54 protein-coding genes, 1 tRNA gene and 1 pseudogene (1 of these 56 cut by a window edge) are annotated in these 57,671 nt (G+C 40.5%); 10 read left to right on the top strand and 46 right to left on the bottom strand.

What is annotated here, in order from left to right; all coding sequences use genetic code 11:
• The 15 genes and pseudogenes from AAEZ18_RS01060 to AAEZ18_RS00990 form a co-directional block, all read right to left on the bottom strand.
• Positions 1-712, bottom strand: partial view of a flagellin gene (locus AAEZ18_RS01060; protein WP_350594248.1) — the 5' portion only. It extends 464 nt beyond the left edge of the window; the window shows 712 of its 1,176 coding nt (coding positions 1-712); it begins with the start codon at positions 710-712; the stop codon falls past the left edge of the window.
• Between the two features lie 310 nt (positions 713-1,022).
• Entirely contained in the window at positions 1,023-2,201 is a 1,179-nt protein-coding gene (locus AAEZ18_RS01055; protein ID WP_069438721.1) for a flagellin, read from the bottom strand.
• Between the two features lie 275 nt (positions 2,202-2,476).
• Positions 2,477-3,709 carry a flagellar hook-associated protein FlgL gene (gene flgL / locus AAEZ18_RS01050; RefSeq protein ID WP_350594252.1) on the bottom strand — a complete coding sequence of 411 codons (1,233 nt, stop codon included), beginning with the start codon at positions 3,707-3,709 and terminating at the stop codon, positions 2,477-2,479.
• 2 nt (positions 3,710-3,711) lie between these two features.
• Positions 3,712-5,721 carry a flagellar hook-associated protein FlgK gene (gene flgK, locus AAEZ18_RS01045; RefSeq protein ID WP_350594253.1) on the bottom strand — a complete coding sequence of 670 codons (2,010 nt, stop codon included), beginning with the start codon at positions 5,719-5,721 and terminating at the stop codon, positions 3,712-3,714.
• Between the two features lies 1 nt (position 5,722).
• Positions 5,723-6,718 carry a flagellar assembly peptidoglycan hydrolase FlgJ gene (gene flgJ, locus AAEZ18_RS01040; RefSeq protein WP_182684554.1) on the bottom strand — a complete coding sequence of 332 codons (996 nt, stop codon included), beginning with the start codon at positions 6,716-6,718 and terminating at the stop codon, positions 5,723-5,725.
• A gap of 127 nt (positions 6,719-6,845) precedes the next feature.
• Entirely contained in the window at positions 6,846-7,943 is a 1,098-nt protein-coding gene (locus tag AAEZ18_RS01035; protein ID WP_197181930.1) for a flagellar basal body P-ring protein FlgI, read from the bottom strand.
• A 12-nt stretch (positions 7,944-7,955) separates the two neighbouring features.
• Positions 7,956-8,639, bottom strand: coding sequence for a flagellar basal body L-ring protein FlgH (gene flgH / locus AAEZ18_RS01030; protein ID WP_350594254.1), 684 nt, complete (start codon positions 8,637-8,639; stop codon positions 7,956-7,958).
• Between the two features lie 16 nt (positions 8,640-8,655).
• Positions 8,656-9,444: a flagellar basal-body rod protein FlgG gene (gene flgG / locus AAEZ18_RS01025; RefSeq protein WP_197181931.1), complete on the bottom strand. Its 789-nt coding sequence runs from the start codon at positions 9,442-9,444 to the stop codon at positions 8,656-8,658.
• A gap of 21 nt (positions 9,445-9,465) precedes the next feature.
• A complete protein-coding gene (locus AAEZ18_RS01020) occupies positions 9,466-10,209 on the bottom strand; it encodes a flagellar basal body rod protein FlgF (RefSeq protein WP_011327467.1) in 744 nt (247 codons plus the stop codon).
• Between the two features lie 333 nt (positions 10,210-10,542).
• Positions 10,543-11,907, bottom strand: a complete 1,365-nt coding sequence (flgE, locus tag AAEZ18_RS01015) for a flagellar hook protein FlgE (protein WP_179807093.1) — start codon at positions 11,905-11,907, stop codon at positions 10,543-10,545.
• A 49-nt stretch (positions 11,908-11,956) separates the two neighbouring features.
• Positions 11,957-12,634, bottom strand: a complete 678-nt coding sequence (locus AAEZ18_RS01010; protein ID WP_011327465.1) for a flagellar hook assembly protein FlgD — start codon at positions 12,632-12,634, stop codon at positions 11,957-11,959.
• A gap of 13 nt (positions 12,635-12,647) precedes the next feature.
• A complete protein-coding gene (gene flgC / locus AAEZ18_RS01005; protein ID WP_011327464.1) occupies positions 12,648-13,079 on the bottom strand; it encodes a flagellar basal body rod protein FlgC in 432 nt (143 codons plus the stop codon).
• A gap of 5 nt (positions 13,080-13,084) precedes the next feature.
• Positions 13,085-13,492: a flagellar basal body rod protein FlgB gene (flgB, locus tag AAEZ18_RS01000; RefSeq protein ID WP_041454356.1), complete on the bottom strand. Its 408-nt coding sequence runs from the start codon at positions 13,490-13,492 to the stop codon at positions 13,085-13,087.
• A gap of 628 nt (positions 13,493-14,120) precedes the next feature.
• Positions 14,121-14,950 (bottom strand): annotated as a pseudogene (locus tag AAEZ18_RS00995) (CheR family methyltransferase).
• A gap of 20 nt (positions 14,951-14,970) precedes the next feature.
• Positions 14,971-15,906 carry a chemotaxis protein CheV gene (locus AAEZ18_RS00990; protein WP_011327460.1) on the bottom strand — a complete coding sequence of 312 codons (936 nt, stop codon included), beginning with the start codon at positions 15,904-15,906 and terminating at the stop codon, positions 14,971-14,973.
• Between the two features lie 138 nt (positions 15,907-16,044).
• Between AAEZ18_RS00990 and flgA the strand changes: the two genes are divergently transcribed.
• From flgA to flgN, 3 genes are all read left to right on the top strand, one after another.
• A complete protein-coding gene (flgA, locus tag AAEZ18_RS00985) occupies positions 16,045-16,752 on the top strand; it encodes a flagellar basal body P-ring formation chaperone FlgA (RefSeq protein ID WP_011327459.1) in 708 nt (235 codons plus the stop codon).
• Positions 16,753-16,828: 76 nt separating this feature from the next.
• Positions 16,829-17,149 (top strand): flagellar biosynthesis anti-sigma factor FlgM, encoded by a 321-nt coding sequence (flgM, locus tag AAEZ18_RS00980; protein ID WP_011327458.1) that lies wholly within the window; start codon positions 16,829-16,831, stop codon positions 17,147-17,149.
• Positions 17,142-17,573 carry a flagellar export chaperone FlgN gene (flgN, locus tag AAEZ18_RS00975; RefSeq protein WP_011327457.1) on the top strand — a complete coding sequence of 144 codons (432 nt, stop codon included), beginning with the start codon at positions 17,142-17,144 and terminating at the stop codon, positions 17,571-17,573. Before flgM ends, flgN begins: the two co-directional genes overlap by 8 nt.
• Before the next feature lie 419 nt (positions 17,574-17,992).
• Here the strand turns inward: flgN and AAEZ18_RS00970 are convergent, their stop codons facing one another.
• Positions 17,993-18,451: an LPP20 family lipoprotein gene (locus AAEZ18_RS00970; protein WP_011327456.1), complete on the bottom strand. Its 459-nt coding sequence runs from the start codon at positions 18,449-18,451 to the stop codon at positions 17,993-17,995.
• 155 nt (positions 18,452-18,606) lie between these two features.
• Between AAEZ18_RS00970 and AAEZ18_RS00965 the strand changes: the two genes are divergently transcribed.
• On the top strand, positions 18,607-19,800 hold the full coding sequence (locus AAEZ18_RS00965) for a flagellar assembly protein FlgT (protein WP_011327455.1): 1,194 nt from the start codon (positions 18,607-18,609) through the stop codon (positions 19,798-19,800).
• On the opposite strand, the gene AAEZ18_RS00960 is transcribed toward AAEZ18_RS00965, so the two are convergent.
• The gene (locus AAEZ18_RS00960; RefSeq protein ID WP_041454354.1) at positions 19,797-20,699 is read right to left on the bottom strand and encodes a LysR substrate-binding domain-containing protein; all 903 of its coding nucleotides are present in this window, start codon (positions 20,697-20,699) and stop codon (positions 19,797-19,799) included. The genes AAEZ18_RS00965 and AAEZ18_RS00960 overlap by 4 nt on opposite strands.
• Positions 20,700-20,812: 113 nt before the next feature.
• Here AAEZ18_RS00960 and AAEZ18_RS00955 point away from each other — a divergent pair, with 113 nt between their 5' ends.
• Complete coding sequence (locus AAEZ18_RS00955) at positions 20,813-21,541, top strand: glutathione peroxidase (RefSeq protein WP_011327453.1); 729 nt, start codon at positions 20,813-20,815, stop codon at positions 21,539-21,541.
• A gap of 70 nt (positions 21,542-21,611) precedes the next feature.
• Positions 21,612-23,060: a dihydrolipoyl dehydrogenase gene (locus AAEZ18_RS00950; RefSeq protein ID WP_197107741.1), complete on the top strand. Its 1,449-nt coding sequence runs from the start codon at positions 21,612-21,614 to the stop codon at positions 23,058-23,060.
• Between the two features lie 426 nt (positions 23,061-23,486).
• Here the strand turns inward: AAEZ18_RS00950 and AAEZ18_RS00945 are convergent.
• The 13 genes from AAEZ18_RS00945 to rppH all read right to left on the bottom strand — a co-directional run bounded on the left by AAEZ18_RS00945 (position 23,487) and on the right by rppH (position 34,468).
• Positions 23,487-23,561, bottom strand: a tRNA-Arg gene (locus tag AAEZ18_RS00945).
• Positions 23,562-23,619: 58 nt separating this feature from the next.
• Positions 23,620-24,279 carry a FlgO family outer membrane protein gene (locus tag AAEZ18_RS00940; RefSeq protein WP_193038488.1) on the bottom strand — a complete coding sequence of 220 codons (660 nt, stop codon included), beginning with the start codon at positions 24,277-24,279 and terminating at the stop codon, positions 23,620-23,622.
• A gap of 11 nt (positions 24,280-24,290) precedes the next feature.
• Complete coding sequence (locus AAEZ18_RS00935) at positions 24,291-24,983, bottom strand: FlgO family outer membrane protein (RefSeq protein ID WP_011327450.1); 693 nt, start codon at positions 24,981-24,983, stop codon at positions 24,291-24,293.
• 13 nt (positions 24,984-24,996) lie between these two features.
• Complete coding sequence (locus AAEZ18_RS00930; RefSeq protein ID WP_089367860.1) at positions 24,997-25,590, bottom strand: FlgO family outer membrane protein; 594 nt, start codon at positions 25,588-25,590, stop codon at positions 24,997-24,999.
• A 51-nt stretch (positions 25,591-25,641) separates the two neighbouring features.
• On the bottom strand, positions 25,642-26,295 hold the full coding sequence (locus AAEZ18_RS00925; protein WP_350594259.1) for an SPOR domain-containing protein: 654 nt from the start codon (positions 26,293-26,295) through the stop codon (positions 25,642-25,644).
• 179 nt (positions 26,296-26,474) lie between these two features.
• A complete protein-coding gene (locus tag AAEZ18_RS00920; RefSeq protein ID WP_350594260.1) occupies positions 26,475-27,086 on the bottom strand; it encodes an SPOR domain-containing protein in 612 nt (203 codons plus the stop codon).
• 125 nt (positions 27,087-27,211) lie between these two features.
• Positions 27,212-27,889: an SPOR domain-containing protein gene (locus AAEZ18_RS00915; protein ID WP_350594263.1), complete on the bottom strand. Its 678-nt coding sequence runs from the start codon at positions 27,887-27,889 to the stop codon at positions 27,212-27,214.
• A 319-nt stretch (positions 27,890-28,208) separates the two neighbouring features.
• Positions 28,209-29,087, bottom strand: coding sequence for a UTP--glucose-1-phosphate uridylyltransferase GalU (gene galU / locus AAEZ18_RS00910; protein WP_011327445.1), 879 nt, complete (start codon positions 29,085-29,087; stop codon positions 28,209-28,211).
• Positions 29,088-29,110: 23 nt separating this feature from the next.
• Positions 29,111-29,962: a thymidylate synthase gene (locus AAEZ18_RS00905; RefSeq protein WP_011327444.1), complete on the bottom strand. Its 852-nt coding sequence runs from the start codon at positions 29,960-29,962 to the stop codon at positions 29,111-29,113.
• A 10-nt stretch (positions 29,963-29,972) separates the two neighbouring features.
• Positions 29,973-30,776, bottom strand: coding sequence for a prolipoprotein diacylglyceryl transferase (gene lgt, locus AAEZ18_RS00900; RefSeq protein ID WP_089367854.1), 804 nt, complete (start codon positions 30,774-30,776; stop codon positions 29,973-29,975).
• A 12-nt stretch (positions 30,777-30,788) separates the two neighbouring features.
• Complete coding sequence (locus tag AAEZ18_RS00895; protein WP_089367853.1) at positions 30,789-31,598, bottom strand: sulfite exporter TauE/SafE family protein; 810 nt, start codon at positions 31,596-31,598, stop codon at positions 30,789-30,791.
• Positions 31,599-31,665: 67 nt separating this feature from the next.
• Complete coding sequence (ptsP, locus tag AAEZ18_RS00890) at positions 31,666-33,930, bottom strand: phosphoenolpyruvate--protein phosphotransferase (protein ID WP_089367852.1); 2,265 nt, start codon at positions 33,928-33,930, stop codon at positions 31,666-31,668.
• 19 nt (positions 33,931-33,949) lie between these two features.
• Positions 33,950-34,468, bottom strand: coding sequence for an RNA pyrophosphohydrolase (gene rppH / locus AAEZ18_RS00885; protein WP_008111786.1), 519 nt, complete (start codon positions 34,466-34,468; stop codon positions 33,950-33,952).
• Positions 34,469-34,894: 426 nt separating this feature from the next.
• Between rppH and mutH the strand changes: the two genes are divergently transcribed.
• Positions 34,895-35,566, top strand: coding sequence for a DNA mismatch repair endonuclease MutH (gene mutH / locus AAEZ18_RS00880; RefSeq protein WP_350594266.1), 672 nt, complete (start codon positions 34,895-34,897; stop codon positions 35,564-35,566).
• Between the two features lie 408 nt (positions 35,567-35,974).
• Here mutH and eno read toward each other — a convergent pair whose 3' ends face one another.
• The 5 genes from eno to rlmD all read right to left on the bottom strand — a co-directional run bounded on the left by eno (position 35,975) and on the right by rlmD (position 43,468).
• Positions 35,975-37,273 (bottom strand): phosphopyruvate hydratase, encoded by a 1,299-nt coding sequence (gene eno / locus AAEZ18_RS00875; protein WP_350594269.1) that lies wholly within the window; start codon positions 37,271-37,273, stop codon positions 35,975-35,977.
• 109 nt (positions 37,274-37,382) lie between these two features.
• Positions 37,383-39,017: a CTP synthase gene (gene pyrG, locus AAEZ18_RS00870; RefSeq protein WP_011327437.1), complete on the bottom strand. Its 1,635-nt coding sequence runs from the start codon at positions 39,015-39,017 to the stop codon at positions 37,383-37,385.
• A 160-nt stretch (positions 39,018-39,177) separates the two neighbouring features.
• Entirely contained in the window at positions 39,178-39,975 is a 798-nt protein-coding gene (mazG, locus tag AAEZ18_RS00865) for a nucleoside triphosphate pyrophosphohydrolase (RefSeq protein WP_011327436.1), read from the bottom strand.
• Positions 39,976-39,977: 2 nt separating this feature from the next.
• Complete coding sequence (gene relA / locus AAEZ18_RS00860) at positions 39,978-42,134, bottom strand: GTP diphosphokinase (RefSeq protein WP_192531826.1); 2,157 nt, start codon at positions 42,132-42,134, stop codon at positions 39,978-39,980.
• Positions 42,135-42,142: 8 nt separating this feature from the next.
• Complete coding sequence (rlmD, locus tag AAEZ18_RS00855; RefSeq protein WP_350594272.1) at positions 42,143-43,468, bottom strand: 23S rRNA (uracil(1939)-C(5))-methyltransferase RlmD; 1,326 nt, start codon at positions 43,466-43,468, stop codon at positions 42,143-42,145.
• A gap of 102 nt (positions 43,469-43,570) precedes the next feature.
• Between rlmD and barA the strand changes: the two genes are divergently transcribed.
• Together barA and AAEZ18_RS00845 are read left to right on the top strand one after the other, a co-directional pair.
• Positions 43,571-46,327, top strand: a complete 2,757-nt coding sequence (gene barA / locus AAEZ18_RS00850; RefSeq protein WP_350594274.1) for a two-component sensor histidine kinase BarA — start codon at positions 43,571-43,573, stop codon at positions 46,325-46,327.
• Positions 46,328-46,389: 62 nt separating this feature from the next.
• Entirely contained in the window at positions 46,390-46,758 is a 369-nt protein-coding gene (locus tag AAEZ18_RS00845) for a VOC family protein (protein ID WP_086995046.1), read from the top strand.
• Between the two features lie 135 nt (positions 46,759-46,893).
• Here the strand turns inward: AAEZ18_RS00845 and pdxJ are convergent, their stop codons facing one another.
• The 10 genes from pdxJ to rpoE form a co-directional block, all read right to left on the bottom strand.
• Complete coding sequence (gene pdxJ / locus AAEZ18_RS00840; protein ID WP_011327431.1) at positions 46,894-47,625, bottom strand: pyridoxine 5'-phosphate synthase; 732 nt, start codon at positions 47,623-47,625, stop codon at positions 46,894-46,896.
• Positions 47,626-47,647: 22 nt separating this feature from the next.
• Positions 47,648-48,340 carry a DNA repair protein RecO gene (gene recO, locus AAEZ18_RS00835; protein ID WP_011327430.1) on the bottom strand — a complete coding sequence of 231 codons (693 nt, stop codon included), beginning with the start codon at positions 48,338-48,340 and terminating at the stop codon, positions 47,648-47,650.
• Positions 48,341-48,362: 22 nt separating this feature from the next.
• Positions 48,363-49,295, bottom strand: coding sequence for a GTPase Era (era, locus tag AAEZ18_RS00830; protein WP_011327429.1), 933 nt, complete (start codon positions 49,293-49,295; stop codon positions 48,363-48,365).
• The gene (gene rnc / locus AAEZ18_RS00825; RefSeq protein WP_350594277.1) at positions 49,285-49,962 is read right to left on the bottom strand and encodes a ribonuclease III; all 678 of its coding nucleotides are present in this window, start codon (positions 49,960-49,962) and stop codon (positions 49,285-49,287) included. Before rnc ends, era begins: the two co-directional genes overlap by 11 nt.
• Before the next feature lie 2 nt (positions 49,963-49,964).
• Positions 49,965-50,900, bottom strand: a complete 936-nt coding sequence (gene lepB, locus AAEZ18_RS00820; RefSeq protein ID WP_058372740.1) for a signal peptidase I — start codon at positions 50,898-50,900, stop codon at positions 49,965-49,967.
• Positions 50,901-50,916: 16 nt separating this feature from the next.
• Entirely contained in the window at positions 50,917-52,707 is a 1,791-nt protein-coding gene (gene lepA / locus AAEZ18_RS00815) for a translation elongation factor 4 (protein WP_011327426.1), read from the bottom strand.
• Between the two features lie 122 nt (positions 52,708-52,829).
• Positions 52,830-53,279, bottom strand: coding sequence for a SoxR reducing system RseC family protein (locus AAEZ18_RS00810; RefSeq protein WP_011327425.1), 450 nt, complete (start codon positions 53,277-53,279; stop codon positions 52,830-52,832).
• A gap of 20 nt (positions 53,280-53,299) precedes the next feature.
• Positions 53,300-54,253, bottom strand: coding sequence for a MucB/RseB C-terminal domain-containing protein (locus tag AAEZ18_RS00805; protein WP_011327424.1), 954 nt, complete (start codon positions 54,251-54,253; stop codon positions 53,300-53,302).
• Between the two features lie 4 nt (positions 54,254-54,257).
• Positions 54,258-54,875 carry a sigma-E factor negative regulatory protein gene (locus AAEZ18_RS00800; RefSeq protein WP_350594279.1) on the bottom strand — a complete coding sequence of 206 codons (618 nt, stop codon included), beginning with the start codon at positions 54,873-54,875 and terminating at the stop codon, positions 54,258-54,260.
• Positions 54,876-54,891: 16 nt separating this feature from the next.
• On the bottom strand, positions 54,892-55,458 hold the full coding sequence (gene rpoE / locus AAEZ18_RS00795; protein WP_350594281.1) for an RNA polymerase sigma factor RpoE: 567 nt from the start codon (positions 55,456-55,458) through the stop codon (positions 54,892-54,894).
• Between the two features lie 244 nt (positions 55,459-55,702).
• Here rpoE and nadB point away from each other — a divergent pair, with 244 nt between their 5' ends.
• Complete coding sequence (gene nadB / locus AAEZ18_RS00790; RefSeq protein ID WP_179807075.1) at positions 55,703-57,310, top strand: L-aspartate oxidase; 1,608 nt, start codon at positions 55,703-55,705, stop codon at positions 57,308-57,310.
• Here the strand turns inward: nadB and AAEZ18_RS00785 are convergent.
• Entirely contained in the window at positions 57,288-57,656 is a 369-nt protein-coding gene (locus AAEZ18_RS00785; protein WP_041454661.1) for a hypothetical protein, read from the bottom strand. The genes nadB and AAEZ18_RS00785 overlap by 23 nt on opposite strands.
• Between the last annotated feature and the right edge of the window lie 15 nt (positions 57,657-57,671).

The raw sequence follows: 57,671 nt of genomic DNA, 5'->3' as shown, positions 1-57,671 counted from the left end.
CTGACTGTGCACGAACACCTAAAGAGCCAACATTCTCATTTATTGCGTCAATCATATCATCAGTACCCGCTCCAGCAGCAACAGTAAAGCTTACTGACTGTGAGCCTGCTGCAGTTGTAACGCCAAATGTAATAGTTTCATCTGCAATACCTATATTAGCTGCAGTAAATGCTGGTACGGCTGCTGACTGCCCGCTTACAACTCCTAAATCAGTTGCTTTCATACTTCCCAATGTCATCTCAATTGTTTCATTAGCGTTAGAGCCGACTTGAAAAGACTTTGTACCAAAATTACCATCAAGCAATTGCTGACCACCAAATGAAGTCGTATCAGCGATTCGGGTTAGCTCTTTTTGAAGTGCCACTACCTCTTTTTGTAACGAATCACGGTCATCTGCGGAGTTTGAGCCATTTGCAGATTGCAAAGCAAGCTCACGCATGCGTTGTAAAATATTGGTAGACTCGCTCATCGCACCTTCAGCTGTTTGCGCCATTGAAATACCGTCGTTAGCATTACGCTGTGCTACACCTAAACCATTTATTTGTGATGTTAAACGGTTTGAAATTTGTAGGCCTGCCGCATCATCTTTTGCGCTATTAATACGCATACCTGATGATAAACGCTCCATTGATGTGGCCAAACCTTGGCCTGATTTTGATAAGTTACGTTGCGCGTTTAGTGAAGATACGTTTGTATTTACTGATATAGCCATGATAAAACTCCTGATTACTTTCGTAATGTTGCTATTTTAATTTAACCAAGAGCTGTCACAAATGTATGCTCAGCTCCGTACTGATTAAGTTAACGGCAGGAGTTAAATTATCTTTAGGAGTATTTTAAAAATAAATTGGTTTATTTGTTCAATAAAATGTAATTATTTGTTTTAGAATGAAAAGTAGCTATTTATTAATTTTTATAACGTATAAATTTATGTTTCAAATAGTTTTTATTATTTCAAAAAACAAAAAACGCACTTCCAGTTGAAGTGCGTTTGTATAAACAGTTACTAGTAAACTAAATAATTAACCGCCTAACAAGCTGATTGCTGCTTGTGGTATTTGGTTTGCTTGCGATAAAATTGACGTACCTGCTTGTTGTAATATCTGATTTTTCGTCATCTCTGCCGTTTCAGTTGCAAAGTCAGTATCTTGTATACGGCTACGTGACGCAGATACATTTTCTTGAATGTTAGCAAGGTTACTAATTGTATGACCAAAACGATTTTGAATAGCACCTAAATCAGCACGTTGATCATCAATTTGTTTTAATGCCGCATCAATTGATTCAAGTGCTGCTTGTGCACCTGTCCCATCAGCTCCACTAATATTAATTGAGCCAACCGCAGTACCACCTGTAGCAGTATCTGCTCCCCCTGGTGTTACTGAAGTTACTGCTGAAGCGAAAGCCCCTGCATCAGCGCCAATACTACTAGATGTCTCAAAAGCAGTTACTTCATTAGTCGTCGTGAATGTAATTCCCCCTGAGCTATCTGACTGTGCACGAACACCTAAAGAGCCAACATTCTCATTTATTGCGTCAATCATATCATCAGTACCCGCTCCAGCAGCAACAGTAAAGCTTACTGACTGTGAGCCTGCTGCAGTTGTAACGCCAAATGTAATAGTTTCATCTGCAATACCTATATTAGCTGCAGTAAATGCTGGTACGGCTGCTGACTGCCCGCTTACAACTCCTAAATCAGTTGCTTTAAAACCATCAATAGTAACGTCAATGACTTCATTGGCATTGGCACCAACTTGGAATGATTTTGTTTCGAATGTTCCATCTAATAACTTTTGCCCACCAAAAGAAGTCGTATCTGCAATACGTGTTAACTCACTTTGCAAAGCTGCAACTTCTTTTTGCAATGACTCTCTGTCTTCAGCTGAATTAGAGCCATTAGCTGACTGTAAAGCTAGTTCACGCATACGCTGTAGTATGTTAGTTGACTCATTTAAAGCGCCTTCAGCAGTTTGCGCCATTGAAATACCATCATTGGCGTTACGCTGAGCAACAGCTAAGCCATTTATTTGTGATGTTAAACGGTTAGAAATTTGAAGGCCGGCGGCATCATCTTTTGCGCTATTTATACGCATGCCAGAGGCTAGGCGCTCCATTGAGGTTGCTAAGCCTTCGCCAGATTTAGTTAAGTTGCGTTGTGCGTTTATTGACGACACATTAGTATTTACTGTTAATGCCATTTTACCATCTCCTAGGTTTAAACAGAGTGTGGTTCAACACGATTTAACAGGAACCACTATTCGATAATTTCTAATTATTAGAAAAGCATTTACTGTGCCAACTTTAAAATAAATATAACCACATGTTTTTAATGTATTTTCTATTGGAATATTAAACGTTAATAATAAGTTATCTGGTTAGCGGAAGTGACGACAATTTATTGCCGCTATTTTGAGGGAGGTTTTTGCCGCTTTGTATTAACTAAAGCGGCAAGGTATTTCTGCTTATAATATGTTTATAAGTAATCAAATAACGAGAGTTTGGCTAAGCGGCCGAAAGTAGCTTGCGACGCTTGGAGTGCGGTTTCTTGCTGAGTAAGTTCGCTAATTGCAGCGGCCATATCTACTTCAAGCAGGCTTGAACGATTACTTTGGTTTTGAATGTCTAGCGCAGAGTTAGAGTCGGTTACTCTTTCTAGCACATTCATGCGCCCGCCTAAACTGGCTTGGGTAAACACAACTTGCTCGCTGGCATTTTGTAACTGCGTTACGCCATCGTTAAGTACTTGCTGAAAATCATCTCCCGCAAGCGTGCCATTATTTAAACCTGTAATTAAACCCTGCAGTGTATTAAGTACGTTTTCTTTATGAGGCGGCTCGAGACTAAAATCAAGCTGCCCAGGTGCAGCGCCGCTTAGCTGAATTTTCATGCCCGCAAATTCAATTGGCTCGCCTGCTTGTATCGCCCCGGTAACAGGTGGGTTTAATGGGTTACCTGCGCGCTGAATTTCATATTGCTGTGGATCGCCTAGAACAACCTTTACATTAAAAGTATTTTGGCTGGCATCAACGGCGTTATAGTTAGCTTTATGAAACTGATCGAACACTCCTTGTTTATCTACATAAACAGAACCCGTAAGCGTACTTGTTGCATCGCCTGCGTTAGATGCTACATCGAGGCGTGCATTGATTTTTTCAAAGGTGTCGTAGCCGTTGTCGCTAGATTTAATCGACACACCTTCGGCAATAGTAATTTGATGCTGGCCTTGATCGCCTTGGTAATTGTATTTTCCGCTAGCGGCATCAAACTGATACGGTTGCGTGCTGTCTTGGTAGCCCGAAAATATGTATTTACCGTCTTCTGATCGGGTGTTCATTAAATTAGCTAACGTTTTTTGTATTTCGGTTAGCTCCGACGCTAACGACTTTAAGTCGTCTTTACTGTACGCGCCATTACCTGCTTTTAAGGCAATATCTTTAGCTGCTTGAATACTTTCGTTAATACCTTGCAGTACGCTTTCTTCGGTTTTGAGTCGGCCATTGAGCTGGTTAATATTTTTTGTATATTGCTCATTACTTTGTATTTTATTGGTATACAGCATAGCTTGCGATATGTCGGCAGGCGCTTCTGAGGTAGATAAATACTTTTGCCTAGTATTTACTCGCTCTTGTGCGTTTGCTACGCCATTTTGATTTTGTAGTATTTTATTAATGCTATTTTGATACATTAAGTTATTTGATAAACGCATAATTACCTCGTGGCACTAAGTAAAGTGTCAAAAATAGAACGTGCAGCAGAAAGCACCTGAGCTGAAGCCGCGTAAGATTGTTGAAAGCGCAGCAAATTAGCTGCTTCTTCGTCAAGGTTTACCCCAGATAACGACTCGTACCATGCCTCTGACTGCTGTGCGAGTGCGTCGAATGCTGCGCCGTTTGTTTTAGCTTGGCCTGTTACCACACCAATGTCGGTTACTAATCCGGCATACGCTTGGTTAAGGGTTTTATGGTTATCGGCATCTGAGCTTGAAACAACATTTTGACGCACCAAGTCACCATTTTGTAACTCGGCTAATTTTAAGCCATTACGGTTATCGTCAAAGCCGCCTTTGTTAAACTCTAATGTAAAGCTATCGTCTGTGGCTGGCGAGCCTTCAATATCAAAGTCAAAACCATATAATTCAAAGCCATTACCTGCTTGTTGCAACATGTTTTTTGCCGGTGGTGTTACTGTAAATGTACTGCTATTTGCACCATCTGATACCGTAAATTGATTTTCAATTGCCGTTTTAACAACCGTAATAGGGCCATTTTTGAGTGTAGCTGGGTTAGTTGCAGCAAAACCCTCAGTGGTAATGCTAGTTACACTACCCGCGGAAATAGCGCCGCTACCGGTATTATTAACCCCACCGGCGGAGCGTATTGGCGATGCTAACGCTAGGTCTTCACCGCGCCCAGTTGTTAGCGATATATTTGCTGCGGCTTCTGAATTGAGCTTAATTTGAAATTTATCGCCTTCATTACCAGCACCAGCCATAGTTAACTGCAAGCCAAATAAATCAACACCAGGGTTATTTGCCGAGTTAATTTCACCGCCTACAAATGTTGCTGTTGTAGCGGCGCCTAATGGCTCGCCTTTATTATCTACTGGCTGAATACTCACTTCGTTTGGATTTGCGGTATAAGTCACAATAAAATCACTGGCAGGTAAATTACTGCCTTTGCCGGGCTCTACTGTTGCACTAACACCCGCACCACCGGTATTAGCTTGATAGGCAAAGCCTTTTGCCGTAGGTATATTGAATATATCGCCACCCAATTTACCGTTAGCATCCATTCCTAAGTGATTTTGCTGATTAAATGCATCAGCCAACGCTAAACCCATTTGGCCTATTTGATTTTGTGCAGGTACTAAAATATCGTCTCTGAAGGCAAGTAAACCACCTATTTTGCCTTTTAATTTACTGGCATCAACTTCAAGCGGCACAGCTTTGCCGCCATTTACATCTAAGCGCAGTTCTTTAAAATTTGGATCGGGGTCGCCGCGCATCGAAAACAAGTTAAACGAGCCGTTTTGCATTACAACCGCTTCACCGCTGCCCATAAAAACGAGCTTTTCACCATTAGGGCCGTCAAGCGTTTCAATGTCGATTAACTCTGATAAATCGCGAATCGCTTTATCGCGCTCGTTATATGTGCTGCTTGCAGCAGATGCGTTGTTAGTACCATTAACACCAGCAATTTGTTGGTTTAACGATCCTATTTTTTGAATTAAGGTGTTGGCTTCATCGGAGAATATTTCGAGCTGCTCATTTACAACATTTTTTTGATCCAGCACTATTCCCGATAACCTATCCATTTGGCTTATTAAGCTATCGGCGTTAGTCATTACTAACGAACGTGCAACCGTTGACGATGGCTGATTAAGCGCTTCTTGCACGTTATTAAATAACGAGTTTATACCTGTTGATAAGCTATTCGCTTCTTGCGAAAATAACGTGTCTACTCGGTTTGCTTCACTTACAAACTGATCAAAAAACGTTTTATTTGAGGTGTCTCGGTTTAATTGTTTTTGTGCAAATTCATTAAGCAATCTGTAAGTATTACCTTTGCCAACTTGATTGCCGATCATGGTGCCATGCTCTGTACGCTCGCGCACATAGCCGTCGGTATTTACATTAGTAATATTTTTACTGGTTGTTTGCAACAGATCAGTGTTTGCTCTTATTCCTGAATTAGCAATGTTTAATAAATTAAACGACATGTTACTTTACTCCTTGACGGATCACGTTTGTTGCAATATTTTTAAGCTCGCTACTGTTAAGTACGCGCTTTATTTTATCCGCATAATTTGGGTCTGTTGCATAACCGGCTTGTTGTAATGAGTCTAAAAACACTGCCGGTTTGGCGGTATTTTGTAATGCTTGTTGATAGCGTGGATTTTGAGTTAAAAAATCAACAAAGTCGTTCACGCTGTCTTTTATTGAGTCGTAAGCCCTAAAACTGGCTTGTTTTTTAACTGCAGCGCCTTGTTCAAACTCTAAGGTTACTTTGTTAGCTTTTTCGCCCTGCCAGCTTTTATCTGACTTAATGTTAAATAAGTTATTTGAGCTGTTACCGTCGCTTTTATTAATAATATGCTTACCCCAACCGGTTTCAAGCGCTGCTTGAGCCACCATAACGGCTGGGTTTAAACCAATTTTTTTAGCCGCTGTTTTAGCATGCTCCCATACCGAACTTACAAATTCTTCGGCCGTTTCAAAGTTTGGCTTAGCTACTTCTGGCTTTTCGGTATTCATAGCGCTTTTATCTACAGGCTCGGTTACGGCTTTTTTACGCTGTTGCTGCGGCAACTCTATGCCAGCACGCTGATCGCTTAAAAGATCGTTACTGGTTCTGAGTACTGAAGCTGGGGTGTAATTTTTTGCCGTAGGAGAAAGTTGCTGCACTATTAAGTCGGCAAGCCCTAATGAGCCATTAGACGAGAGCTCTGATGAGAGTTGCTGATCGTGCATTTCTTCAAAAAACTTTACGCTACTTGAATTTAATGGGCTTTCTTTGTCTTCGAAGGCTTCGCTGGCTTTGCGCATACTTTTAAGCAACATTTGCGTAAATATGGCTTCAAATTGTGCCGCTGCTTTTTTGAGAGCCGCTTTTGAGGCATCACTAGACGCGTCGCCACTGTTTAGGGCGTCTTTACGCAAAGCGTTTAAGTTACCTAAATCAAAAAAGTTTTGCTTATCGAGGTGATTTGTTTCCATCAGCTTTTTGACACAATAATGAATAATGTATAAAGCAATGCAAAAATTGAGCCAGAGGGGAAGGTGTTAAGCAAGATGCCATCGGTTACCAGCTTTTAAAACTGACCACCGATAGCATTACGTTGTTTTAAATTACAACTAGCTGGCCGTTTATTGCGCCGGCTTCTTTTAGGGCTTCTAGTATTGCCATTAAATCGCCAGGTGCGGCGCCTACTTCGTTTATAGCGCGTACTAGGTCATCTAGGCTCACTCCGGGGTTAAATACAAATGCCCGTGAGTCGTCTTGTTTTATATCTATAATACTTTGCTGGGTAACAACGGTATCGCCATCGCTAAAAGCATTAGGCTGCGATACGTTTAGCTGCTCTGCAATCGTTACTGTTAAGCCACCGTGAGTAATAGCAGCTGGTTGCAGCTTTACATTTTTACCAATAACAATAGTACCGGTACGCGAGTTAACGATAATTTTTGCCGCTGTATCTGCTGGGGTAAACTCTAGGTTTTCGAGCGTTGATAAGTAAGACACGCGCTGCGAGGCGTCTCTTGGGGCAATAACTCTAATAGACGCTGCATCGAGTGCTTGGGCGCTATTTGGGCCTACTAAATCGTTTATGGTTTTTTCTAATCGCTTGGCGGTAGTAAAGTCTGGGCGATTTAAGTTAAAAGTAATATAGTCGTTTTGCATAAATGGGCTTTTAACTGCACGCTCAACGGTTGCGCCATTTGGAATACGCCCCACTGTTGGCGTGTTTATAACGACTTTACTGCCATCAAGCCCTTCTGCGCCTAAACCACCTACAATTAAACTACCTTGACCAATAGCGTATACGTTGCCGTCGACCCCTTTTAAAAAGGTTTGTAGTAAAGTACCACCACGTAAACTACCTGCACTACCAATAGATGATACGGTAATATCTATAGTTTGCCCGGGCTTTCTAAAAGGCGGTAGCTCAGCATGCACTGCAACCGCAGCCACGTTTTTAATTTTTGGTTTTAAGCTTGCCGGTAGCGTAATGCCAAAGCTGTTTAACATGCCTTTAAAGCTTTGCTCGGTAAATCGGCTTTGCTTCTCGCCCGTACCAGGTAAGCCAACAACTAGGCCATAGCCTACTAATTGGTTTGAGCGTACGCCCTCAACCATAGACACATCTTTAATGCGCTCGGCCATGGCAGGAAGTTGCCAGCCAAGTAACACCATTAAACAAAGAACTTTAAATACATTCATAATGAATGTCCTCTAAAAAGGAAAAAGTGAGCTACTAAAAAAGCGTGTTAGCCAACCGGCACTTTGCGCTTCTTGAGTTTGCCCTTTGCCCGAATATTGAATTCGTGCATTAGCAATTCTATTTGACTGTACGGTATTGTCTGCAGTTACATCTTCTGGCCTTACTAATCCCTCTAAACGAATAAATTCTTCGCCCGAGTTTAACGTTAGCCATTTTTCGCCGCGAATAACTAAATTACCATTAGGTAAAACACGCATTACGTTTACCGATATATCACCGGCTAAACTATTTGACTGATTTGATTTTGAGTCGCCTTTAAATGACGCGTCGCTGCCAATACCAAATTGAATGCTGTCGCCGCCAATATTTACCGGTAATCCGCCTAAACCAATAACAGGGTCTAAACTTGCGTCAGACTGCTTATCTGTTTCTGTTTTTGCCGCTTTAGAGGCTTGCGTAGACTCTTGCAATTTAACCGTAATTATATCGCCGGTACGCAGTGCTTTTTTATCGGCGTATAAGTCGTTCGATAAATACGTATTAAACAGTGAGCCATTAGCAACTGCCGGTTCAACATTGGGTTCTGGGTACATGGGTGCATAGTAAGGATCGTCTTGTACTACGTCACTATTTTGTGTAGACACACAGCCACTTAACAATAAAGTACCCGCTGCAAATAATATAATATTGCGCATAATAACCTCTAAAATATTATAATTGCTGATTGATGTAGCTCATCATTTCATCAACTGCCGAAATTACTTTTGAGTTCATTTCGTAAACACGTTGGGTTTCTATTAGGTTTACCAACTCTTCGGTTACGTTTACGTTTGACGTTTCTAGTGAGCCTTGAATAATAGTGCCTAGCCCATCAACCCCAGGGTTACCCTGCACCGGCGCGCCACTTACCGCAGTTTCGGTGTAAAGGTTTTGCCCTATAGGCTCAAGGCCCGACGGATTAATAAAGTCACTAATGGTAATTTGTCCAATAACCACGTTATCGGCCTGCCCTGCAACTCGTACAGACACTTCACCGTCTTGCGATACAGTTATTGATTGCGCGTCGTCGGGTACGTTCATTTCAGGCTGAACTACATAACCGGCACCCGAGGTTACAACTCGCCCTTCGCCATCGGTAGTAAATTGACCATTGCGCGAATAAGCAATATTGCCATCAGGCTGCAACACCTCAAAAAACCCCGGACCTGATATCATCCAATCTAGTGAGTTTTCAGTGGTTAGCATATTACCTTGCGAAAAGTTTTTTTGGTTAGCTACCACTTTAGCACCAGCACCTAGCATTAAACCTGATGGCATTTCGGTATCTTGTGATGAGCGACCGCCTGGTTGATTAATGTTTTGGTAAAGTAAATCTTCAAAAACGGCGCGGCTTTTTTTATAACCAACCGTACTGGCGTTGGCTAAGTTATTTGAAATAACCGAAATGTCGGTTTGTTGGGCGTCAAGCCCTGTTTTACTGATCCACAATGCTGGATTCATAATCGTGTCCTCATTTTAAAGTTAAACTATGCGCAACAGCTGATCTTGCGATTGATCTATTTCTTCTGCTGTTTTCATTAGCTTTACTTGTAATTCAAATTGGCGTTGATGGCTGATCATATCGACCATTTCGTGTACCGGATTAACGTTCGACATTTCTAATGCGCCGCTTATCACTTGTACGTTAGCTGAGGTTTCAACCGTTTGATTTGGTTTTGGTCTAAATAAACCATCGTTACCTTTTTCAAGTGTTGAGTTATTTGCCTCAACCACTTTTAAACGATCAACCTCTTCTAAAAAGTTAGCCGGCGCGCCTTGTGGGCGTACTTGTATGGCACCGTCTTTACTAAATTCTATTTTTTCAATCGGGACTGGCAAAATAATAGGGCCGCCTTCGCCAATTACTTGACGACCACCGCTGGTAACTAACATGCCTTCGGCGGTAATATTAAGCGTACCTACTTTTGTATAAGCTTCGTTGCCGGAGGCGTCTTGTACACTCAGCCAGGCGTTATCGCTCATGGCAATGTCGAGCTCGCGACCGGTTTGCTGTATGCCACCCGATGTCATGTTTGAACCTGGGCGCTCTTCCATAGAAAACACCCGCGATGGCAAACCTTCACCAAACGCTTGCATAGATCGAGCTTGGGCAAAGTCGGCTTTAAAACCTGTAGTGTTTGCGTTCGCCAAATTATTGGCTTTAAGGGCAAGCCCCATTAAGCTTTGCTTAGCGCCAGACGCGGCAATGTAGACCATTTTATCCATAACATCGACTCACTTAAAAATCTCTGTAAGAACAAATGCAATATATGCGCCATTGTTAAATACAGCAGTAAAACTGCACCGCCAAGCAATGTGGTATACCGCCGGTAGCTGCAGAAATTATAGGGATGAGGTTCTAGGGGCTAGGTTCTAGGTTGATACCTGACGCCTCAAACCTGCTCTTTAAATTTCTACCTAAAACCTGATACCTGACGCCTCAAACCTGCTCTTTAAATTTCTGCCTAAAACCTGATACCTGACGCCTCAAACCTGATCTTATAAACAAAAAAGGCTGCAATTAAGCAGCCTTGAATATTCAAATTAATAAATTGTGCTTTATCTAATTTGCAGAATACTTTGCTGAATTGTTGAGTTAACTTCCAGCGCTCGCGAGTTTGCTTGGAAATTACGCTGTGCGCTAATCAAATCAACTAGTTCGTTAGTTAAGTTTACGTTTGACTGTTCAAGCGCTGATGAGTTGATATTACCTAATGTGCCAGAGCCTGGTTCACCAGCAATAGGCTCGCCTGACGCTATACTCGCTTTCCAACCTGTGCTGCCCACTTGTTGTAAACCTTGTGAGTTTGAAAAACGTACCATAGCCACTTGGCCTAAAAATGTAGAGTCGCCATTACTGTACGAAGCCACAACTTTACCATCGGCACCAATATCAATACCCGCTAAACGGCCAACCGTTGCACCGTCTTGCTCAAGTGCTTTTACTTCAAAGCGACTTGCGTATTGAGTAGGTATTTTATTAGCTGTACCGGTTTCATCACGCCAGTTAATTTCAACAGGCGCTGGGAAGGTAGCGCCATTGGTTAATAAGTCAGAAAGCCCCGCTGCACCACCGCCACCAGCTGCAATTGACAATGGATTAAAAGTATTACTTACGTTTGGCGTGCCGTCTGTACTTTGCGGTAAGCCACTTGAGTCAAACTTAAAAGTAGTCATAGGAGTGTACGGAGCTACTGTTTGTTCAACACCATTGGCACCAAAGGATTTACCATCAAGTGTTGAATGTACGTTCCATTGATTTTCATTACCGGGTACTGCAGGGTCACTTTTCACAAAAAATAGCTGCAATACATGTGGCTCACCGAGTGAGTCATACACGGTTGTTGAGGTTGATGAATTATAAGTTGCACTTTCGGTAGGGTTAAACGCAATTGTAGGTGCAATTGATCGTGAATCTAAATTAAATGAGCTATACACGCTTGAAGTAGCACGCGGCGATCCTGACGAGTCAGGTATTTGTAAAGCCGATGAAGTGCTTAAACTCACTGATGTAGTATCGCCTGTTGAAGGGTCAACCGGAAAGCCTTGTAAAAAGCTGCCATTTGCATCTACCACAAAGTTGTCTTTGTTTAACTTAAATGCGCCGGCACGTGTGTAAGTAAAATCTTGCGCGCCTAGGTCTTGGCTGGTTGCAAAGTAACCTTCACCGGTAATCGCTAAATCTAACGAGTTATTGGTAAACTGTAATGATCCTTGGTGAAATTGTTGTGCAACCATAGTCGTTTGCACGCCGTCACCATTTTTTGTTTTACCCGAACTAAATACCGACGATGCATACACGTCAGCAAATTCTGCGCGCGACTCTTTAAAACCCGTAGTATTTACGTTGGCTATATTATTTGCCGTAACGTTTAAATCTTTTTGTGCGGCAGCAAGGCCGGATAATGCAATATTGAAGCTCATAATTGACCTCTAAACTATTTAATTTTTAGCCCGCTGGCTAATGAATCTTTTACGCGATTTCTGCAACATCAGTCAGCCTAACCGCACCTTCTTTAGTGTTAATAATGATGCCATTTGCACCATTAATATTCACACTCTCAATATTTTTAAAGGTAGCAATTGGCAGGCTCGAAAACTCACCATTAGTACTCCCCTCGGCTTTAATTTTATATTCACCAGGGGGTAGGCGCTCACCTGCTTCATTTTTACCATCCCATGCAAAACGCACTGCACCTGCTGGTTGCGAGCCTAAATCTATAGTTCTAACTAACTGCCCAGACTCGTCTTCAATTCTAAGCTTTAAGCTTTCAACTGGCTTTTCGGCAACAACTGAGCCTCGTGCATCACCTGCTTCATTTAAATCTAACGTGTCAGACTCTAAAAGCGCCTGCTTACCTACTAATGTAGATGCTTGCAGTGCTGAGTTTGATGTCATTGATGCAGCTAAAGCTTCAAAGTTAGAGTTTAAATTTGAAATTCCCTCAGCCATAGTAAAGCTAGTCATTTGCGCAATCATCTGATCGTTATCAGCCGGTTTACTCGGATCTTGAAACGACAGTTGCTGCGTTAGTAATGAGAAAAAATCTTCTTGGGTTAACGCATCACTCTTGTCTTTACTGGCTGCTTGTTTTTCTTGCCACCGTAAAGAGTCTAAATAGGATGAAGATGTACTAATATCGTTACTCATAACCTACCCTCTGTTACCGCTGGCCTAGCAGCAGTGTTTTACTTAACATTTGCTTTGCTGCATCGGCAACTTGCACATTTGTTTGATACGAACGAGAGGCAGAAATCATGTTTGCCATCTCCTCAACAACATTAACGTTGGGTTTATAGATATAGCCATTTTCATCCGCACTTGGATGGTTTGGGTTATATTCGATTTGTAATGGTTTGTTGCTCTCAACAATGCCTAATACTTTAACGCCAACAGCGGAGCCCTGTGGATTACTTGCTGATGCTGAAGCTTTAGTAAGCTCAGCAGCAAATACAGGTTGTCGCGCTCGGTAAGTTTTATCCTGAGAAGAACTAATAGTATTCGCATTAGAAATATTACTTGCGGTGGTGTTTAAACGCACATTTTGTGCGCTCATACCAGAACCAGCAATATCAAAAACATTATATAAACTCATAATTATTATCCTTGGCTACCGAGTGCTTTTTTCAGACCTTTAAATCTGCCGCTTAAAAATTGCAAGCTGGCCTGATACTCCATAGCATTCTGTGCATACAAGTTTCGTTCCACCTGTATATCAACTGAGTTGCCATCACCTGTATCTGGTTGATTTGCATTACGAAACATTTCTGAACCACCTACTTCTTTACTACCACCGGCAATGTGTTTACTGTTGGTTCTGACCATACTATTGCCGCCTTGTTGGTGTGACTTTGCCGTTTTTAGTGCAGAGGCAAAGTCTATATCTTTTGCTTTATAGCCCGGCGTATCAGCATTAGCGATATTGGTAGCGAGCATTTCGGCTCTTTGCGAACGGATCAACATAGCGTGCGGGTGCACACCAAGCGCTTTATCAAAACTGATAGCCATAACCATCTCCAAAAAATTGACTTAGCTTGAACAAAGCAAGAAATAAGCCATTTAACTAATTTTTGTTTAAAGTTATTTACTAAGCTGATTAAACATAGCTATTTAAAGTGCAGGTTTTAGGGGGATTTTAAGGCAATAAGTAAATTGATATGAGCCAATACAGTTATTATAAAAAATGCCAGCAGTTAAAAACTCTAAAGCACATTTGCACAATGGATGCGAATGGCAGTAAATGAGCAGTGATTTAAACAGATAATTTATCTATTTTTTCTTCTCTAAAGCGCAGCGCCCTCTTAGCCTCTTTGTGAATAAAGCATTAAAATATTATTTTGCACAAAGAGAAAACAATGAGGGGAAATGAGGAGTAACTTAAACATATAATCTAGTGGTTTTACCTCTCTAAAGCGCAGCACTTCATAGCCTTTTTGTGGATATATTTGCTTAAATATATTGGCACAATGCGCTTTAAATAAGGGGAGGTGCGAAGCTATAACTTATACAGAGTGCTTGGTAATACGCAAAGCTTGGCTAATTACTTGCTTATCGCTAAAACGAAAAACGACGCTAAATGCGTCGTTTAAATAATGCTTAAAATGTGCAAGTTGCTCGCACTTCACCACACTTGCAGTTATTTCTTTTGATAAATGATACCAGGGTTACATCTAACCATATCAAAATCGTTACTTAAACCACTCATCGATTCCGACGCACCTAAAAGTAAATAACCTTTAGGATTAAGTGCTTGAGAAAATTTAGCAATAATTTTTGCTTTTACTTCTGGTGCAAAGTAAATCAACACATTGCGGCAAAATATAATATCAAACTTGCCTAAAAGCGCGTATGAGTCGAGTAAATTAAGGTGTCTAAAGTTAACCTGCTTTTTTATTGGATCAATAACCTGAGCCATACCATTGCCGCTGTCTTTAAAAAACTTTTTGCGGCGTTCGACCGAGAGCCCTCTTGCTAGTGCTAACGCGTCATACTCGGCGTGTTTACACATATCCAGCATAGTATTTGATATATCGGTAGCCACTATTTGGCTCCCATGCGTAAAACCCCAGGAGAACTTGTCTGAAACTCAGCAACCGACATAGCAATTGAATATGGTTCTTGACCAGAAGAGCTTGCCGCAGACCATATTTTTAATGGTCTGTTAAGCCCTTTAAACTCTGGAAACAGTTTAGTTTTTAATAACTCAAACGGATATTGATCTCTAAACCATAGGGTTTCATTGGTGGTCATTGCATCAACCACTGCAGCGCGTAATTGGCGCTCATGCAAACCCAACGTTTTATTTACTAGCTGTGACAAAGACTCAACATTAAATCGCTTCATTAACGGCGCTAAACGGCTTTTAACCAAGTATTGTTTGTTTTCGCCTAATACAATACCGCACTGTTGTTCTAAAAATAAGCGAAATTGATCGTATTCACTTTGCTGTAAATCTTTACTATTCAAATCAATAACACCTATATTTATTAATCACAATGAACCCACTTTCTTACTGCTGTTGCGAGTTCGTCGGGATTAAATTTTGCAATAAAGTCATCTGCACCTACTTTTTCAACCATGGCCTGATTAAACACGCCACTTAACGAGGTATGTAAAATAACATGTAATGGTGCCAATTTAGGGTCGGCTTTTATTTCGGCGGTTAATGTATAGCCATCCATTTCAGGCATTTCTACATCCGAAATAAGTAACCCTACACGTTCTGTAATATCGTTTACGCAGTCATGTTCGGCTATTTCTTTTAATCGCTTAAGTGCTTCTTTACCATTTTTGGCAAGCTCAGTTTGAACGCCAAGTGGCTCTAATGCTCGCTTAACTTGGTTTCGTGCTACTGCTGAGTCATCGGCAATAAAAACAATTCGCTCGCCTAAATCTTTTTTAATGTCACCTTGTGTAGCCGCAACATCGGCACTTACTTCGGTATTAACTGGGCAAATTTCGTTTAATATTTTTTCTACATCTAAAATTTCAACTAATTCGTTTTCTATTTCAGTTACAGCAGTTAAGTAAGAATACCGGCCTGCACCTGGCGGTGGCGGCATTATTTTTTCCCAGTTCATATTTACAATACGCTCTACACCGCCAACTAAAAAGCCTTGAACGGTACGATTATATTCAGCAATAATTATAAAACTGTCTTTAATATTTTCAATTGGACGCCCACCCACAGCCATAGAAAGGTCAATAACCGAAATAGTTTGGCCGCGAATATGGGCAACACCACGAATGTAAGCATTTGATTTTGGCATATTGGTAAGAGGAGGACATTGCAGTACTTCTCTCACTTTAAACACATTAATCCCAAAACGCTGACGCCCTCTGAGTTTAAATAGTAGTAGCTCTAAGCGGTTTTGCCCCACCAACTGGGTTCGTTGGTTTACTGAGTCTAAAATACCTGCCATTCAAATCTCCTAAAAAACAAACTATACGGAACGATAATTGCTTTGAATCTATAAAGTCACATAATACAACGGGAGCGTCTACTTTTTGACGCTAAATATTTATACCCTGTTTTAACCTATAAGCATAGCCGAAACATTATGAGTTTGTTAAAAAAAATCAGAAGATACAGTGTTTTTTATGTTCTTACTAGCCTCTGTTTAACTTTGCCTTTAGAGGCTAAAGTATTTAGCAAAGACATATTACAACAAATGGCTATAACTCATGTTGCTGCGCAAATTAACAACCTTGATGAAAATAAAATACAGCTTAGTGCGTTACCGCTCGACCCCCGCACTCCCGATCGCAGTTGCGAATCAGAGCCTGAGTTATTACTCCCCAGCGATCCGCCTTTTAATCGCCAAGTAACATTACAAATAAAATGTAACGACACTAACAACTGGGCCCAGTATGTACACGTAAGAGTAACCGAAACGGCTCCTGTTGTAGTTGCTAATGTAAATTTAGCTCGCGGCGAAGTAATAACTGCGGCGCATTTAAGTATTGAAATGCGCTCAACTCACTTTATCAGAGTACAATATTTAGATAACCCAGCATTATTAATAGGCAGCCGAAGTAAACGAAATATACGCAGCGGAATGCCACTTTTATTGAGCCAAATATGCATGGTGTGCAAAGGCGATGCTGTAAATATTAATGCTAATATTAAGGGCTTAAAAGTTAAAACAACCGGTATTGCACTTGAAGATGGTAGCCTTGGCGAGCAAGTTAAAGTAAAAAACAAAAAAACCGGTAAAGTTTTAAATGCTCGCGTAGATGGTGTAGAGTCTGTACAAGTTAATATATAATTTAAATTTATACTAAAGTATCTTATGTATATGCCGATAACTTGGCATTAGTTGGGTAATATACAGGTTTATTATTATGGTCGGTCAAGTTAATAAAGGTAATCAACAAGCAAATGTGTTAACTAACACTAAGCAGCAAAAAGTTGATATACAAAGAGATAATGCAAATACGCAAGCTGCACAGTCTTCGGCGCCTAAAGCTGCCAGCGACTCTGTAAGCTTAACCCCGCAAGCTAAACAGCTAAAAACTCTGCAAGATAAAGCGCAGCAGTCTCCTGGTTTTGATACCGATAAAGTGGCAGAGCTTAAAAAAGCAATCACTGAGGGTAAATACCAAATAGACAGCGAAAAACTTGCAAAAAACCTAGCTGAATTTGAGTTTAACGTTTATGGCTGATCACAATAGTTTAATTACCATTAAACTAAATGAGCAACACAATTGCTTAGAATCACTTAATATTTTATTAAATGACGAGCTAACATCTATTGCCTCGCGCCGTGGTGAAGGTTTAAAAGAAATTGCCCAACAAAAAATGTCTTTTTTAACCACGCTAAGCAACCTCGATAAAGAGCTCAACAAGTTGATTGCCAATAACGATGAGCAAACAACCGAGATCACCGATTTAATTAAACTAATACGCAGCAAGCTTGAGCAATGCCAAAAGCAAAATGAAGTAAATGCCCACGCAGCGCATCAAGCACAATTAAGCGTTAAACAATTAAAAGATATTTTAATTGGTGCCCCCTCTTCTATGACCTACGACCAAGCCGGTAGTGTAATAAACACCGATAATAATTTGGTACGTAATTTAAAAGCTTAATTAAAAAACTTAATTAAAAATAACGTCCTACATAATAAAAAAAGCCTTAACTGTTGATCAGCTAAGGCTTTTTTTGTTTTTAGAGTTACTAACGTTTTTAGGGGGACTAGGGTCTGTTGATCTTTCAAGGTTAAATTTGCAGCAGTGTGTTTGGTATTAAGGCAAGGCAGAGCCTATGTGGTGTGGTTATTCCCCATAAATAGGCGATAACGCAGCATTAATGCCAAACATGCGCTGCCCGAAGGGTTCTGCCTAGGAGCGATTGACTCTTTGTTGCCTACATGGATGTAGGTAAGGGGCGTGAGCAGGACGCGGAAGCTTTGCTCGGTTTTTACTTAGCCCACTAGGTTACAAATCTCGCGCCGCGATTAAATCGCCCCTAGTTTGAACAAATTTTAATCCGCAAAGGTCAACAGACCCTAGTAATAAGTTACTTTTTTAACTTCTCGGGGTTTAATTTCGCCTATGTACAGGTCGTGCACGCGCTTCATATTTAGTTCAAGCTCAGTTATATAGGTGTCGTCTACCGCGTAGGCTTTTATAACTTGTGCGCCTTTAATAATGCCCTGCACTTTGCTTTGTAGGTAATCGTCTTGTGCTATAGAACCTGCAACTGTAGTACCTGCGGTAATTTGTTGCCCATACACTTGCTCTGCAAGCTCTCGATACGCTTCTAGCTTAGAAGCTTTAATAGCCATTAACTGCTTTTGCGACTTATTAACACCCGACTGCAGGCTAATAGGTGCATAACCCACGGCTTTTAATACCGGATAATTGTTTGGCTCTACATATTTGTATTCAACGTGCTTATCAAACATATTGCTACAACCGCTTAAGGTTATGCATCCTAACGTGATAAGTAATGGCATTACTCGCATAGTACCTAGCCCTAAAAAACAAATTAAATAATTATACGATACTTATGCAGGTTTAATGCCATTGACACTTAAGTGGTATTTACTCACAAATAATACTGGTACGCTCCTTGCTGTATAACTTATGCTAATAGCTAAAATTTAACTGGAGTAAATGTATGAATTCGTTTTTATCATCGGTATTTGCAGGATTAAGCGCAACTGCTTTATTAACGTTTTCGCCTTTTACTGCAGCGCAGTGGTATGAATCGACCGGCCATGCACAAGTTAAAAGTAGCGATGTAGGCGCAGCTAAATCTGCAGCAATTAAAGATGCCATTACACAAGCGTTAGTGTTCTCTGGTGCGCGGGTAAGCTCGGTACAAACCTTAGTAGACGGCGTGCTAATGCAAGATCAGCTTAAAATAAGCAGCCATGGCGAAATTCAAAAAATAGAACTTGTGAGCGAAGAACGTCATAATAATCAGCTAGCTATTACACTACGCTTAGATATTTTTGCGCAAACAGAGCAATGCCCACAAAGTAGTTTTAAAAAGTTTGTGGCCGTTACCCAAAGCCAGCTTAATCATCGTGAACAAGCCCGCATGGGTCAAATATTTGACATAGATAAAGCGGTTAGCAAAAATATTTATACCGCATTGCAAAAGTCAAAAATGAGCGCTGTACCAATCGCTTATTACAATAACGCAATAAAGGTCGATAAGTATTTTTCGCAGCAACACGACTACTCTAATGCGCAACTAGAAGATATTTCCTCGCGTAGTAACGCGCAGTACGTTTTATTAAGCCAAATAACCAACCTATCAACTAGCGATAAGCTCAATAGCGACTATGCCTTTTGGCAAGACGAAAGCTATCAACGTAGTTACCAAATAGAGTTTACCCTTTTTGATGGCACTACTTATGAACAGCTTTGGCAAAATAGCTATAAAAACCAAGCTATTTGGCCATTTGAAAAAACTGCTATTGTTGATGTTAACAGTAGTATGTTTTGGCAATCACCCTATGGGCAAAGCATAAACGATATAAACCAAACGCTAAGTTACGATTTACAATCAGCTATGGCCTGCTTGCCTACTCAAGGAAAAATTATGCACCTTGATCAGGGCAACATAGTGATTAACTTAGGTAAAGCACATGGTCTTAAAAAAGGTCAACTACTTAGCATAGCACACCACAATTACCTAACAGACGCTTTAGGCAATACTATGCCGCATAAAGTAATTACCCTTAATAGCATTCGTGTTGAGCAGTTATATCAACAAAGTGCCATTGCGGTAAGCATTAATAATGCACCACTTCCGGGTGTGCAAATTAACGATATAGTCGAAATAGTTAGCCAAAACCTTTAATTCAACGATTTAGTTAATTTAGCCTTTAAATTAGGGTGAGCCGACAACCATTCACCCAATTGTTCAACCCCCGATAAATGCGGGTAATGCTTTCTACATGCAAATACTATATTGCGCTGCTGATTAGGATAAATAGCTAAATAATTAACCCCTACGCGCTCAGTACAAGCCAATTTAGGCACAAATGTAACCCCGTCATCCATAGCCACCAGCGCCAGTAATGTTTCTAAACTATTACCCTGATACTGGCTCGACACATTAACTCCTGCCGAAAAACAAAACTGTTGGGCTTGATCTTTAAAGCAATGGCCATCACTTAACATTAATAGGCTGCATCCTTGTAATTCGCGCAGCGCTACTTTTTTTTGCTGAGCTAATGAATTATCGTGTGATACAGCCACTAAAAAATCTTCTTTGTATAAATTAACGCTATGGTACTTTTTGAGCTCGGGTACATCAGCTAAAATTGCAAAGTCGAGCTCACCGTTATCTAGCGCTTCTAAAATTGTAGCGGTTTGCATTTCAATAAACGAAAAGCGACTATTAATAAACGCCTCTTTCATTGAAGTGAGTAATACCGGCAGTAAATAAGGCGCAATGGTTGGAATAATACCAATAGTTAACTTACCCTGTAGCGGCTCGTTTGACGTAGCAGCAAGCTCTTTAAGTATTTGTGTTTGTTCTAAAATAACATTAATTTGTGTTAATAAACGCTCGCCTTTAGCGGTTAATGTTACCTGCTTAGTAGAGCGATCAAATAAAGTAACACCGAGCTCCTGTTCAAGTTTTTTTACTTGGCCACTTAAGGTAGGCTGGCTTACAAAGCACGCATCGGCCGCTTTACGAAAGTGCTTAAAGTGCGCTATGGCTTTTACATACTCTAAATCTTTTAAGTTCATATTCATTACCAGGCTGATAGCTTATACCTATCAGTTTAATACAAACAAACGATTGGAACTATATTTAAATCACCGCCATAATGGCTATCAACAAATCAAGAGGAACAAAAATTATGTTAAACAATATTGAAGGCAAAACAATCCCAAGCGTTACATTTGCAACTCGTCAAAACGATGAATGGAAATCAGTAACAACCGACGACATTTTTAAAGGTAAAACTGTTGTTGTATTTTCACTACCGGGTGCATTTACACCAACGTGTTCGTCTACTCATTTACCACGTTACAACGAACTGGCTGGCGTACTTAAGCAAAACGGCGTTGACGAAATTGTATGTTTATCGGTAAACGACACCTTTGTAATGAACGCATGGGCTGAGCATCAAGAAGCGCAAAACATTACTTTACTACCAGACGGTAACGGCGAATTTACTGACGGCATGGGCATGTTAGTAGACAAAAACGACCTAGGTTTTGGTAAGCGCAGCTGGAGATACTCTATGCTTGTAAAAGATGGCGTGATCGACAAAATGTTCATCGAACCAGATTTACCAGGCGACCCGTTTGAAGTATCTGACGCAGATACAATGCTTGACTACATCAACCCTAAGCAAGCTAAACCAGAGCCAGTAACTGTATTTACTAAACCTGGTTGTCCGTTCTGTTCAAAAGCTAAAGCGCTTCTTACAGAAAAAGGCTTTGCATTTGAAGAAATTGTTATGGGCTCAGGCGCATCACTAACAAGCCTTAAAGCAGTATCTGGCCGTGAAACCGTTCCACAAGTATTTATTGGCGGTAAGCACATTGGTGGCTCAGACGATTTAGAAAAATACTTTGCTTAATTAATAATTTTGCTCAATTAGTAAATATAAATAGGGGCACTGGTTGCCCCTATTTTATAAGGAAAAAATAATGAAAGAATTGCAAACCGACGTTGTTGTTATTGGTGCGGGTACTGCGGGTTTAAGTGCTTATCGTAATGCTAAACAATTTACAAATAACGTACTTATGATCGAATCAGGCCCTTACGGCACTACCTGCGCACGAGTTGGTTGCATGCCGAGTAAATTATTAATTGCAGCTGCTGAAGCTGCGCACTCAATCACAATGGCACCTGCATTTGGTGTACATAGCTCTGCACCACGTATTAATGGTAAAGAAGTGATGGCACGCGTTAAAAGCGAACGCGACCGCTTTGCCGGATTTGTAGTAGAAGCTGTAGATGAGCTTCCAAGCGATGACAAAATTCGTGGCTATGCTAAATTTTTAGACGCAAACCGCATACAAATAGATGATCACACCATAATTACTGCTAAACGCTTTGTTATAGCAACCGGCTCACGCCCTTCATACCCTGGCGTATTTAATAATTTTGGCGACAAATTAATTATAAACGACGACGTATTTGACTGGGACGACCTTCCAGAATCGGTAGCCGTATTTGGCCCAGGTGTTATAGGCCTTGAAATTGGCCAAGCACTGCACCGTTTAGGCGTTAAAGTAAAATTATTTGGTGTTGGTGGTGCAATTGGCCCCCTTACCGACCCAGTAGTAAAAGACTACGCAAACACCGTATTTGCCGAAGAATTTTTTGTTGATACCGACTCAAACGTATCCGACATGATGCAAGTAAACAACAAAGCGCAGCTTACTTACACCGACAAACAAGGTGCTAAACACACCGAGCAATTTGACTACGTACTTGCCGCAACGGGGCGCGTACCAAACACAGATAAACTCGGCTTAGAAAACACCGGTATTGAACTTGATGAGCGCGGCGTACCTGTTGCTAATGCTAAAACAATGCAATGTGGCGATTCAAATATATTTATCGCAGGCGACGCCAGTAATATGCTGCCACTATTACACGAAGCATCCGATCAAGGCCTAATAGCTGGCCAAAATGCTGGACGCTTCCCCGATGTACAACCAGGATTACGCAGAGCAAAAATTGCCGCCGTATTTAGCGACCCGCAAATAGCCATGGTTGGCGAAAGTTATAAAGAGATCACCACTCGCTTAGGCAGCTGCGACTGTTTTGAAATAGGCGAAGTAAGCTTTGAAAACCAAGGCCGCAGCCGCGTCATGCTTAAAAACAAAGGGCACATGCGTGTTTACGCAGAGCAAGGCACAGGGTTATTTTTAGGGGCAGAGTTTATCGGCCCACAAGCCGAGCATTTAGCTCACCTACTAGCATGGGCGGTACAAAACAAAATGACCGTACCACAAATGTTAGAAATGCCTTATTACCACCCAGTGATCGAAGAAGGGCTACGCACAGCGCTGCGCGACTTAAACGCCAAACTTAAATTTGGCCCAGACATTGTAAATTCATGTATGGAATGTGGCCCAGGGGCATAAGCTTAGGGCTTACAAGGCTAAATAAAAAAGCGAGTAAATTTATTTACTCGCTTTTTTATGCTCAACTTAAAGCGAGTGAGTAACAACCAATCGATAATGCAAAACTGCGATATTAATTGATAACATAATTTTTCGTTGGGTTTCGCTTCGCTCAACCCAACCTACGTAAAAATTAACCACCCATGTTACGTTTAACACGACTCGCCAGCGCGACAAAACCTGAATAAAGTTTTTTATATCACGGCCTAGCTTTAACTTAGTGCTGTAATATTTATTCGACTGAAGTGATAAATTGAATTAGATGTTTAAAATACAGAAGTATTAATAATCTTTTTTTGAAAATGAATGCCTGAGTTAGCACAGCTACATATGTGCTAGATAAAGTTTGAACTTCAAAGTACCAACCCCGTAACTCATTGATTTTACTGGTAGCCCCTGCAAGAATCGAACTTGCAACTGCCCCTTAGGAGGGGGCCGTTATATCCATTTAACTAAGAGGCCTAAACTGAGGCTAAAATTATAACGGCATTGTCTTTTTTGGATCAAGTGCAAACTGAGTTTAATTACTTGATAAGTAGATATCTTCTTTGTTTAAAACGTATATTGGTATAAATTTTCGGCTACTAGCAACGACTTGTTTATTATTTACGTTTATAACTCGGGTATTCACTGTAACGCCATTAGCGCGGTATATTAACGTACCACCGAGTACATGGCTTGCCATATGCTTTTTGCTAAGGTTTTTTATGTCTCGTGAAAAAACAAAGTCGCCACGGCGATTTACGTTTATTGCATCACTCGTTTTAAAATCAACCACCCCATAACCAAACTTTTGTAGTTGATGAATGAGTGTTTCTGATATTTGGTTACCCAGCTGGTTGCTGTTATTTAGGGTGGCATCTAAATCGACTATGCTTGTCACCGCTATATTTATGCTCTCATCAAGCTCACTACCAGACTCTAAGGTGTCGACTAAATCAAGCGCCATTTGCTCTACATAATTAACCAAGGTTTTATGATGTTTTAACGGCATAAATTGTCGCGACGAGTCGTATTCGCTCTGCGTTTGTAGCCCTTGTGCATGCTCATAACGAGCATTCACATCAAAATGAGTGTCTGCATTATTAGTTTTAACCTGCTTATTATTACCCGCAGTAGAGCACCCTGCTAATCCTAGCAGGATAAATAATGCGGTAACGCTATTTAATTTGTAACCCATTATTGCCTCGCTCATTTACTGGCTTGTTTAAGCATAATGCCATCGGTTCTGTAGCTACTATTAAGTGCATCAACCACTGACTGAGGAATAAAGCCTTGCGCTGTTCCTACTACGGCTTTACTAGCTAAGCCAATAATACGTGCATTTACAAGCACACCACCTTGATGGCTTACTAAAGTACCGGCTAAAACATAGTTAAAGTTTTGATCTTGGTTTAGTTCAAGGTAGTCGCGGCTAAATACAAAGTCGCCGCTTGGGGTTACGCGCATATAATCGGTAGTTTTAAAGTCGATAACAGGTATGCCAAAGCTGTGTAGTTCATGCATGAAACTTTCGGCAATTTGATTTCCTAACAAACTTGCGTCGTTGTAATCATCATCTAAAAACACAAAACTTGAAACGGCCAGTGGAGTTTTTTCGTTCACATATTGTAGGTTTTCTACCATGCTTTGCATTATGCCACGCACATAATGATTAATGTTTTTACGTGATGGCGTGCTCGATTTTGAATAATTAGTATGTTGCCCTAACCCCGACTGATATACCTGATTGTCGGTCATTGGGGCTGCCACTGCACGCTCGCCATTAGCCAATTGTACTGAGTTGTTTTGATTTTTTTGTGTGGTGTCTGAGTTCATGCCTGTTAGCATTTGTGAGCACCCAAAGCCCAATGGCAAACATAATGTAAGTAATAGCTTTTTCATTTTGTGCTCCTAATTAGTATTCGCTGCGATATAAGTTATTATCGCGTTGCTGAACTTTTTCACTGCCCCACATTACATTAATCGGGATTTCGGTACTGCCAGCTGATAAAACGTGTTTATTATTAATATTAACCAATCGGGCATTAACAATGTAAGCATGTTGCTGGCGCGTAACTGTGCCGGTAATAATTAAGTCAATATTCTGACGTTCGCGCAGTTTAGTTATATCTCTGCTAAGCGCGCTGTCGGCGTTAGATGCTAAATTTATATTATTACTTAAACGGTACTCAACGGTGTTATATCCCAATTGAGTGAATTGTGTTAGCAGGCTTTCTTGAATTTGCTGGCTTAAACCTTCAGCTTGGCCGCTGGGAAGCTTTGAATCTAGCGCGTTTGCGTAATAAAAGCTGCTTACCCCAATGCGAGAGTTACCGCTTAAAGGCCCTTTAAAGTGACTAAGCTGATAAGTTAAGTTATTTACGTAGTCGTTAACCGTATAAGGTGCCATGGTTGCTATACGCGCAGGCGTGCTCACACTTGGCTCAGGCTGTGGTGTTAAGCTACATGCTGCTAAGTTTACTAATAATAACGGTAATAAAAGACGCATAGTTGCCATCCTCAAAAAACATGACAATAACAAAGCAATTACTATGCCTATTTATAATTTTAATGGTTGTTCTGTGTAATTACTAACAATACAACCCACTTGATGCTGCTTTAGTATATCGCAATCTGCCGTTGCATTTTTTTGAAGTTTATAAGCGCCAATTTTTAAGCGATAAAAAGTAACCCCTTTAACCTTTGCGGTTTCTACGTTGGCAATAAATGGGCTTGCTAATAGTTTTGTAGCCTTAGATTTCACTTCATTATAACTTTGGGTTAATCGTATCCAATCGGTAACCGATGCGACCTGCAGGGCAAACAATGGCTGTATTACTTTAGGTTGTACGGTTGCTTTGGCTTGCACATTAACAGCCTCTTCTGGCGCTGTAGTGTCTTGATTTAGGTTGCTCCCCTCTTGCTTTAGATTACTTTGTGTTGTCGACTCTCGTTGCGCTACTTCATTTAATTGGCTAATAAGTAACTTTAAATCGTGTTCAATAACAAGCAAACGTCTAACGCCTGCTTTGGCTTGTTGCCATTGTTGAGATGATGCTCTTAATTGCGCTAATTCTTCTGCCGAAATAGTAACCTCATTACTAACCTTATTTGTGGTAGTAACATTGTGTTGAGCCTCTTTAACTTTACTACTGCATCCACAAAGTACAATTAGGCTAATACTTAACAATCTCATTAGCTGTTGTTTTATCATATTATTTGCCTTTTAAATTTTTACTTGGCTATTAAATTAGCATTGAACTTACAAACTGCATTGCTGGGTTTTAACTGCTGTATTAATTTTAGCTCGACTTATAGGTATGTGTTAGCACACAGGTAAATTGAGTTTCAACGTTATAACTAATCAGCTTTAAATACCTAAAACATACTTCGCTAAATTTTTTGGGTGTAATTGCCCACAAAACAAGCTACTTGCTGCTGTATTAAGGTTTTACAATCGCTTTGTGCTGCAGCTTTATTTTTATAAGAGCCTAGCTTTAATCGATACAAAGTAACTTTGTTAGCTACTACAGGCTCGATATTAACGACTGTTTTAGTATGTATTATGTTTGGGGCTTTTAACTTTAATTGCGCTAATGCGCTATGAAGTGCGGGCTCATTTTTAAAAGCACCGACTTGTATAGAAAATAATGCTGGGGATTTATCTAACCGAGTATTTAAATTAAATATTGTTTCTTTAGGTTCGCTTAAGGAGGTTTCTGACTGCTCTATTTGTTGCGTAAGAGTGGCTGTTAGCTGCGTTAATTTTTGTTCTAGCTGGCTTATTTTGTCAATATTAGTTTGAGCATTTTTCCACTGCTTTGCAGAATCTTGTAGTAAAACTAAATCTGTTTTTTTAATAAGTATACTTTGCGGCGCATTTACTGCGCCTTGTTTTACAGGCGGTTCTGCGCTTTCATTTTGCTTAGTTGTATTGCATGCACTTATAACTAATGACAATCCTAGTATTAGTGTAATGCGCTTAAAGTTCCATTTTAAAAGCATTAGGGTTATTAACCTTTTTTGTTTATTTTTTTATAATTAATTTATAAAAAGCAGCTTAGGTAAGCTGCATATTCTATTGATAAATAAAGCATAAGCAACTTTATATTTAAAGCTAGTTGGTATAACTACAGCTTTACCGGTTTATCTGTGTAGTTACTTACTATGCAGTCGAGTTTATAAAGTTTAAACACGTTGCAATCGGCTTGGGCATTTTTAAAGCTTTGATACACGCCTAACTTTAATCGATAGTAGGTTTTATTATTAACATTTGCTGTTTCAACATTGGTGCGAATTTTATCTCTAAATAACGGCGCAGCTTGCTCATTGAGTTCTTGCCATGCTTTAACTAAGCCTTTTTCGGAATCGAGCGACGCAACTTGCAATGCAAAAACGTGCTTTGGGGTGTTTAATTTTACCGTTGGCTTTGTATTATAAGCTGGTTTAATTGCTTGCTGAGCTTTACTTGAGTAGCGTTGTTTGCGCGTGGGGCGATTATATTGGTTGTGATTTTTTTGATTAGACTGCGCAATTGCTTTGCTATTTATAATATCTATATGGTTTACCAAATAGGTAATATCTTTTTCTAGCTTTAAAAGTCGTTCAATCCCAGAGCGGGCTTGCTGCCATTGCATTGCAGCATCTTTTAATTGCGCCAGCTCTAATGCAGTAATAGACACATATTCAGGCGAGTCGTTTATTGGCTCTGCTAATAGCGTTTTGTTGGGCGCAGTTGCACAAGCAGTGCTAAACAAGAGTATAAGCAAACTCAATATTAAAGTATTATTTTTTTTATATTTAAACATGCATTCGCTGCCCTGAAAGTAGTGTAAGTACACTTACATTTCAGTTAAACATTCTTATAAGTAAGCGTTTAACTTTATTAATTGTGCTTGGATATATAACTGAGTTTATTTTATATCAATGATTACTGAAGCAATTAATGTACTTTTTAGCTTAGTAGTCAACAAATCAAACAGTAATTAACACAAATGTTACATTATATTTTGCAGCGTGTCTGCAGTTATAATGTTTTTATCGCCAAAGACTACGATATTAACGACTATAAAACAAAAAAGACGCCATATAGGCGTCTTTTAGTTACTTTTATAAAAAGTAGGTATGTTAAATTAATGTTTTAATAAACGTTTTTAACTCGTCAGCAAATTCTTCACGACGCAGTGCAAACTCAATAGTTGCTTTAAGATAACCAATTTTACTACCACAATCGTGGCTGCGCCCTTTAATTGCGTATGCATCAACAGTTTCGTGCTGCATTAGCATGGCAATAGCGTCAGTAAGCTGAATTTCGTTACCAGCTCCTTGCGGGGTTTTAGCGAGTAATGGCCAAATATTTTTACTTAATACATAGCGCCCTACTACTGCAAGGTTTGATGGTGCTTCGTTAACTGGTGGCTTTTCTACCATGTTATGAATTGGCGAACTTTCGCCTTGTTTTAGCTCAACACTGCCTAAGTCAACAACACCAAATTGATCAACTTCAGCCATTGGAACTGGCTCTACCATTATTTGGCTATGTTGAGTTTGCTCAAAGCGGCTGATCATTTCGGCCAAGTTATCTTTACTAAGATCGCTTTCCATATCATCAATTATTACATCGGGTAAAATAACCACAAATGGTTCGTTACCTATAATTGGCGCTGCACAGTTAATTGCATGCCCTAGGCCTTTGGCCTCGCCTTGGCGTACTTGAATAATGGTTACATCTTTAGGACAAATAGACTGTATTTCGGCAAGTAGCTGTCGTTTTACTCGTTTTTCTAGTGTGGCTTCAAGCTCAAAACTGGTGTCGAAGTGGTTTTCGATTGAGTTTTTACTTGAATGCGTTACCAGTACTATTTCTTTAATACCTGCGGCAACGGCTTCGTTAACTACGTACTGAATTAGTGGACGGTCAACAACCGGCAGCATTTCTTTTGGAATTGCTTTGGTGGCTGGTAACATGCGTGTTCCGAGGCCCGCTACGGGGATCACTGCTTTCATGGTGTTTTCCTTAATCTGTTTTGTTATACCGAAAATGGGTATTGAATAGCTTCGTGACACTCATAACCTGTCACTTCAAAGTCATCGCGTGTTACCCAGGTTTCTATATCGTTTAGTGATTTAATGTTTGGATTAATTTTTAACTGCGGCGATGCAAATGGCTCGCGTTTTAACTGCACATCGCGCATTAGCTCAAGCTGGTTTTCATAAATATGCGCGTTGGTAATTTTATGATACGCCTTACCCGCTTTATGCCCAGTAATTTGCGCCACTAATGCCAGTAATACAAAACACTGAATTTGATTAAAATTAAGCCCTAGCGGTACGTCGCAGCTACGCTGAATTGACGTTAAATAAAGTGTGTCACCTAATAATGAAAACGTGTGGGTGTGCATACACGGGCGTAAACAGCCAAGCTCAAATTCGCCTGGGTTATAAAAACTAATTATTTCACCGCGATCGTCTATACCATTTTTTAAGTTATTAATTACTTTTGCTAGTTGGTCTAGCGTTGAGCCATCTGGGCGCTGCCAAGCACGCCCTTGTACGCCATAAACACGGCCCATGTCGTCCTCACCTTTACGGTGCGGATTATTAAGCCAAGCGCTATTTTCGTTTGCGTTTGCATCCCAGGTTTTACAGCCTATTTCGCGAAACTGTGCCGCGCTATCGTAGCCACGCAAGTAACCGAGTAATTCGGCAATAGCTGCTTTGTAATAGCTTTTACGAGTGGTGATCATAGGAAACTGATTATTCGCCACATCGTATTCTAAATCGGCGTTGATCACGGTTAAACAGCGTGTGCCCGTACGTTTGTTTTCTACCCACTGGCCTTCATCAACAATACGCTGACATAATTGTAAATATTGTTTCATGGTATTTATTCTAACCCTTTACCGCTGTTTTTTGTGGTGCTTGCTTATAAGCCCAAATTAATAAGCCTAACCCGCCTACTATCATAGGCAGCGAGAGTATTTGCCCCATCGAGATAAAATCAGCAAATAAACCCAGCTGTGCATCTGGTTGGCGAAAGTACTCAATACAAAATCTAAATGTGCCGTAACCTAGTAAAAATACACCCGCTACACTACCAGCAGGGCGAGGCTTTTTAATAAACCACTGTAAAATTAAAAATAATACTAAGCCTTCAAAAAATGCTTCGTATAGCTGCGATGGATGGCGTGCTAACGGCCCGCCGGTTGGAAATACCATAGCCCATGGTACATCGCTTACTCGACCCCAAAGCTCACCATTTATAAAGTTACCTATACGTCCAGCTAATAAACCTACCGGTACAAGCGGTGCAACAAAGTCGCCTACTTGCAGTATTGACTTTTTACGTGTCCAAGCAAAAATAACAACCGCGGTTATCACTCCTAAGGTGCCACCATGAAACGACATTCCACCTTGATCTATCCTGAACAAATATAGTGGGTTTTCTATAAAATAGCTAAATTGATAAAATAATACATAACCAATACGCCCACCAAGAATTACCCCTAGCATGCCGTAAAATAGGAAGTCGCCTACTTGGTCTTTAGTCCAACCTGAATTTGGTTTTGCCGCTTGGCGATTTGCAAACCACATTGCAAATGCAAAACCTATTAAATACATTAATCCGTACCAACGTACACTCAGTGGCCCGACAGAAAATATGATCGGATCGATTACAGGAAATTCCAGTGCCATAAAAATAAACCTTTAGCTAAAAACCATTTTAATTGCGATGATAACAAGTAACACCGCGAAAACTTTCTTTATTGTATTAACCGGTAAATAGTGGGTTGCTTTAGCGCCAATAGGCGCTATAAACCACGAGGTAATTACAATCCCAAATAATGCGGGTAAGTATACAAACCCTGCAAAACCGTGTTCTAAATCGGTAACCTGCCATCCGGCACTGATATAACCAATAGAGCCAAAAAAGGCGATAACAATTCCGCATGCTGCAGCGCAGCCTATGGCCTTTTTAATATCAACCGAAAAATAATGCAGTAAAGGCACTATTAGTGCGCCACCACCTATACCTATTAATCCAGATAGTGCCCCCATAATGGCGCATAAGCTGCCTAGAATAGGACCCGACGGTAAAGGTTTTTCTGACAAAGGTTTATTGCGAGCTGATAACACCATTCTTAAAGCAATAAATACCACGCTTACAGCAAATACTGTGCGTAATATTTGCTCGGGTATTAAGCTTGCAGCAAAGCCACTAATTAGCGCGCCAACAGCTACGCCCGACATAACCCAAGGTGCAATAACCCAAGGCACGTTATCATTTTTATGATGAGCCAGCGCTGAAGATGTAGAGGTAAACAAAATAGAAGCAAGCGATGTTGCAATGGCAATAACTAATACGTTTTCAACAGCCGTTACATTAAAAGCGAGTAATAAGGCACTTAATACGGGAACAATAATTAAGCCACCACCAATTCCGAGTAATCCGGCTAAAAATCCGACAACACAGCCTAGTAGCGCGCAACTTGCAACCAATAATCCTAGATCATACATAGTTATCCCATATACCTTTTATTATGCGCGTATCTTAATGGATTCTGATTACAGTTAACACGAGAATTTATTTTGGGGTGTAAAATAAGTTGCCTAACTCATGCTCTATCATAAAGCTGCGAGTTAAACGCAATACTTGCTTAGCCGACGATTGCGCTAAGCACTCTTTAAGTAATGCTTCCATTTCGCTGACATGTAAGCGCCTAAGCACCCATTTAACTTTATTTAATGATGATAAGTTCATACTTAAACGACGATACCCCATGGCAATAAGTAATATTGCGCCTTCAGGATCGCCGCCAAGCTCGCCGCATAAACTAAACGGTAGCTCGTATTGCTGGCACTCACGAGCCACATTATTTAACACTCTGAGCACTGCAGGGTGATACGGGTTAAACAGTTCTGCAACCCGCGCGTTTGATCTGTCTACAGCGAGCAGGTATTGCGTTAAATCGTTACTGCCCACTGAGCAAAAATCGACTTTTTTAGACCAGTCTGCCAGCATAAATACACTCGACGGTACTTCAAGCATAATACCTATATCGGGTCGTTCAATTGTTTGCTCTGGGTATTGCTCGTTCAGCTCAAAATACGCTTGCTCAAAAAGAGCTAATGATTCGTCTACTTCTTCTGTACCACTTATCATCGGCAGCATTATTTTTAAATTACCTAAGCCTATATTTGCTTTAAGCATGGCTTTGAGCTGATCTAAAAATAGCTCAGGGTGATCTAAACTAATACGAATACCGCGCCAACCTAAAAAGGGATTTTCTTCGGTAATATTAAAATAATCGAGAACTTTATCGCCACCAATATCTAACGTTCGCATTACTACCGGATTAGGGTAATAACTATTAAGTACTTCTCGGTACCAGGTTTCTTGCTCTGATTGCGATGGAAACTGCCCTTTTTGCATAAACCAGGCTTCGGTGCGGTACAAGCCAACGCCGTCACAAATATGGGCACTGTTTTGCTGCGTGTTTAACTCCAGCCCCGCATTGAGTAGTAAACTTATGTGTTCACCATCAAGGGTGACCGCTGTAAAGTTTTGCTCGGCTAAAAAACGATTATTAAGTAAGTTGTCTTGGTGCTGTAATTCTGTGTATTCATCAATTAGCATTTGCGATGGGGAAATATATAACCGCCCCGAAAACGCATCCAAAATCATTGGTTTACTATTTAATTGCAGTAATGGAATATCTTCGATGCCCCAAATAGCAGGCACGCCCATAGCACGGGTTAATATTGACGCATGACTGTTTGCCGAGCCATTTATGCTCACCACCCCCACTAAACGATCGTTAGGCACCTCAGCCAGCATGGCTGGAGTAAGTGTATGCGCTATAAGTATGGTATTGGGTGGATAATCTTTTATTGCGAATTCGGTATTAACAAGGTGGTGCAACACTCGCAGGCCAATGTCTTTAACATCAACCGCGCGCTCTTTTATGTATGGGTCTTGCATGGCATTAAACTGAGCGATTAAACGCTCAATTACTATTTTTAAGGCGCTTTTTGCACACCAACCTTGTTGCAACTCCATCTCAACGTTATGACCTAAGCTTTTAGCATCGAGTAATTGCTGATAAACATCAAAAACAGCCAAAGCCTCATGCGGAATAGAATCACTTAGTGTCATTGATAGTGTATTAAATTCTTTTCGGGTTGCCGCTACGGCTTGGGTAAATAAGCGTCGTTGCTCATTTACATCGCTTTCTTTTTCAAGCTCAATTGATTTAAAGTTAACTTTAGGAATAACTACAAATGCATGGCCAATACTAATACCCGGAGCACTCGACACCCCTTTTAATACCGAGGTTTGATGAGAAGACTCATCTTGACGCAATACTTCTTTTATTTCAGCATGCGCTAATTGTGAGGCAAGTTGCGCCGACAAAGTAATTAAAAACGATTCTTCATCTTGGCTAAATACACGCGCCATTTTTTGTTGTACTACAATAACGCCCAGTACTTTTTTTTGATGCACCACAGGCACAGACAAAAATGCGTTATAGCCTTCTTCGTTTACTTCTGGGGAGAGCTTAAAGCGAGGATGAGATTTGGCAAAGGCAATATTAATTGCCTCCTCGCGCTGTGCCACCAGCCCTACTAGGCCTTCGGTAAAACCAATTCTAAACTTACCCACCGCATCGGGGTTTAACCCTTCGGTGGCCATAAGTACAAAGTTATCTTGGCTGTAGTCAGCAAAATAAATAGAGCAGCACTGGGTTTGCATGGCTTCTTTAACCATTGTCACAAAGCACGCTAAAGCACTGTCTAAATTCGCTTGTTGCGAAACCGACTCTGCAATAGACCTAAGTGTTGCCAGCATGTCCTGCTCCTTTAATTTACTACCTTTTATTTCGCCAATGATCTTTTTGCTGTTCGCGTTTATTAAAAGGCATAGCAAAAGGAGCAAACTCTTTCATTACACGCCGATAAACATCGCGTTTAAACGACACCACCTGCCTTACCGGATACCAATAACTTACCCAGCGCCAATCATCAAATTCAGGATGGTGGGTTTTAAGTAAATTTACATCCTCATCTTTACAGCGTAGTTTTAGTAAAAACCATTTTTGTTTTTGCCCAATACATACCGGACTTGAGTCACGGCGTATTAATCGTTTGGGTAACTTATAGCGTAACCAATGTTTAGAACTTGCGACTATCTCTACATCTTCTGGTCGCAAGCCTACTTCTTCGTGTAATTCGCGGTACATGGTTTGTTCTGGCGTTTCACCATCGTCAACACCGCCTTGGGGAAATTGCCAAGAATGTTGACCATAACGTCTAGCCCAAAACACTTGTCCTTGGTTATTGCAAATTACAATTCCGACATTGGCACGAAAACCTTCGGCATCAATCACCTTAGTGCCTCATTTGTAAGTCGATTTTTAATGATTGTTCCACATTACCTGCTTTACGGCAAACAATATTGGAATATTTACTGTGGTTACTCACAGCTTGTGCATAACTTTTGTAAAACACGCTCATTTAGCAAACAAATCCACAATATAAGATCGCAAAACTGGATTTCTCCACAGATTCTGTGGATAAACATGTTTATATATGTGTACTCATTCAAACAACCTTAGTGTCACTTAATGAAAACTGAACAGTTTATTTTTAAATTTCATTATAATTCATGGGCTTATATTTATTTAACTGTTTATTAAAGTGTGCGAAATTGCACCAAACCCAAGGTGCACAAAAAACACTCAAAGGCAAAGATATCCACGGCTGGACTGATTTGCTATCATGGCGATGGTATTTATTCAACTTAAATAAACAGTATGCGACCTATAAAACCACATTCAATTAATGACTTAATGCAGCGTGTTAATAATATTGCTGGGCTTACCCTTGGCCAATTAGCCAATGAGTATAACTTTAAAACGCCTGACGATTTACTCCGTGAAAAAGGCTGGACGGGGCAATTAATTGAATATGTATTAGGCGCAACTGCTGGCTCAAAACCACTGCCCGATTTTGAAGATTTAGGAATTGAGCTAAAAACACTGCCAATTTCTTATAAAGGCAAGCCGCTAGAAACCACCTTTGTGTCGGTAACCCCACTCATTAACGTTACTGGCATGACCTGGCACGCATGCAGCGTGCGTAAAAAACTAAACCATGTACTTTGGTTGCCTATACTCAGCGAGCGCGACATAGCCCCGTTTGATAGGATCATCGGCAGCGGCTTTTTATGGCAACCCACACCTGAGCAAGACGCTTTACTGCAACGCGATTGGGAAGAACAAATGGAGCTTATTGCGCTAGGGCGTATTGATGAAATATCGGGGCATTTAGGTGACGCAATTCAAATTCGCCCTAAAGCCGCGCACAGTAAAATAGTAACCGATGCTATTGGCCCTAATGGTAAAATTATTAAAACCCTGCCCCGTGGCTTTTATTTAAAAACCAGCTTTACCGGCGAGATTTTAAAACAGCAGTTTCAACTTTAATTTGTACAAATAGAAGTAAATTAGGGCGGCATAAAATTTAACTTGAGGCGACAACTAACTTGAAAAACTCCGTTGTGAGTAAATCATTTAAAATTTTTGCACAAAGAGAAAAAATGAGAGTAAATGAGCAGTGACAAGACACATTATTTAGTCTTTTTAGCTTCTCTAAAGCGTAGCGCCTCATAACCTCTTTGTGCATATATTCACTTAAAGTCTTTTCACACTACTTTTAACATATTTAAACTAAAAAGAGATAGAAAACCCCACCTAAAAATCGTATTTAAACTGTTACTGACAGTTATCTCACTTCTGATTTTCTGGTTACTGTTTTACTTTTTTACCTAGGCAAAAAAAATCCCCACCAAAGTGAGGATTTATAAGCTTAAACATCATATTCTAATTAAAGAATTACTGACCTTTAACTTCTTTTAAACCGTTGTACGGTGCTTTAGCGCCTAATTGCTCTTCAATACGAAGCAATTGGTTGTACTTAGCAACACGATCAGAGCGGCTTAATGAACCAGTTTTAATTTGACCTGCGGCTGTACCTACTGCTAAATCTGCAATGGTTGAATCTTCAGTTTCGCCTGAGCGATGAGAAATAACAACTGTAAAACCAGCATCTTTAGCCATTTTAATTGCAGCTAATGTCTCAGTTAAAGAACCAATTTGGTTAAACTTAATTAAGATTGAGTTAGCAATACCGTTGTCGATACCACGTTTTAAAATCTTAGTATTGGTTACAAATAAATCGTCACCCACTAATTGGATTTTATCACCCATTAGTTTAGTTTGGTGTGCAAAGCCATCCCAGTCAGACTCATCAAGGCCATCTTCGATAGACACGATTGGGTACTGCTGAGTTAAATCTTGTAAGAAGAAGTTAAATTCTTCAGAGGTGAACTTTTTGCCTTCACCTTTAAGATTGTAAATATTTGCTTCTTTGTCGTAAAACTCAGAGGCAGCACAATCAAGCGCTAATGTAATGTCTTTACCTAGCTCGTAGCCTGCATTTGCAACAGCTACTTTAATTGCAGCTAGTGCCGCTTCGTTAGATGCAAGGTTTGGTGCAAAACCACCTTCGTCACCTACCGCTGTTGAGTGACCGTCTGCTTTTAGTACTTTAGCTAGGCTGTGAAATATTTCTGCGCCCATGCGTAGAGCTTCACGGAAGTTTTTAGCGCCAATTGGTTGGATCATAAACTCTTGAATATCTACAGAGTTATCTGCATGTTCGCCGCCGTTGATAATGTTCATCATTGGCAATGGCATAGAGTAAACACCCGGAGTACCGTTTAAGTCAGCGATATGTTCATAAAGCTCAACTTTTTTAGATTGTGCAGCAGCTTTAGCCGTTGCTAGCGATACTGCTAAGATTGCGTTAGCACCTAGTTTTTCTTTGTTTTCGGTACCATCTAAATTTAGCATTACTTGATCAACAGTGCTTTGCTCAAGTGCATTTTGGCCTGCTAAAGCGGTTGCGATTTCATTATTAATAAAACCAACGGCTTTTAATACGCCTTTACCTAAATAACGAGATTTATCACCATCGCGTAATTCTAATGCTTCGCGAGTCCCTGTAGATGCGCCAGACGGCGCCGCAGCACGGCCCCATGAACCATCAGCTAAATGTACATCAGCTTCAACAGTTGGGTTACCACGCGAATCCATAATTTCGCGACCAATTACTTTTACGATTACTGACATCTTGATTCCTCTATATTCCCAAAATGGTGAATTACTGCCAACTTAATTTAAACTAATTTGGTTGGCATTTAAAACAAATAAGCCGTGCAATATGCACGGCCTATTAATATTACGAAGACGCTTTTTGGTGGATGTGAGCCGCAGCTACAAACCCTTCAAATAGCGGGTGACCATCGCGTGGTGTTGAAGTGAATTCCGGGTGGAATTGCGCTGCAATAAACCAAGGGTGATCTTTGTTTTCAATAATTTCTACTAGTTTTTTATCTTCTGATAAACCAGTAAAGCTTAAACCTGCTTTTTCTAGCTGCTCTACAAAGTTATTATTAACTTCGTAGCGATGACGATGACGTTCTACTATTTCATCGCTACCGTATACTGCATGCACTTTAGAGCCCGGTGTTAAATGACATTTTTGTGCGCCTAAACGCATAGTGCCACCTAAGTCTGATTTTTCATCACGCTGCTCTACTTTACCCTCAGCATCTAGCCATTCGGTAATTAAGCCAACTACAGGGCTTGCAGATTGTGCGTTAAATTCAGTTGAGTTTGCATCAACAAGGCCGGCTACGTTACGAGCGTATTCAATTAACGCCACTTGCATACCTAAACAAATACCTAAGTAAGGCACTTTGTTTTCACGCGCGTATTTAGCCGCTAATATTTTACCTTCAACGCCACGACCACCAAAACCACCAGGCACTAAAATAGCATCTAGATGAGCTAACGAATCAACGCCTTTGGTTTCTAAGTCTTGTGAGTCAATGTATTGAATATTTACCGTTAAACGATTTTTCAGACCGGCATGTTTCAATGCTTCGTTTACAGATTTATACGCATCTGGTAATTCAATGTATTTACCTACCATACCAATAGTTACTTCACCTGTAGGGTTAGACTCTTGATAAAGTACTTGTTCCCATTCAACAAGGTCAGCTTCAGGGACATCTAAATGAAAACGACGACATACAAAGTAATCTAAATCTTGCGACTTTAATAGCGCAGGAATTTTATAAATACTGTCTACATCTGGTAGTGATATAACCGCTTTTTCTTCTACGTTGGTAAACAATGCAATTTTTGCACGTTCGTTACTTGGCAGCTTACGATCTGAGCGACAAATAAGAATATCTGGTTGAATACCAATTGAACGTAGTTCTTTAACCGAGTGCTGCGTTGGCTTAGTTTTCACTTCGCCTGCAGGGCCTAAAAATGGTACTAGCGTTAAGTGAATAAATAACGCACGCTCACGGCCTATTTCTGTACCCATTTGACGAATTGCTTCTAAAAATGGTTGTGACTCTATGTCACCCACTGTACCGCCAATTTCAACAAGTGCTATATCATAACCTTCAGCGCCAGAATAAACACGTTGCTTAATATCGTTGGTAATATGTGGAATTACCTGAATTGTTGCTCCAAGGTACTCGCCACGTCGCTCACGATGTAATACATCTTTGTATACACGACCTTGTGTAAAATTATTGCGACTTGTCATTTTGGTGCGAATAAAGCGCTCATAGTGACCTAAGTCTAGATCGGTCTCTGCGCCGTCTTCTGTAACGTATACTTCACCATGTTGAATTGGGCTCATTGTGCCTGGATCAACGTTGATGTAAGGATCCAGCTTTAAGATAGTAACATTTAAGCCACGGGCCTCTAAAATAGCTGCCAATGATGCTGCTGCAATACCTTTACCCAACGAAGAAACAACCCCGCCGGTAACGAAGATAAATTTTGTACTCATGCGAACCCTAGAATATCAGGAATTAAAAGGAATATAATACCCAAACAAGTGATTTTGGAATATAAACAGGACGGGGAGAAATTGTACCAAAGCATAGCCAATCAATCCAGCTAAAATTAGAAATTGTAAGCACAAAAAACAGCCATAATTTTACTACAAACTATTTGACTTTTTTGATCTCATCCCATGCTGCATCCATCTCATCAAGCGTGGCAGACTCTAAACATTTACCTTGGGCATTTAAATAAGCTTGGACTTTTTCAAAGCGAGTTGAAAACTTGTCGCTGGCGCTGCGCAGTAATTGCTCTGGGTCGCGCTTTATATGGCGCGCAACGTTTACTGTAGCAAACAGTAAATCGCCCAGCTCTTCTGCACTATGAGCTGAATACGGATTGTGAGCGAGTGCTTCTTTTACTTCGTCTACTTCTTCGCTCACTTTATCCAATGCACCATGGTAACTTGGCCAATCAAAACCAAGAGCTGCTACCCGCTGCTGAATTTTTTTAGCTTTGCTTAAGCTTGGCATATTAACGGGAATATCTTGCCATAGCGAAGATGTAGCGCTTGCAGTTTTGGCGCTGCGCTCTTGTGCCTTAATTGCTTGCCACTGCGCTGCAAGTTCATCATCACTTAGCGCTGTTTGCTTGTCGAACACATGAGGATGGCGGCGCGTAAGTTTAGCGTTTAATTGTGTCACTATATCGTTAAAATCAAATAGCTTTTGCTCATTTGCAAGTTGAGCATAAAACACAATTTGAAAGAGTAAATCGCCAAGTTCATTTTTAAGCTCACCTAAATTGCCCGATTCAATGCAATCGGCCACTTCAAACGCTTCCTCAATAGTGTGCGGCACTATTGAGCTAAAAGTTTGCTTACGATCCCAGGGGCAACCAAGCTCAGGATCTCTTAGCGTTTTCATTATATTTAGTAGTTGCGCAAGCGCGGCGTTATCTGCCATATTTATTGCCCTCGCTTTGCACTGTGTACACCTTCAATTTGGTGTAACTTAGAAAGCACTCTATTAGTACCCGACAGATCGTGTACCTCTATTTGCATAGTAAATATAGCAATTTGATTATCATCAACGGTATTTACATTCATATTTAGCACATTCACTTTTTCGTTGGCTAACACTACACTTATGTCGCGAATTAAACCTGAGCGGTCGCTGGCTTCTATTCTAATACTTAGCGCATAGGAGTTATGAATATCGTCTGACCAGCTTACTGAAATAACCCGCTCTGGGTGCTGAGTTTTTAAATTATCAAACGAGTCGCAATCATCACGATGTACACCAATACCGCGCCCTTGCGTTATATAGCCAATAATTTCATCCCCCGGAACCGGACGACAACATTTAGCAACATGACTCATTAAACTGCCTACGCCGTCAACCACAATACCGTTATTATCACCGGTTACTTTTGTTGGGGTTTTAAAGCGTATTACCGGCTCGTCTTCGGGGCGATCGGTAACAAAGTTAAGCATTTGATTAAGGCGAATATCGCCTGCGCCAATGGCGACCATTAAATCGTCGAGCTCTTTAAAGTTAAAACGCTTAATAGCGGGTGCTAAGTCTCTATAATTTAAATCGAGCTTTTGCAGTTCGTTATCAAGTATTTCTTTACCGGCACTAAGATTTTTGTCGCGATCGAGCTGTTTAAACCAATGGTGTATTTTGGCTCTAGCACGCGATGATTTTATATAGCCTAATGACGGGTTTAACCAATCGCGGCTGGGGTTTGGCTGTTTTTGGGTAAGAATTTCTACCTGATCGCCGGTGCTTAACTGATGGGTAAATGGCACAATTTTGCCAAATACTTTAGCGCCAATACAACGATGCCCCACATTAGAGTGAATATAATAAGCAAAATCTAATGGTGTTGCTCCCAGTGGTAAATCAAAAATATCGCCGCGGGGGGTAAATACGTATACGCGGTCTTCTACCACTTGGTTTTTAAGCTCTTGTGCTAGGTCGCTGCCATCAACCACTTCTTCTTGCCATTGTAATAATTTACGCAGCCAGCTAATTTTTTGCTCATAACCTGAGCCTCGCCCTGGCAATGCGCCTTCTTTATACATCCAATGCGCAGCAACACCCAGCTCGGCATCTTGGTGCATATCGCTGGTGCGAATTTGAATCTCTACCGTTTTGCCTTCGGGGCCAAATACCACGGTATGAATAGACTGATAGCCATTTTGCTTTGGCGTGGCTACGTAGTCGTCAAACTCTTTATGCAAATGACGCCAGTTAGTGTGCACTATGCCCAGTGCGCCGTAACAATCTTGCAGGCGCTGCACTACAATACGCATTGCGCGAATATCAAACAGTTGATCAAACTCGTAGTTTTTTTGCGCCATTTTTTTATAAATGCTGTAAATATGCTTTGGTCGCCCGTAAACCTCAGCTTCTATGCCCGCCTCACTTAAGCGGTTTTTAACTTGCGCTACCATGTCTTCCATGTAGGCTTCACGCGCTAAGCGTTTGTCATCAAGCTGTTTGGCAATGTTTTTATAAATATTGGGGTGTAAATACCTAAACGATAAGTCTTCAAGCTCCCACTTTAATTGCCCTATACCTAAGCGGTTTGCCAGTGGTGCAAAAATGTCGGCGGTTTCTTTGGCGGCAATAACGCGCTCTTCTTCTGCGGCATTTTTTACATTGCGTAAATGACATACTTGCTCTGCTAACTTAATAACAACCGCGCGCACATCCTCTACCATAGCAAGTAACATACGGCGAATATTATCAACCTGTACCGTGCCTTTTCCTTGATGCGCCAAAGTGCTAATAGTCGCCATTTGTGCGACCCCGTTTAGCAATACCGCAATACTGCTACCTAGCTGCTCTTCAACAGTTTCAAGGGTGACTAAGTTATTTATAAAATACGGCGTTAAATAAGCAGTAGCTAATGAGTCTGCATCAAGATTAAGCTCGGCTAAAATTTCGACCATTTCAATGGCAGTGCTTTGTCGGGTGGTATTGTCACACGCTAAACAAAGTGCCTGTGCTTTATTAAGCAGCTCTACTTTTTCTGCCGACAGAGCAAGCAACTTTAAGCGACTAGCAAAGTCCCCGGTTTCATCCTGTTGATGTGATTGACGTGTAGCTACCATAATGCGCTTTACCTCCGTTGAAATAACGCCATAGTTTCAATATGTCCGGTGTGCGGAAACATATTCATTAGCCCAATTTTATGCAGTTCAAAGCCTGCTTGCGAAATAATAGCGCTGTCACGGGCTAAAGTAACAGGGTCGCATGAGACGTATAAAATAGTTTTAAACTGCTTTAAAGGAAGTTGTTCTAATACCGTTATTGCCCCAGTACGTGAGGGGTCTAACACCAGTACATCTAAATTTTTATTAAACCACGAAGCCGTTTCAATTTTATTTGTTAAATCAAAGCAATTAAATTGAGCATTAGTGATTGAGTTAGTGTGCGCATTTTGCGTTGCCATTGCAACCGCTGAAGCAACCCCTTCTACACCAATTACTGTTTTTGCTTGTTTTGCCAGCACTAGTGAAAAGTTACCAATACCACAAAATAAATCTAATACGTTTTCGTCGCCTTTTAGTGCCAGCCAATTTTGTGCTTGTTTAAGCATTGCTTGATTAACGCTAGCATTAACTTGGATAAAGTTATTTAAGCCAAATTCAAACTTTAACCCTAACTCTTCAAGTGCATAAAATGGCATGGCTAAATGTGAGTGTTCAATCACTTCACTTTCGCTTTGCCACACTAATTGCCATTGTTGCTCAGCGGCACTTTGTGCTACCAGTGCTTTTATATCCTCTGAAATAGGTTTTGTGTGGCGAATAATAACAAAGTTTTGCTCATCGCCTCGGCACAATTGCAAGTGAGATACACTGTGCAATGCCTTGTGTTGATTAATTAAGTTATCAAATACAGTAAATACATTTGCAAATACTTCACTTAGTACTGGGCACTCATTAATACTAATAATACTTTTAGAGCCACTTGCTCTATAGCCTACATGCATTTTTTTTGCTTTTTTATCAAACATTACCGCTAAACGAGCACTTCGTCGGTAATGAGTGGCTTTACTTAATAAGGGTGCTTGCCAGTTTAATTCATCAAGCTTGGCAAACTTTTCAAATAATTTGCTCACTGCTATTTGCTTTTCGACTACCTGTTGGCTGCTATCTAAATGCTGCAACTGACAACCACCACATTGATTATAATGCTCACAAAACGGCGCTACGCGATATTCACTCGCCTGTAATACTTTATGCGTTTGCGCTTCGCTATAACGCGCTTTGTCGGCGATAATGGTGGCTTTTACTTGCTCGTTTGGCAAAGCATTACTTACAAAGCACACTTTATTATTATGTTTAGCTATGCCGCGACCATGGTGATCCATGGCGGTGATATCGAGCACTAAAGACTGTTGTTTTAGCGGTTTTTTTGTTGCTTTAAATATTTGCGCCATTAGGCATTACCTTAAACATTTGATGAATCGACTCCAATTGCAGAATACCTCATTATCCGTATATACTCTGAGCATGCTAATAACAATAATAACGCTCCCAATATGACTAAATTAGGCTTACGCGATTCTGTTTTAACACTCACTCTGATCCCCACGGTGATCATTGGATTGTTACTCGGTGGTTATTTTACAATAAATCGTTACATTGAGCTTGATGAAATTTTATATCAACAAGGGACGACTATTTCAGAGCCCCTTGCTATTGCGCTTGAGCAGCCATTACTTGAAAAAAACAAACAACTACTAAATCGTGTCATTAGCTATACCCACAATAAGCACTCCCCAGTAGTAAAAGCGATTGCATTATTTGACGACAATAATAAGCTAATAATAACCAGTAACTATCATCGCTCGTTTGATGACTTGCTCAACAACGAGCAACTAAATAATCTTAATGCCACTCAAGTTCATAAAACAGATGATTTAATTACCTTTTTTACACCCATTATTAATCACACAAGTCCTGATACAAAATGGGATAAATCGATATTTCAAACCTCACTAGGAACTGTAGTATTACAGTTAAATAGAGATCAAGCAGTTATTGGTCAGCAAAGGGCCTTACTGGTCAGTGGTATTGTTATTATACTAGCCTTGGTCTTGGCCGCTATTTTAGCACTTAAACTTAGCCATATGTTTATGAGCCCTCTTAATAAATTAGTACTGGCAACCGATAGGCTCGTGGAAGGTAAAAGAGAAACTGGTTTAAACGAATCTATGGTTGGTGAGTTTGAGTTGCTCCGCGAAGGGTTAAATACTATTTCTTACTCTATGGTGATGCAAAAAGATGAAATGCAAAAAAACATTGATCAAGCCACCAGTGATTACCGCGAAACATTAGAGCAGTACGAAACGCAAAATATTCAGCTCACTATGGCAAAAAAAGAAGCTCAAGATGCCAACCGAGTTAAATCTGACTTTTTGGCAAAAATGAGTCATGAGCTACGCACCCCTTTAAATGGCGTGATTGGTTTTACGCGTCAGCTGCATAAAACGCCATTAAATAAAAACCAAAAAGATTACTTAGATACCATTGAACTGTCGGCTAATAGTTTAATGACCATTATTAGCGATATATTAGACTTTTCAAAATTAGAAGCGGGCGCTATGGAACTTGAGTCTATTCAGTTTCAGTTGCGCGATACCGTTAACGAAGTAATGACGCTGTTAGCCCCAAGCGCCCATGATAAGCAGCTTGAGCTGTCTATTTATATTAGCCCGCAAGTGCCCGATCACCTAACCGGTGATCCTACGCGATTAAAACAAGTTTTAATTAATTTATTAAGTAACGCAATTAAGTTTACCGAAAAAGGCGCTATAAAAGTCGACATTAGCCATAGACTACTCGATGAAGAGCGCACCTCAATTTTAGTTTCAGTGGCCGATACAGGCGTAGGTATTCCTGTTGATAAGCAAGATGCATTATTTACCGCCTTTGGCCAAGCCGATTCAAGTATTACCCGTAAATTTGGTGGCACTGGCTTGGGGCTAATTATCACCAAGCATATTGTAGAGGCTATGAGTGGTAAAATTACACTTAACTCAGCCCCTGGTAATGGCACCTGCTTTACCTTTAATGGCGTATTTAGACTGCCTAATCATGTGTTTGCCAGTGACTTACCAACTAAATCTTTGCTCGGTAAGCATGTTTTATATTTAGAGCCACACGAGCACACCCATCATGCTGTTTTATCTTTGCTTAACGAATGGCAAATAAGTGTAACCGGCTGCTTTAGCGATGCAGAATTTTTAGCTGCAATCGACAATAAAGAGCAGCAATATGATATTTGTATCATTGGTGATATGGCCTCGGTTAACGATATGCAGCGTTTAAAGGCTCATGTAAAAGCGGTGCGTGAATCAACCGACTATTTATATTTAATGCTCAACACGGTATCACATAGTATGCGTGAAGCCTTTATTGGCAGTGGCGCTGATGCCTGCTTAAGTAAACCACTTAACCATCGTAAATTGTGTGAACTACTTGCCGCGCCGTATCGATTAGATCATCCCGTGCACAACATTGAGCAAAATGAGCAAACACTCTTGCCGTTAAAAGTATTAGTAGTTGACGATAATGACGCTAACTTAAAATTAATTTATACCTTACTTAATGAGCAGGTTGAGCTAATAGACACTGCGCACAATGGCTCGCAAGCTTACAGTTTGAGTAAAAGCCACAAGTACGACGTAATATTTATGGACATACAAATGCCAATTATGGATGGTATTACTGCCTGTAAGTTAATTAAAGAATCATCATTAAACGAAGATACTCCAATAATTGCAGTGACCGCACATGCACTGCATAGCGAAAAAGAGCAGTTATTAAAAGACGGTTTTGAAGGTTATTTAACTAAACCGATTGATGAGGACATGCTCAATCAAATTATTTGCGATCACAGCCCACAACTACCGGTTAGCCGCGATAAACTAAAAAACATGCCACAAAGCCCGCCCCCTTTTAAGAGTGTGCGCCTTGATTGGGGCATAGCACTGCAACATGCTGGCGGTAAAAGTGAGCTGGCATTAGAAATGCTCAATATGTTATTACTCAGCGTGCCCGAAACACTTAGCCTATTAGCACAAGCTATTGCCGATGAAGACTGCAAACAGGTACTTAGCATTATTCATAAGTTACATGGTGCGTGTTGCTACACTGGCGTTCCTAAATTAAAGTCGCTGGCCGAAACAATCGAAACCGCGTTAAAAAGTAACTGCGTATTAGCCAGCATTGAACCTGAGTTATTTGAACTACAAGACGAGCTAGAGAACTTACTACTTGATGCTAAAAATTAAAGGCTCGAAACTATAATACGATAGCTATTGCGCCATCAGTACAATAAACAGGAAGAGACTTTATGAGCAATAATAAAGTAATTGGTAGTATTGAATGGCGCGATCTTACTGTGGCTGATGCACAGCAAATCAGCGACTTTTATGCACACGTTGTTGGTTGGCAAAAAGAGCCTGTAGATATGGGCAGTTACAATGATTTTAATATGAATAACGCACAAGGGACAATAGCAGGCATTTGCCATGCTAAGGGCGATAACGCCGATTTACCAGCACAGTGGTTAATGTATGTTCGCGTAGAAAATGCTCAGCTTAGCGCACAAAAAACGCTGGAGTTAGGAGGTGAAATTATTAAAGGGCCGACTGAATATGGTGGCGAAAGCTATTTTATTATTCGCGATCCAAGTGGCGCTATTTTGGCAGTGTATTCTTAACTTTTAGTGGCTTTAATTGTACTCACCCAAGCTAGTTGCTAACTTGCATAACAGCCGGGCTCAAAATTAAAAGCTCCATGCACCTAATATTACTAAGTGGCAAGAAGCTTCAAGTAGCTTATTTAAAGCGAGGCTTTAGGCACGCGCTTCAAGCATTAAGCGTTTCATATCGCGTACGGCTTTATCTAGCCCATCAATGGCGGCACGAGCAATAATGGCGTGACCAATATTAAGCTCATAAATTTCTTCCATTGCGGCAATTGGTTTTACATTATGGTAATGCAAACCATGGCCCGCATTGACAATTAAGCCAATACTGGCTGCGTATTTAACGCCTTGGCGAATATGTTCAAGCTCTTTGCTTATTGCCTCATCGGTTGTAGCATCTGCATAAGCACCGGTATGAATTTCAACATACGGAGCGCCTGTTGCTTTAGCTGCATCTAGCTGCGCTTTATCGGCATCAATAAATAACGAAACTTTAATACCTGCGTCGCTCAAGGTTTTTGTTGCTGCGGTAATTTTTTCAAGATTACCCGCCACATCAAGTCCGCCTTCGGTGGTTAGCTCTTCGCGTTTTTCTGGCACTAGGCATACGTACTCAGGTTTTACCTCAAGTGCAATATTGATCATTTCATCGGTTACGGCTGTTTCAAGGTTCATGCGTGTTTGTATGGTTTTAGCCATTACATACACGTCACGGTCTTGAATATGACGGCGATCTTCACGTAAATGAATAGTGATACCGTCGGCTCCTGCATGCTCAGCTACACTTGCTGCATGTGCTGGATCAGGGTAGCTAGTGCCACGTGCTTGGCGAAGTGTTGCAATATGATCAACGTTTACACCCAAAAGAATATCTTTCATTATTTTACCTGTAAAATTACGTTTATTGAGAGGCCGCAAATAACTCACGACTTTTTAATGGTTTATTACCAAGTAGTGGCTTTAATAAGTAGCGGCTTAATTGCTTTGCCATATATAGCACATCTGCTTGGCTAAAGTCATGATTAGCTATGGCATTAAGTTGCAAACCGCTAAATCCAGAGCGCGGATCGTCTTGTACTAAAAAGCCAACTTCTGCAAAATAGCTATACGTTCGCTTTTCATCTATGGGTTCACCGCTGGCGTCAAAACTAAAATCGACGCCATAACCTAATAGTTCTAATAGTTGAAATTCGTAAGAACGCAGTACTGCTTGTAAATTAGCACCGCTATTAAGGTTTTTTAAGTGCGTATTATAAAGCTGAAAAACCTGATCAATCGGTTCATTAATTGGCACAATTCGATTAGTTAATTCATTTAAATAAAAGCCGCAATAAAGCTCATCACCTTTTAAAAAAAGTGGCGTTCCGTGCAGTTCAAATTTGTTGATGTATTTTAAATCGTACTTGCCGTTGTAATGTACCAACAAGGCTTGGAAAGGTTGTAATTGCGCTTTATGTTTAGTGGCCTGGCGGCCACTAATACGGGCTAGCATTCTAAGTTGGCCAACGCCTTCTACTAGCATATCAAGCATTACTTGGGAGTCACTATAAGGACGCCGATGTAATAAATACGCTCTGTAGAAATCGCTATCCATAATTTAAACTGCTAGCAGATTATTAGTCTTCACCATAACCTAGGCTTCTTAATGCGCGCTCGTCATCAGCCCAACCCGATTTAACTTTAACCCAAAGCTCTAAAAACACTTTATTATCGAGCATTTCTTCAAGATCTTTACGTGCTTCGCGACCAATGGTTTTTAGCTTTTCGCCTTTATTACCAATCACCATACGCTTTTGTGTTTCGCGCTCAACGAGTATTAAACCATTGATATGCCAAATACCGTTTTCTTGCCATTTAAACTGCTCTATTTCAACAGTAACAGAATACGGTAGCTCCTCGCCCATAAAACGCATTAGCTTTTCACGAATGGTTTCTGCTGCCATAAAGCGCATTGAACGGTCGGTTACGTAGTCTTCTGGAAAATAAAATTCACTTGGCTGAAGGCGTTTAGTTACTTCAGCTTTGATCAAGTCGATATTTTTACCTTGCTCAGCCGACACTGGCATAATACCAATAAAGTCAAACTTGTCGCCTAACCACTTCATATGAGGCAGTACTAGGTCGCGATCTTTTACTAAATCTATTTTATTGATCACCAATAATACCGGCTTACCACTTTGCGATACTTTATTAAGTACCATGTCGTCATCGGCATTCCAGTGGGTGCCTTCAACTACAAATATAATAAGCTCTACATCACCAATTGAACTTGATGCTGCGCGGTTCATTAAGCGGTTAATAGCACGTTTTTCTTCAACGTGTAGGCCAGGTGTATCAACGTAAACAGCTTGATGCTTACCTTCGGTATGAATACCCATAATACGGTGGCGTGTGGTTTGTGGCTTACGTGAGGTAATACTAACCTTTTGCTCAATAATTTTATTAAGTAAAGTAGATTTACCTACGTTAGGGCGCCCTACTATTGCGATCATGCCGCAAAACGTATCTATATCGCCATCGTGTGGTTGTATTAAGGTATCAAGGTTCATTTTTAAGTATCTTCAATGCTTTTTCAGCAGCTTTTTGTTCGGCTTTACGACGCGAGCTACCAACAGAAATAATGCTATCCATGCCATCAACAATACATTCAACCGTGAATGTTTGATTGTGTGCCTGGCCTTTTGTATCAACAACTGTATAGCCCGGTAACGATAGTTTACGAGCTTGCAAATGCTCTTGCAGCAGGGTCTTAGGATCTTTTTGATTAAGCCCTGGTGAAATAGCATTTAAACGCTCTTCATACCAAGATAAAATTAATTCGCCACAGCGTTCAATATCCGAATCTAAAAACACAGCGCCAATAATCGCCTCTACGGCATCGCCAAGTGTTGACTCGCGACGAAAGCCGCCACTTTTTAGCTCGCCTGGACCTAAGCGTAAATAATCCCCTAAGCCAAACTCTAAGCCAAATTCAGCCAATGTTTGACCACGCACTAAGGTAGAGCGCATACGGCTTAAATCGCCTTCACGCGCTTTAGGAAATTTAGCATACAGCGCATTTGCAATCACAAAGCTTAAAATTGAATCGCCTAAAAATTCAAGTCGCTCGTTATGCTGACCTTTATGACTACGATGCGTCATTGCTTGCTCAAGCAAGCCTTGATCTGCAAATATGTAGTCTATTGTTTTGTATAGTTCTGTTACATTTTTTTTCATTGCTATTGAATATTACCTAGGCGTTCAAAACGAACACCAGTTGGAACCCATCCTGGTAAAATGTCATCTGGGCCATTATCAAATTCAAAACTCATCCATATAAAGACAGCTTTACCCACCAAGTTTTCTTTTGGCACAAAACCCCAAAAGCGACTATCTTGGCTGTTATCGCGATTATCACCCATCATAAAATAATGATCAGCAGGAACAACCCATTCATCGGTAGGTGTACCTGGTTGCTGATAATAACGCCCTTTACGTTCAGGCGCCTGAGGGTTAATTAAAATATCATGGCTTAACGTAGTTAAGTTTTCATTTAAACGCGCTAATGCCATTGAGCCTTGCTTAAATTCGTCATCATTAATTAATTTAAAATCAATTTTATTAAATTCATTACAAAGCAGCTCACCCTGCTGGGTTTCACCAGCTTTACAATTTGGTTGAATATATAAACGCTTATCACGATAAACAATTTTATCGCCAGGCAAGCCTATTGTGCGTTTAATAAAATCGACCTTTTCGTCTAGCGGGTATTTAAAAACAATAATATCACCACGCTCAGGCTCACCTACATCAACTAATTGGCTGCGCCATACAGGGTCTTTAATTCCGTACGAATACTTTTGCACTAAAATAAAATCTCCTACTAATAAAGTAGGCATCATTGAACCTGAAGGTATTTGAAACGGTTCAAACATAAACGATCTAAATATAGTGATAGCAGCAATCATCGGAAAAATCGACTTTGCTGTTTCAGTAAGCATAGGCTCTGGTGCAATTAATGCGGCAGTTTCTTCATCTAATTTACCACCAGCAGAAGCCTCTGCCATAGCCAAATGCGCATTTCGTTTCGGCGCAAACATTAAGTGGTCTATTAACCATATTAGACCTGAGCCTAAGGTTAATAGCACCAATAAAACTGAAAAATAGCCAGCCATTTATAATCCTTTGTTTTTATTTACCAACTTTTAAAATAGCTAAAAACGCTTCTTGAGGCACTTCAACGTTACCTACTTGCTTCATGCGTTTTTTACCATCTTTTTGCTTTTTAAGTAGCTTTTTCTTACGACTCACGTCACCGCCGTAACACTTAGCAATTACGTTTTTACGCATCTGTTTTATCGTAGTACGGGCAATAACATGTCCGCCAATAGCTGCTTGAATCGCAATATCAAACATTTGACGTGGAATTAGCTCTTTTAGTGCATCGGCTAATTGGCGACCACGTGATTGCGCACTATCGCGGTGAGCAATGATCGCCAGCGCGTCGACGCGCTCTGAGTTGATCAAAATATCAACACGTACCATATCTGATGTTTGGAAATGCTTAAAGTTGTAATCAAGCGATGCAAAGCCACGACTTGTTGATTTTAACTTATCAAAAAAGTCCATAACTACTTCTGCCATAGGAAGTTCGTAAGTTACCGCAACTTGCTTACCATGATATGACATTTTAGTTTGCATGCCACGCTTATCAACACACAAGGTAATAACACTACCTAAGTATTCTTGCGGCACTAAAATATTGGCTTCTACAATCGGTTCACGAATTTCTAAAATATCGTTTACCGCAGGTAAATCAGATGGGTTATCAATTTGGAAAGTCCCGTCTTTTTTAGTCACTACTTCATAAATTACGGTTGGTGCTGTGGTAATTAAATCAATATCGTATTCACGTTCTAAACGCTCTTGAATAATTTCCATGTGTAGCATGCCTAAAAAGCCACAACGAAAACCAAAACCAAGTGCTGTTGAGTTCTCTGGTTCAAAAAATAACGACGCATCGTTTAAGCTTAATTTATTAAGCGCATCACGAAACGATTCATATTCATCAGAAGCAATTGGGAACATACCTGCATACACTTGTGGTTTTATTTTTTGAAAACCAGGTAAACGCAATGGTGCCGCATTTTTTTGATGAGTAATAGTATCGCCAACAGGTGCACCATGTATTTCTTTAATACCAGCAATTACAAAGCCTACTTCACCGGTTCTTAAAATACCTGTGTTAGTTTGCTTTGGTGTAAATACACCTACCTGATCGGCTGTGTGTACGTGATCGTTCGACATGATTTTAATTTTGTCGCCCGCGCGCAGTTCACCGTGCTTAATGCGCACTAATGATACAACACCTTGGTATGGGTCAAACCATGAGTCAATTATAAGTGCTTGAAGAGGAGCATCTTTATCGCCAACCGGTGGCGGTACATCTTTAACTATCATTTCAAGTACTTCGGCAATACCAACGCCAGTTTTAGCGCTACATTGCACTGCATCTAGGGCATCAATACCAATAATATCTTCAATTTCTTCAGCCACACGAAGCGGATCGGCTTGTGGTAAATCTATTTTATTAAGTACAGGAATAACTTCTAAGTTCATTTCAATGGCAGTGTAACAATTTGCCAGTGTTTGTGCTTCAACACCTTGACCAGCATCTACAACGAGTAACGCACCTTCACATGCTGCTAATGAGCGTGATACTTCATAAGTAAAATCAACATGCCCTGGGGTGTCGATAAAGTTAAGCTGGTAGATCTCGCCGTCATTGGCTTTATAATTCAAGGTTACACTTTGCGCTTTAATGGTAATACCACGTTCGCGCTCAATATCCATTGAATCCAAAACCTGTTTTTGCATTTCACGGTCGGTTAAACCACCACAAACTTGGATCAAACGATCTGAAAGGGTCGATTTACCATGGTCAATGTGGGCGATGATCGAAAAATTACGGATATGCTTCATAAAATGGATTCTAAACTCTATTTTAATGGACTAAGTAGATATACCTAAACAACTTGAAAATATTTGTTTTTATATTTTCAAGTTGTTGTGGCGTAAGCGGGCAATTTTACATTTAATTGGCATCAATCACCATCTATTTGAGTTAAAGGAAGGCTAATTGGATGAATTTTTATCACTTTGATATCATGCCTGAATGATTTAACCCACATTTTAGCCATTAAAAAGCCAATACCGCCACCCAAAGCAGCAGCTAAAATTTGCCATCCTTCGGTAACTAACAGTAATTCAGCGGCAACTAGCGCAAAGCCTAGGCTTAAAAATAGCGGCAACATATATACAGTAAAGGCGTGTTTTACAACGTGGCTGTCATCGAGCGACAAGGTGATTTTTTGTCCCACCACTACGGGCGTGTCAAATTTATAGGGAAAGGTTTTTTTAGCACTGCCAAATAACTTACTAAACACCTGCGATCCACAACGACCATTACAGCCTTCGCATGCTTGTTTTTGTTGTGCCTCTAAATGTGCAATGTGGCCACTAAGGGCCACAACTTTTAAGGTTTGTTCTATCATAACAACTCTTTATAAATCGTTTATAATGCGCGGGTCACCGACTCTGCAATTTTTTTGGCCGTTAAACTAGGAATATTACCCACCACCGAAACATCAAAATTACCGCCGTTGTGCACATAAACTGTGGTTGCCCCAGAGGTGAGTGAGCCACTTAAGCGCTTACCCGGCAAAGGTCTTTGTATAAATACCGACACTTCTACAAAGCCATCTGAAAATAAATAGTAGTCGGTTAATTCATTATTTAAATCTAATTTATGGCGGTCTGATTTTAATAATTCAAAGCCTGCTGGCAACCAGTCTATTTTCCACGTTTTTGCCGTATTACTGTCCAATGTTTCGAGTGAGTTATTTGGTAACGGGGTTGGAAAGTTGCGATTAAGTATTTCCAGCAACATACTAGCAGGCTGCTCTGTAACACTTATGTGGGTAAGTTGCAGTTGCTCTAAAGCTTCGCCTTGATGATTAACATAGGCCGCTTTTAGTAATAAAGAGGATTCCATATCAAGCCAAATCCAGTAGTTATATTTGTCTTCATCTTTAGATTCTATACGTACTAACTGAGCTGCTCGTCCTGATATACGCCCTTTTCCACCAAGTACAAAGTCATAATGGCCACTTAAACGCTCAACGTTTTTAAACAGTACTTCAGGAATTGGCCCTGCAATTGAATCAGTTGTAAGTGAATAAGGCTCTGATTGCGGCTCAAAATAAGTAACTTGGTTGTCAACGCGTACCATTTCTAGGCCCGCGCCATTGAGTAAACTTAAGTGTTCTATCTCAATGTCATCTTGTTTTGCATGTAACCAACGGTAGGGTTCCATGGTTTTACCTTTAACAACCACAAACGAGGCGTCAAAGTTACGGGTATGAACGGCATTAGCCATTTTAAGCAGTAAATCTTTGGCAGGATTGGTGTCGCTGGCAAAGGTATTAAAGCTGATTGCCAGCGACAGAATAAAAGTAATTACTTTCATTTAATTAGTTGTTTTCCTCTGGTTTTTTTGCATCCGTTTGCGCAGCCTCTAATGAATGTGCAACACGAGCTTGGCGTTGATGCTCTAAAACAAGTGCGCCAATACGTTGCTGCTGCAATTCACGCAAACCATTTTCTGCGTTTTTAAGCGCGGGCTCCGATGAATAACTCACTGGTGATGCAGTACCTGTAAAAGGTGTTGTTTGCAGCAATGGAATTTCGCTTTGTTGCGCGCCATCGCCCTGTGGCAACATATTTACGCCTACAATAGCAAACATAGCAACACTTGCTGCAATCGCAAGTTGTGCCACTGGCTTGCGCCAATTAAATGCCACAACTTTATTGTTGTTTATAGTATCACTTTGCGGCGCAGATTGCGCTTTAGACTGACTGAAATCTGTATATACTGGTTCGCTTTCGAGTGCTAACGCAACACGCTTGCTAATATCAATATGAATATCGCTGTGATCTTTTTGAGCTCGCATTGCATCACCAATTAACGCATAACGGCCAAAGGTAGCAACGTCTTGCTCTGCAATTTTTGCATCTGCTAGTTGTTGCTCGCCGTCAAGTAATGCAGATAACGATTCGTCATCTAACCTGTTAACGTGTGCTTTTATCATACTAAGACTCGCCTATTCATGGGTTTAATTTGTTATCAATTGCTTCACGGGCACGAAATATACGCGAACGTACCGTCCCGACTGGGCAATCCATTACCACAGCTATTTCTTCATAGCTCATCCCTTCAATTTCTCTGAGGGTGATTGCGGTTTTAAGATCTTCAGGCAAACTATCAATCGTATTAAAAATAACAGCGCGTACTTCTTCGCTCAGCAGTAAATTTTCAGGAGATGCGTTAGAACGCATTGAGTCCGCGCAGTCATAAAACTCAGCATCTTGTGCGTCTATATCACTTGCTGGCGGTTTACGCCCCTGAGCTACTAAATAATTTTTAGCACAATTTACTGCAATACGGTACAACCAAGTATAAAAGGCACTATCGCCCCTAAAGTTAGGAAGCGCACGATAAGCTTTTATAAACGCTTCTTGTGCTACATCTGCAATATCACCCTGATTTGACACATAACGTGAGATCAAACCGGCAATTTTGTTTTGATACTTCTTTACTAATAGGTTGAAGGCGTTTTTATCTCCTTGCTGAACCCTTTTTACTAGCGCTAAATCTTGATCCTGCTCGCTCATTCGAGCCGGTACTCCTGTATCTAATTTTTGCTTATCATTCATAGTGTCGCCATTGTTCACAGATACTCTGACTCTTACATGAATAAAAAGTTCTGCTTTATATTGTTTTTTTATTAAATAGTCGTAAATAACCGTAGTTAGAGCCAAAATTACTACTTGGTATGATGGCAAATATGATACAACTACCACTATTGAAAACAAACATTGCTCTATATGGGCATTGTAACCGCAAAGTACCTCTGACATGAACCAAAATAAACATCACATTGCAGATGTCGCTATTATCGGTAGCGGCGCAGCGGGCTTATCACTTGCCTTATCTTTAGCTAACTATTGTAACGTTACCGTAATCAGTAAGGGAGCACTCACTGAAGGTTCCACACTCTATGCCCAAGGTGGTATAGCCGCGGTATTTGATAAGAAACATGACAGTATAGAATCACATGTGCAAGACACGCTCGATGCGGGCGGTGGCTTATGCGACAAAGAAGCAGTGCACTATACCGCTAGTAATGCCCACGATTGTTTGCAATGGTTAATTAATCAAGGCGTACCGTTTGATATAGAGCTGGATAGCCATGGTAAAGAGCGTTTTCATTTAACGCGTGAAGGCGGCCACAGCCACCGACGCATTTTACACGCCGCCGACGCTACTGGTAAAGCCGTACAAACTACATTAATCAGCCAAGTTCAAGCCCACAAAAACATCACCCTGTTAGAGCATTACAACGCCATTGATTTAATTACAGATAAAAGCGGCAATAAAGCCAGCTCGCATATAAATGGCATGTATGTATGGAATAAAAACGCCAAAAAAGTAGAAACAATTGCGGCTAAATTTGTTGCTTTAGCTACAGGTGGTGCTAGTAAAGTGTATTTGTATACTTCAAACCCTGATGTCTCCAGTGGTGATGGTATTGCTATGGCATGGCGTGCGGGTTGTAGAGTGGCGAACATGGAATTTAACCAGTTTCATCCAACCAGTTTGTACCACCCTGAATTACAAAACTTTTTAATTACCGAAGCAATGCGTGGTGAAGGCGCTTATTTAAGACGCCCCGACGGCAGCCGATTTATGCACGAGTTTGATGAGCGTGAAGAGCTTGCTCCTCGCGATATTGTTGCTCGCGCTATCGACTTTGAAATGAAACGTTTGGGTGCCAATTGCGTATTTTTAGACATTAGTCACAAAGATAAAAATTTTATTATTGAGCACTTTCCCACTATATATGCAAAGTGTCTAAGTGTCGGGCTCGATATTACCAAAGATCCTATTCCTGTTGTACCTGCAGCGCATTATACCTGTGGTGGAGTAATGACTGACTTTAATGGTAAAACCGATTTAGATAACTTATATGCAGTAGGTGAAGTTGCTTATACCGGCTTACATGGTGCTAATCGTATGGCGAGTAACTCATTACTAGAGTGTATTGTGTTTGCCCATGCGGCTGCAAAAGACATTTTAAGCAAAATTGAACATGCACCAGAGCCCATTAATCTGCCGCACTGGGATGAAAGCCGCGTAGCTAATTCAGATGAAGAAATAGTGATTACTCACAACTGGCATGAACTAAGGTTGTTTATGTGGGACTACGTGGGTATTGTGCGCTCAACTAAACGCTTAGAGCGTGCACTACATAGAGTTGAGTTGTTACAGCAGGAAATACATGACTATTACGCTAACTTTAGAGTTAGTAATAACTTGTTAGAGCTGCGTAATTTGGTACAAGTTGCCGAACTAATTATTCGCAGTGCACTTGAGCGTAAAGAAAGCCGTGGCCTGCACTACACTATTGACTACCCAGAGCAAAACGCTAATCCAACACCTACTATTTTAACTCCACAGCGTTAATTGCATTAAGTGTGGCGCGTTTTAGGCGCGCATAGCTTTGTACATCAACACTATTGGCTGTAATAATCAGCCAATAGTTGTTATTAAAACCCTTAATATAAAGCCAAACACTGTTGCCAATTAAGCGGCTTTTAGCACTTATTTCGCCTTGAATTAACCGTGTGCTATTTTCAAACCTAAACTGCTTTGGGGCTAAAATAATAACGCCTTCGAGTGGCTGTACTGCCTGCATTTTTAGCCATACAAGTATGGCCGCTACAAAGTTAACAACTATGCAAAAAATGATTGCCTCAAGTGAACTTAAAAATAAGCACAGCAATAATGTTAAAACACAAAAAAAGACCACAATAGGTTTATGGTC

This window comes from Pseudoalteromonas sp. 19-MNA-CIBAN-0066, from assembly GCF_040308705.1.
In the GTDB taxonomy this organism is placed as follows: domain Bacteria; phylum Pseudomonadota; class Gammaproteobacteria; order Enterobacterales; family Alteromonadaceae; genus Pseudoalteromonas; species Pseudoalteromonas nigrifaciens.
Note: the sequence above shows the minus strand (reverse complement) of the source record. Positions and strands in the feature narration are given on the sequence as shown.

Coding starts and splice junctions, on each gene's coding strand:
- AAEZ18_RS01055 (WP_069438721.1), bottom strand. CDS start 2,201: ATGGCATTAACAGTAAATACTAATGTGTCGTCAATAAACGCACAACGC.
- flgL (WP_350594252.1), bottom strand. CDS start 3,709: ATGCGTTTATCAAATAACTTAATGTATCAAAATAGCATTAATAAAATA.
- flgK (WP_350594253.1), bottom strand. CDS start 5,721: ATGTCGTTTAATTTATTAAACATTGCTAATTCAGGAATAAGAGCAAAC.
- flgJ (WP_182684554.1), bottom strand. CDS start 6,718: ATGGAAACAAATCACCTCGATAAGCAAAACTTTTTTGATTTAGGTAAC.
- AAEZ18_RS01035 (WP_197181930.1), bottom strand. CDS start 7,943: ATGAATGTATTTAAAGTTCTTTGTTTAATGGTGTTACTTGGCTGGCAA.
- flgH (WP_350594254.1), bottom strand. CDS start 8,639: ATGCGCAATATTATATTATTTGCAGCGGGTACTTTATTGTTAAGTGGC.
- flgG (WP_197181931.1), bottom strand. CDS start 9,444: ATGAATCCAGCATTGTGGATCAGTAAAACAGGGCTTGACGCCCAACAA.
- AAEZ18_RS01020 (WP_011327467.1), bottom strand. CDS start 10,209: ATGGATAAAATGGTCTACATTGCCGCGTCTGGCGCTAAGCAAAGCTTA.
- flgE (WP_179807093.1), bottom strand. CDS start 11,907: ATGAGCTTCAATATTGCATTATCCGGCCTTGCTGCCGCACAAAAAGAT.
- AAEZ18_RS01010 (WP_011327465.1), bottom strand. CDS start 12,634: ATGAGTAACGATATTAGTACATCTTCATCCTATTTAGACTCTTTACGG.
- flgC (WP_011327464.1), bottom strand. CDS start 13,079: ATGAGTTTATATAATGTTTTTGATATTGCTGGTTCTGGTATGAGCGCA.
- flgB (WP_041454356.1), bottom strand. CDS start 13,492: ATGGCTATCAGTTTTGATAAAGCGCTTGGTGTGCACCCGCACGCTATG.
- AAEZ18_RS00990 (WP_011327460.1), bottom strand. CDS start 15,906: ATGGCAGGTATTTTAGACTCAGTAAACCAACGAACCCAGTTGGTGGGG.
- flgA (WP_011327459.1), top strand. CDS start 16,045: ATGAGTTTGTTAAAAAAAATCAGAAGATACAGTGTTTTTTATGTTCTT.
- flgM (WP_011327458.1), top strand. CDS start 16,829: ATGGTCGGTCAAGTTAATAAAGGTAATCAACAAGCAAATGTGTTAACT.
- flgN (WP_011327457.1), top strand. CDS start 17,142: ATGGCTGATCACAATAGTTTAATTACCATTAAACTAAATGAGCAACAC.
- AAEZ18_RS00970 (WP_011327456.1), bottom strand. CDS start 18,451: ATGCGAGTAATGCCATTACTTATCACGTTAGGATGCATAACCTTAAGC.
- AAEZ18_RS00965 (WP_011327455.1), top strand. CDS start 18,607: ATGAATTCGTTTTTATCATCGGTATTTGCAGGATTAAGCGCAACTGCT.
- AAEZ18_RS00960 (WP_041454354.1), bottom strand. CDS start 20,699: ATGAACTTAAAAGATTTAGAGTATGTAAAAGCCATAGCGCACTTTAAG.
- AAEZ18_RS00955 (WP_011327453.1), top strand. CDS start 20,813: ATGTTAAACAATATTGAAGGCAAAACAATCCCAAGCGTTACATTTGCA.
- AAEZ18_RS00950 (WP_197107741.1), top strand. CDS start 21,612: ATGAAAGAATTGCAAACCGACGTTGTTGTTATTGGTGCGGGTACTGCG.
- AAEZ18_RS00940 (WP_193038488.1), bottom strand. CDS start 24,279: ATGGGTTACAAATTAAATAGCGTTACCGCATTATTTATCCTGCTAGGA.
- AAEZ18_RS00935 (WP_011327450.1), bottom strand. CDS start 24,983: ATGAAAAAGCTATTACTTACATTATGTTTGCCATTGGGCTTTGGGTGC.
- AAEZ18_RS00930 (WP_089367860.1), bottom strand. CDS start 25,590: ATGCGTCTTTTATTACCGTTATTATTAGTAAACTTAGCAGCATGTAGC.
- AAEZ18_RS00925 (WP_350594259.1), bottom strand. CDS start 26,295: ATGATAAAACAACAGCTAATGAGATTGTTAAGTATTAGCCTAATTGTA.
- AAEZ18_RS00920 (WP_350594260.1), bottom strand. CDS start 27,086: ATGCTTTTAAAATGGAACTTTAAGCGCATTACACTAATACTAGGATTG.
- AAEZ18_RS00915 (WP_350594263.1), bottom strand. CDS start 27,889: ATGTTTAAATATAAAAAAAATAATACTTTAATATTGAGTTTGCTTATA.
- galU (WP_011327445.1), bottom strand. CDS start 29,087: ATGAAAGCAGTGATCCCCGTAGCGGGCCTCGGAACACGCATGTTACCA.
- AAEZ18_RS00905 (WP_011327444.1), bottom strand. CDS start 29,962: ATGAAACAATATTTACAATTATGTCAGCGTATTGTTGATGAAGGCCAG.
- lgt (WP_089367854.1), bottom strand. CDS start 30,776: ATGGCACTGGAATTTCCTGTAATCGATCCGATCATATTTTCTGTCGGG.
- AAEZ18_RS00895 (WP_089367853.1), bottom strand. CDS start 31,598: ATGTATGATCTAGGATTATTGGTTGCAAGTTGCGCGCTACTAGGCTGT.
- ptsP (WP_089367852.1), bottom strand. CDS start 33,930: ATGCTGGCAACACTTAGGTCTATTGCAGAGTCGGTTTCGCAACAAGCG.
- mutH (WP_350594266.1), top strand. CDS start 34,895: ATGCGACCTATAAAACCACATTCAATTAATGACTTAATGCAGCGTGTT.
- eno (WP_350594269.1), bottom strand. CDS start 37,273: ATGTCAGTAATCGTAAAAGTAATTGGTCGCGAAATTATGGATTCGCGT.
- pyrG (WP_011327437.1), bottom strand. CDS start 39,017: ATGAGTACAAAATTTATCTTCGTTACCGGCGGGGTTGTTTCTTCGTTG.
- mazG (WP_011327436.1), bottom strand. CDS start 39,975: ATGGCAGATAACGCCGCGCTTGCGCAACTACTAAATATAATGAAAACG.
- relA (WP_192531826.1), bottom strand. CDS start 42,134: ATGGTAGCTACACGTCAATCACATCAACAGGATGAAACCGGGGACTTT.
- rlmD (WP_350594272.1), bottom strand. CDS start 43,468: ATGGCGCAAATATTTAAAGCAACAAAAAAACCGCTAAAACAACAGTCT.
- barA (WP_350594274.1), top strand. CDS start 43,571: ATGACTAAATTAGGCTTACGCGATTCTGTTTTAACACTCACTCTGATC.
- AAEZ18_RS00845 (WP_086995046.1), top strand. CDS start 46,390: ATGAGCAATAATAAAGTAATTGGTAGTATTGAATGGCGCGATCTTACT.
- pdxJ (WP_011327431.1), bottom strand. CDS start 47,625: ATGAAAGATATTCTTTTGGGTGTAAACGTTGATCATATTGCAACACTT.
- recO (WP_011327430.1), bottom strand. CDS start 48,340: ATGGATAGCGATTTCTACAGAGCGTATTTATTACATCGGCGTCCTTAT.
- era (WP_011327429.1), bottom strand. CDS start 49,295: ATGAACCTTGATACCTTAATACAACCACACGATGGCGATATAGATACG.
- rnc (WP_350594277.1), bottom strand. CDS start 49,962: ATGAAAAAAAATGTAACAGAACTATACAAAACAATAGACTACATATTT.
- lepB (WP_058372740.1), bottom strand. CDS start 50,900: ATGGCTGGCTATTTTTCAGTTTTATTGGTGCTATTAACCTTAGGCTCA.
- lepA (WP_011327426.1), bottom strand. CDS start 52,707: ATGAAGCATATCCGTAATTTTTCGATCATCGCCCACATTGACCATGGT.
- AAEZ18_RS00810 (WP_011327425.1), bottom strand. CDS start 53,279: ATGATAGAACAAACCTTAAAAGTTGTGGCCCTTAGTGGCCACATTGCA.
- AAEZ18_RS00805 (WP_011327424.1), bottom strand. CDS start 54,253: ATGAAAGTAATTACTTTTATTCTGTCGCTGGCAATCAGCTTTAATACC.
- AAEZ18_RS00800 (WP_350594279.1), bottom strand. CDS start 54,875: ATGATAAAAGCACACGTTAACAGGTTAGATGACGAATCGTTATCTGCA.
- rpoE (WP_350594281.1), bottom strand. CDS start 55,458: ATGAGCGAGCAGGATCAAGATTTAGCGCTAGTAAAAAGGGTTCAGCAA.
- nadB (WP_179807075.1), top strand. CDS start 55,703: ATGAACCAAAATAAACATCACATTGCAGATGTCGCTATTATCGGTAGC.